Genomic DNA, 57671 nt, shown 5'->3' with positions numbered 1-57671 from the left:
TTTTTATCTTGATGAAATTAAAGCTGGTTATTCTGCGGGTTTACCTATCAGCGATACTTTAAACTATTTCAGAGAATTTCTGAATATATCTTTCAAATTTAATAAAGGGTTAACCTATCGTTTGGTACTGGACTCGCTTAGTTTGTCAATACTTCTTCGGGTAGAACAAAGTGAATTTGATAAACTGGTTGAACTTGTTAAAAAGGATGATCCCAATGATTATATCATTGACTTTCTAATCAATTCAAGGTATAACTGGGGTAAACAAAGTAGCGATGTGAAGTTTGAAACTCCCTACAAAGCACTTGTTGATGTAATCACGCTTGCTCAAACAGACAAACAGCGATCGGTAGAACGACTAAAGCAATACCTTGATAAAGAATGGTATCAAGGCCATTCAGATGCAGGCTGGTACGACAGTCATAAAAACAAACATAATACTTATGCGGGTTACTGGTCATGGGAGAGCGGGGCATTGGTAATTGTATTAGGTCTGGACGATAGCAGCTTACAAGACCAGCAATATTATCCTTATGATATGGTGCATTGAAATAGGTAATTGCTTAGTGTTAAAAAGAATTTACACGACACATTGGAAAAACTTCTAAATTTATTAAACTTCGATGATGCTTTTCAAAACTTAGTTAGGGGAGAGATCAACATTCCCTATAATAATGGTGAGTATAATAACTTAGATAATTATTGGTACCCTCATCCGCCTGCATTGATTCCTCTTTTCGTAGGTCATGGAGCTTCTTATTACGGCGTCTTGAATCATTTCTTTTTCAAAAGGAGCAGAACATTTGTTGAATACGTTTTAGAAAACGGCTATTTCTCGGAAAAACAAAGGAATGAAAAGCAGTTTATTACCAAGCTGATTTTAGAACAAATTATGCTTAAAGAGGAGTTGACGGCTGAAACACAAAATTTTGCACAAAATTGTAATTATACAAATAGCAAGGATGTATTGGCATTTGCTGAGAATTACGGTGATGACCCAGAGCAATTTGATAAGTTAGTCTTCTTTAAAGATGATCTGCCCTTATATTACTGCGATAATCTCGAACAATACCAGGGTGATTTTCCTTCTTCTTGTGAAATATTTAACCCTAAGCAGATTACTAATTCCTGTTCATTTGAAATTGCTGCCAAAAGTTTTCTTAAAGGATTAGTTAACCTACCTCTGTGGTTAGAAACAGGAGCCGATCAGCAAAAGCTTTTTGAAGGTTATTTAGCTAATGATGATTTAAAAAGCGCGTGGCTAACACTTAATAGCACTGGTTGGTTTTTAATAGATGTCGCAAAAGGGTTAGAAAAACTGAAACTAAAAACACAAGACAGGCTGTTTCATTTAGTTGCTGATAATTGGATTGAAGGGTGGCGCAGATCCACTTTTTTAGAGGGTAACTACTAATTATAATTTCAATATTAAAAAACAGTAATAGATTCTCTCAATTTAGAGTTTAAGCTTGACCCAGGGATGGATTATTGATTTAAAGATATAAGCTTTATTACCGGGTTGTTTAATTATTACAGAAGGTCTATAAATACGCTTTTGTCATAAAAATCGTTAAAGCTTTACAGCGTGATCTGCCAGATAAACTGTATTAAATATAAACAATACATGCGGATGTGCTGTTAACTATCAGTTATAAATTATTCTAAACCGAACAAACAAGCCGTTCACAAATATTAAGCCGATGGAAAATAAGGTAATAACCAATATACAAATTGAAGGTACAACGGTAAGCCATTTCTCAAGTTTGGCGATAATGCAGCGTTTTAATGAGCATCATACTTTTGAACTGCATTTCAATTACGATCAGATGGAAAGCTTCGGTACGCTTTCGCTTGATAATTCTAAAGGATATGTGGGTAAAAACATTACCATTGAGTTTGGTAACGTACCAGGCATGGAACAGGTTTTTACCGGAAAGATCACTAAAGTAGAGTTTGTACACACCAACGGCTATCATGGCGAGTTGGTAATAAGTGGTTGTAGTCCGAGTATTTTGTTAGAGCGCGGCCCCGACCTGGGGTCATATCTTGGTAAAGACCTGCAGACCATTGTATCGCAGGCTACCGAAGATGCACCTTCAAATGATCTTAAAATAAAGAACAGGCCTGTTTACCAGGATACTATTGATTATATTATTCAATACCGGGAAAGCGATTTTCAGTTTCTTAACCGCCTTTCGGCAGAATACCACGAATGGTTTTACTATGATGGTACCCAACTAAATTTCGGTAAACCCGATAAACTGAAAGAAGTATCTTTAATATATGGCCGTAACCTGCAAACCATGCAGTATGGGCTGCAGGTGGCGCCGCTTAAATACACCAAGTTTGCTTATGACCCTAAACAGGATGAGCTGCTTACGTCGCAGCCGTCAGCTTCGGGTACAACGCCTGATCTGTCGCATGCTATAGAAGCATCTAACCAGATCTTCAGCAAAAATTACAACCAGCCTGTTGCCGTTAGGGTAAACTCAAAAAAAGACATCGACTACTTTGTAGATAATGAGCAAAAAGCAACTGTTTCAGAATTATTACGGCTTAACGGCAGCGGCGACGAGCCACAGGTTGCTTTAGGGGCGGTGCTGAATATCAGTACCAGTTTAAAGGGTTTGGTTGATTTTGAGCAACATGATTTTGGCAAGTTCCTGGTTACCTCTGTATACCACCAGATAGATGGGGTAGGCCATTACCATAATACCTTTGAAGCAGTAAATGCTGATACCGAGCGTTTGCCGGTAAAAGCAGTAACTAAGCCATTGGCAGATATGCAACTGGCAACAGTGCTTGATAATAACGACCCTGAAGCACAGGGCCGTATCAAGGTGCAGTTTAAATGGCAATGTACATCAAATGACCCTACAGAGTGGTTGCGTATTGTTTCGCCAACAGCAGGCAATGATGATCAGGGGCAAAACAACCGTGGGTTTATCGCTATTCCGGAAATTAACGACCAGGTACTGGTTGGTTTTGAAGAAGGAAACATTGCGCGCCCGGTTATAATGGGCAGCCTTTATCATAGTAATAATGGCGACAGCCAGCAGCAGGTGAACAATCATCTTAAAAGCATTGCTACCCGCAGTGGCCACCTGATTAGCTTTGACGACAGTGTAGAAACTCAGGGCATAATTGTTACCGACAGAAAAAACAATGTGATACGTATTGATACTAATGGCGATAACATTGTAATAACTGCAAACAATGATGTAAGTATTACTGCCGGTAATAATGTTAATGTAACCGCTACAGAAAACATGACGCTTACTGCCCGTAATCTTGACGTAATTGTACAGGAGAACATGAGCGTACAGGTGGGTAAAGAATTTACCCAAAGCGTAGGGCAGGATTACAGTCTTATTGCTGCCAACATTTCTAAAGCAGCCACCGGCAATATTACCACACACTCAGAAACGCATAGTCAGCAGGCCTCAAAAGAAGTTACTGTAAGTAGTACCGATGGTAATATAAACCATCATGCCAAAAAAGAAGTCAAATCTAATAGCGGCGAGAAAAGCTTATTATTTTAACTATGGCAGGCGGAACTATAACCGAAACAGCAGGGGGCTCAATTACCACCACTGTTAAAAATGATTATGATGTTTACGGCGAACGTGTAAATCTGAATGCCGGTAAAAAGGTATCGCTGCATGGCGAAGAAAATGGTGTAGTGCTAAATAATAAGCCGAAGGACCCGCCGCCGGGCAAGGCAACTGTTATTAAAGCATACTTTGCTAAAAAAGTGCAGCAAGATGTAGTTACTAAAACAGAAAATTATACCATAGTAAAAGGTGATACGCAGAAATCAATCGTCGCTGCACACAAGGGCGTTAAACTGAAAGATATACCGAAGAAGCCAGTTCCGGGTAAAACGGTAGCTTTAAAGTATTATGAAAAAAAATATGTTTTAGACCGTATCAAAAGCGCCATATTAGGTTCTAAGGTTTTTCTGGTAGCAGAAACTGCCGGCCTGAAAGATGCCACGCTTACTTTTGAGGTTTTGGGCAGCAACAACACCACTTTTGTAAGCCCCGACCAAACTGTAACCATATTGCAGGATGGTGCTGAAAAAACAGATATTACTGCCAAGGTTGGCGAATATGCAACCAAGACCGAATTTGATAAAGCGGACAGTATTTTTGCGAATAGGGCAGTTGCCGAAGTAGAGCTGAAGCCAAAAGAAGCGGATACGGCCAAAGATTGGGCTAAAAAGATTAACGACAGCAAAGAAAAAAAGGCTTATCTGCACCTTACAGTTAAAGCACAAAGTGACCTGGATGTACAATACAATAACGAGGACGATAAGGTAACACAGCCTACCAAGGACAAAGGCATCTACCTTAATAAATCTGACTTATGGTTTATCTTAAAAACATGTTTCTGCAACAGGGAACTTGATAAAGATGACCTGATGTTGATGGGTATATCAGAGGCTAAAGCAAAAGACTATTTAGATGGATTTAATGAAGCGATAAAGACTTACCAGATCAATACCTGTTTAAGAATATTACATTTTGTTGCACAGGTAAAAGTAGAGTCGGGAAGTTTTACACTAACTAAAGAAATTTGGGGGCCTACGGCAGTTCAGAAAAAATATGAAGGCCGTACCGACTTGGGAAACACCGAAAAAGGAGATGGTTACAGGTTTTTAGGCAGAGGATTAATCCAGATCACAGGCCGTACAAATTATACGGCTTATGGTAATTATAAAGGTCAAAATTTTACTACTGAACCTAATAACGAGAAGCTGGAGAATGCGCCATATTCTATAGATTCGGCAGCATGGTACTGGCATGTGCATCTATCGCCTACGGATTTAAATGTTGATGCGGACAATGATGATCCAATGTACTGTACTTATCGTATCAATGGTGGTTTTACGCATTACCGCGACAGGGAGGGATATGCAAAAAGTATTATAAAAACTATTGGTACTTGCGTATCTACTGACCTTTCTAAAAAAGGAACTTATAAACTATCTACAAGCAAGTGTAATAATTATAAGGATGCAGTTTATAAATGGGCCAACCTGTTACATGATGAGCATGATGCAAACTCATCAGAAGAAACCTCAAAAACAGCTTATCAGCGGTATATTACGTTAACCCAGGATAGTATGGCAAAAGTTAATGCCAAGCTTGCCCATAAACCGCCGCTGCCATTAACCAAATCAGAAAAAAGTTTAAAAAGTAAAGTTGATATCGCAACAGAAAGAAGTCGATAAAATATGAAAAAGGTAATTTTAATAGCGTTTCTATTGTTCGCCTTTTGCTTTGTAAAAGCGCAGAGTAAGGCAAATTGTATAAATTTTAATAAAGCATATACACTTACATCTGACTGGGAAAAAGAACCTTGTGCAGGGGCACAGTTGGAAGTAAAAGTAATTAAGAAGGCAGCCAAATTACTTTGCACCATAACCATTGACGACAAAAAAATATCCGGATACTTAGTTAAAAATACAATTGAAAAAGACACGCCCGGACTTTATAATTTTTTCAGGACCGGACATCCATCCGCAGTATATCTTTTTATAAAATTCTACACGGATGATAGTAGAAGTAAAGCCGATATTATTAACCAGGATGGGTTAAAGGTATTTGTACCCTGCTTTGACCATAAGGTAATGACGCTGGAGTCAGAGTAACAGCATTGAAATGTGTTTTAATAAATTCAATGAAACGGATTGCCTCTATCTTACTGATCATATGCTCACATTGTATCAGTTATGCACAGGTCGCGGTTAAATCTGAAAATATTATTCGATATACGAAATCGTATACATTTACATCTGATATTGAAAATGATCCTTGTGCCGGTGCTCAGATCAGCTTAAATGTACAAAAGCTACAGAAAAAGCTCTTGTGTACCATAACTGTCGATAATAAAAAGATTCCGGGTTTTCTGGTTAAAATACAGACCCGTCTAATAATGATTCTCCTAACCTGTATGACTTTTACAGGAGCAGCAGCCCTAAAAATATCTATCTGTTTATCAGGTTTTACAAAGAAGAAAAGGTTAATAAAGCAGATATCATTAATGAAAATTGGCGAAAAGCTTTCAAACCCTGCTTTGATCAAAAGCTAATAACGTTGGAGGTTAAATAGTACTTTATTTTGCTTTAAGCCCTGACTTATAACATAGTTCATGAAAAAGGCAGGGATGGTATCATTTAGTATGAAACTGGCCAAAGTGCCATAAGTTGCCTGCCGGGTCATGTACAAAGCACTCTTTACCCCAATCTTCATTTCTTACAGGGTGTACCTTTACACCGGCATGCTTTTTAGGTAAATCCAGTTTGTTTAGCTCCTGCCAAAAAAGGTCGACATCTTCAACTTCCATAAAGATCATGGTGTTATCAATCCAGTCTTTCACATAGGCATCCTGCAGGTAAAAGCCGAAATCACCTGTCTTAAACAAAGACATTTTGGGCATTAACACAATTTCTTCAAAACCCAGATCGCGGTAAAAGCTTCGGGATTGTTCAAAGTTTTTTGAGCCTACAAACGGCCGAATTGATTTTGCCTGAATATTCATGTTGTTTTAGATTCTGTTGATGCAAACGTAGCAATTAGAGCGGGTATAAGCGCTTGATTGTAATCAAGAAATCACTTTACGCCGAACACGGCTCAAAGTTTCGGGAGTAATACCTAAAAATGAAGCAATATGCTTTAGGGGAAACTGTTGTATGATCTGAGGTTTGTTATTCAGTAAAAGCGTATATTTTTCTTCGGGCGATAGACGGTTTTGCCTGTAGGCTTGTACCTGAGTGCTTTGTTCCAATATATGCCCTAACCGAAAATACGACGGCGAGATACGGATTAGTTCATGAAAATAATAAATACTCAATTCAAATACTTCGCTATCCTGTACCGCTTGGATAATGGTACAGGATGGCGATTGTGACATGAAGCTTTGATGTTCTACTATCCAGTCGCCTGTGATATGCAAATTGAGTGTGGTTTCTTCTGCGTGTTCCAGCATGTAGTATTGACGGAAACTACCGGAGCTAACATAGTAAAACTGCTGGCAAATGTCGCCTTCATTGATTAACATCCCTCCTTTGCAAATCATCACCCGTTTTAAACGGGCAGTTATTTCTGCAAGCTCCTGTTCAGAAAAGTTTCCGAAGCCCAAAAGAGATGCCTTTACCTGTTCAAACATTTGGCAGAATATTTAAAAGATCAGGAAGCAAGATATATTTATTTGTAGAAATACGGTCATGCTATTCTTACGCTTATTTAACAATTTGCATTTAAGGTAATGCTACCTTTGCCCGCAAATGCTTTCAACACCTGCTTTAACAACGCCGCAACTTAAAGATCGGCGGATTTCAACCATACTGGCGTTTGCCTTGTTGCCGCTTTCTGGCTTTGCTACTGATATATACATCCCTTCTTTACCCAGCATGGGTGCCGATATGCACATCAGCAGTATCCAGGTTCAGTTAACACTTACACTGTTCCTGATCAGCTATGGGGTTTCACAACTTTTTTTAGGCAGTATATTAGACTCTTACGGCCGTTACAAATTTAGCTTAGGGGCGTTGTTCATATTTGTGCTGGCAAGCCTTGTTATTGCGCTTACACATAATATCTACGTGATCTATGCCATGCGAATTATTCATGGTATTACCGTAGCCATGATCGTGGTAGCAAAACGTGCTTATTTTGTTGATGTTTATGAAGGCGATCGCCTTAAACATTATCTAAGCATGTTTACCATTATATGGTCGGCTGGGCCAATTGTTGCGCCGTTTCTGGGCGGATATTTTCAAAGCACGTTAGGGTGGGAGTCTAACTTTTATTTTCTGGCAGGTATGGCGGCCATTATAGCTGTGCTTGAGGTGATTTATAGCGGAGAAACCATAAGGCATCGCACCGAATTTCACCTAAGAAAAATAGCGGGGCTATATGCAGAGATGATTAAGACCACCACGTTTAGCCTTGGCATATTAATGCTGAGTTTTGCTTATTCTATGGTGATCATTTACAACATGACCGGGCCATTTATTGTAGAGCACCATTTTAAGTTTACGCCGGTAGTTGCCGGTTACTGTTCGCTAATTTTGGGTTGTGCCTGGATGTTGGGCGGTTTTATTGGCCGCGCGCTTATCAGCCGTCCGTTTTTCGGAAAGTTATTTGTGAATATTCTGCTACAGCTACTTACGGTTACGCTGATGATCATCAGTGTGCATTTCATCAGCAATATTTATGTTATGGTGTTTTTTGCATTTGTAATACATGTTGGCGCCGGATTTACCTACAATAACTACTTCACTTATTGCCTGGGACGTTTCCCTAAAAATGCAGCCATGTCTGGCGGTTTAACAGGAGGCATGGTGTACGTTATCCTGTCGTTACTTACATACTTTGTAGTAGCGGCTATCCCGGCTAAAGACGAACTTAATTTAAGTTACAGCTACCTGGTATTTATTCTATTATCTGTAATAGTAATTGTGGTGCTTTTCCAGATGAACAAAAAGCCTAAATTAGTTAATGCTTAATAAGTAGAGTAAGTTATAGTGCATCTATACAACTTAATGCCTCGGCTTACTTATATATCGCTGGTAATATAAATTCTTCTACAATGCGGTCGGCTTGTTTATGAGCATAGCCGCTGCCATAAGCTGTAGCGGTAATTACTAACACTAATGGTTGGTTTTTAAATACATATATTTTGTTCCCGCCATTACCAGAGCAATAATAAGCTTCATAGTCTTTGCTACCGCTTTTATAGGTTTTATTCCAGAATAAATAGCCGTAAAACTCATTCTTTCTGCCAGTTATCGGCAGCTGATGAGAAAGGCTTTCCTTAACCCAGCTTTCCGGAAGCAGTTGTTTACCATTCCAGCTGCCCTTGTTAGCATATAGCTGGCCAAACTTGGCAAAATCAAGCGAATTCATCCTGATCCCACCGGCAGTGCTTGGTACATGCTGAGGCGTATATACCCATTTGTAATTAGTAATATGTAAAGGTTTGAAAAGGTTCTTATCGGCATACTTATCCAATCCGCCCGGGATCACCTTATCCAGTGTACTACCTAACAGCATTACTCCAGAGGTGAAATAGTGCCATTGACCATGATATTTTATAGTATCAAGCGGAAGATCTAAGGTGAATTTTACCCAGTTATCAGTTGGGTACATGTTTTCTTCATTTCCAGCAGAACTTGGATCATCGTCATCGCCATCAAAGCGCGAACTCATGGTCAGTAATTCTCTAAGACGGGTACCTGCTTTGGCTGGTGAATAGTTTTTAAAAGTTTTAAGATCATAAAAATCACTTAAAGTCTGATTGACGGATTGTAAGTAACCATCCCTTATGGCCATACCTGTAAGAGTTGACGCAAATGTTTTGCCTACCGAGCGTACATCGTGCAGGCTGTCGCGCGTTGCGCCATTAAAATATTCTTCAAAAAGTATCTTACCATTCTTAATCGCAACAACACTGGTTACGTGTTTAAATGCGTCGGCTTCAATGTAAGCACGCAGTTCCTTAATTTTATTTATATCAAACTTTTCATTGGAGACAGCCAAGCCATCATACGGCTTTAAGGGGGATAGCTTTACGTGAGCTAAATCAATATCCGGTTTGCGTTTGACTATAAGTTCAAGCTGGCCTTCAGCAATAATATCGCCTGTTTTTAATTCAGGGGTTTTCACATACGGCCTTAACGTTAACCGGAATTTGTGAGGCCCATCAGTTAAAGCACTGTCGCCACCACTGAACATAAAGCGGTTCCATGCCGACTGGCTCCACCAGGCACCTTCGTTCTGATTATCTATAAGCGGTTTTATCCATAAAGTATCCTGCTGTTGCTGCTGTGCTCTTGGCGCACCCGGAATAAGCTCAGTATGATAGACCAGCTTATCGTCAACAAAGAAGTTAAACTGGTAATTGCCAACTTTTGATAAGGAATCTTTACTTAAACCGGGAGCCAGTTTGTGAAGCTCATCTGTTAACGGTTGCTTTAGAGATACGGTTATATAAAGGTTAGTTTTATTGGTAAGTAAAAGTTTTTGTAATGCAGTTGAAGCATTTGTGTTTTCAAGATTTACTTTATCATCTGTAAAAATGATTTTCCCTGGTTTAATCTGGGCAAAAGTAGTTATCCCAATAAATATGGAAATTACAAAAGCTACCGATTTTTGGAAAGATAACTGCATAAGGACAGGCTTAATGTATTTATTAAAACAGATACAATATCAGTATAATATTGTACTGTTTATCAATATTATTACCGTGTTATACCACCGGAATATTTTTAGTGCTTATTTCGCTACGAGGTAAAATGATTACAGAAAGAGATAAAGTGGAGTACGGGGGAAGATACCCTTGATAACGTATTGCAATTTTTACAGTCAGTAGACTTCCCCTTAAAGGGGAATGCATAGGCAGGAGTTTCGTCGCTAACTTTCACAAGGGGACAAACTTATTGCAGATTGCCTGATAGTCAATATAAAAGGGGAAATTAAGCAACAAAACTCCAGTCGCATTTAGCCATTTTCAGCTGCTGCTTTATTGCCGTTTAGCACATTTTTCAGAATGCGTTTCAGAATAGTTTCATACACTACATAAGCCACAAAAATAAGATAGCCTGGCTGCAATGCGCTTTGATTTACGGTATCTAATGTAAGTGTGCTGTTGTGGATGTTAAGTCCGGATAGCTGGCTTTTTAAGATGCCGTTTAAGCCAATGTAGGTCATTATAATGCCGACCACCATTACATCGGCCATATTCCACTTGCCCGATTCCAAAGCAAGATAACGCACTACCTTATTATTGGCCAATTTTTCGTTGCATGATACATGTATGCCGGTGGCTATCAAAATCAGCACAGGTAATATGATTACAAACAGCGTGAGTAATACCCCAACAGCTATTGCATCGGGCTTTGGCTGTGCTAATAACACCTTAATCACTTCTAAAATACTTTTGTTCTGATAAAAAAGCACCTGGTTATCAAAGCCGATCTTGTCGCCCAAAAGCATAAAATTCATGGCTTTTATACGGGCATCTACTTCAATGATAGATGCGGTAGCCCCCACAATCAGTAATACCAGCGCTATGCATAATGAAAGGACGAAAAAGGTAGTATGCAGATGCACATATTTTCTGAGCACCCACCATAACATTAAAGCAATTACAACACATGCAAACATCACATAAGCGTATTTGTAAGTAAGCTCGCGCATTTCAAACGAGCTGCTATTGATCAGCTTATTAAATTGTGCCTTGTCCTTAACCCTGTATTTGTTAAACATATACTTGGTCAGGGTAAGGTTCGCCTCTGCTGTACTATCATAGGTTTGCCGGCCCAGCTGGTCTAATTTGCTGGTTACAATTCCCTTCAACCTTTTTGTGCTGGTAGGGCTGTTAACCTTCATTACAATGGTATGGGCAAAAGAAGGTACCTGCGCGCGGATGTCGTCCACATCTACTACAGCATTAAAGGCCAGGTTTTTAAGCTTACCGCCAATGCTTTTTTGTGGTTTTTGAAATTGGGCAGCCGTTTTAGTTACCAGTTGCTGTAATTGCTTTTCAACCGCTGCCTGTAATTCTTTTTTCTGGGCCGAAGTCATTTTAAATTCGGTAACCTGATTATCAACCACATCAACTATTTTATCTCTCCACTGGTCAACAGAAAATATCCCGAATGTAATGCTGTTAACCGTACTGTAATCTTCTCTAAGCTGCTCCTGCTGTTTTGATAAAACATCTACATGGTAACCGCAGAACATCTCTATGCCTAAAAGTATAAGCAGGCCTACCGCAAGTAATAGGTTACTTATCCTTGTTTTATTATGTGTTTGGACTGTCGTCATTTCTCAATCAATAATCAATGTGCATCATTCGGGGTGATAAATTTGAGTATCGTGGAAAGGATAAGTCCATACACTACGAAACTGATAAAGATGATATAGCCAGGCTGAAGGGCGGTATTGTTAGTGGTGATAATGGTAAGCGGGCCGCTTTTAATGTTAAGCATAGCTAACTGGCTTTCCAGCAAACCATTTAAGCCTATAAAAACCATGAGTATAGCAATCACAATAACATCGGCCATGCTCCATTTGCCCGATTGAAAGGCGAAGTACTTAATAACCTTATTTTCTGCCAGCTTTTTGTTGCCAAGCAGGTGCATGCCTGTTGAAGATAATTTCATGATAGGAAAAAGTATGCTGAATACAAGTATTAAAACACCAACTAAAATGGAATCTGCCTTTGGCTGTTTCACCAATACTTCTACTACATCAAGTATGCTTTTACTTTGAAAAAATAGCACCTGGTCTTTAAATGTCACATGTTCGCCAAGCAAGACAAAATCAAGCGAGCCAATCCGGGCGTCTACCTCTATCATAGATGCCGTAAGTCCTACCGCCAGTAAAATAAAAGCAAACAGCAAAGACATGATGAAAAGCGTTACATGCAGCTCGGTGCGTTTGCGTAGCAGCCACCACATTAGCAATACAAATACTACGCAACCCAACATGGTAAAAGAGTAGTTATACATCGTTTTCCTGATCTGCTCAAGCGAAGTCGTCAATTGCTTGTTAAGAGCATCCTGATCTTTTACATGGTATTTTTTAAAGATGACAGTGGTAATTGAGTCTTTAGCTGTTAATGCACTATCTACATAATCGCTTTGCTCCAATACGGCAACCTTGCCCATTGCAAGTTTACTCAGTTGCTTTTTATTATTCGGATTATCAGCCTGTGCAATTATTGTACGGGCAAAGCCCGGAACCTGCGCTTTTATCTTATCTGTATTTACAAAGGTTTTTACAGCAAGCTTTTTAAGTTTACCGCCAAGCGAATGCTGTGGTTTGTTTAATAGGCCCTCCGCTTTGTTAATTAAAGCCATTATAATTTGTTCAACTTCTTTCTGCAGGTCTTTACGCTGCGCCTTGGTCATTTCAAAATGGCGTACCTGGTGGTTTATAATGCCTTTTATATCATCGCGCCACTGGTCAACAGAAAATAAGCCCAGCGTAATATTATTTACATCAGAAAAATCTGTTTTAAGCATTTCCTGCTGCTTGGATAAGCTATGCAAACGATAACCCGAGTAGGCTTCGGCACAAAGAAGTACAGCCAACCCCAGCACCAGGAAAAGATTAGCAAAAAAGTTTTTGTTTTTAGCGTGTTCTTGCAAGTTATTATGGTTTACGAGTTGATAACTATGAACATGGCTAAAAGTTTGCCGACAGCTACAACTCAAAGATTTAAACCAATGAAAACAAATTTGAGGGTTGCGGCTTGTTTGTTATCTGATTAAAGCTGTAGTTTTAAGGATAGCTTTCTACTTAATTAGTGTATAGATAATTAGCCTACCAGTATCATGGGTTTTGAAAATAAGAATATATTAATTGCCGGCGCTGCTTCTGCTATAGGTACAGCGCTGTTAAGGTCGCTGACAGATCAGGGAGCAAAGGTTTATGCCATATCCAGGCAAAGGCCCGACAGCTGGCCAACTGACGTTGAATTTTTACAAGCAGATCTTTCCACAGCTGTTGATGGCTTTACAGGCTTTTTGCCGCAACAATTGCACGGGTTTGTATACTGTGCAGGCAGCATTAACCTGAAACCTTTTGGCAGGCTTACGGACGAAGATTTTCTGAAAGATTACCAGATCAATACCCTGGGCGCGGTACGAATAGCCAGGGCAACCTTACCATTGCTCAAGGCATCCGGGGATGCAGCAATAGTATTTATCAGTTCAGTAGCTGTCAAAGCAGGTATGCCTTATCATACCAGTATCAGCAGTGCTAAAGGTGCGCTCGAGGGTTTTGCACTTTCGCTGGCGGCAGAATTAGCTAACCAGCAGATCAGGGTAAATGTGGTAGCGCCGTCATTAACGGAAACACCATTGGCAGCAGGACTTTTGAACACGAACGATAAAAAGGAAGCATCTGCTAAAAGGCACCCGCTGGGGCGTTACGGGCAACCAGGGGATATAAGCGGCGCTATTGAGTTTTTGCTGTCTGAAAAGGCTGAATGGATGACCGGGCAAGTGTTATCTGTAGATGGTGGAATGGGAAACATCAAAACTTTTTAAAATGGATACAATAGGTAGTGATGATATTGAGAAAATGGAAAAATCATACCGCACGGCTATGATGAACAGCATTAGCGGTTATAAGCCATTGAATCTGTTAGGTACAATCAGCAGCGATGGTAAGCCTAATTTATGCATTGTTAGCTCTGTTTTCCATCTGGGTTCTAATCCGCCGCTTTTAGGTATGATCCTTCGCCCGCCACGCCCGCATAATGACAGCCTTAAAAATATCAGGTCGGTTAACCAGTATACGCTTAACAATGTAACTTCCGAAACCTATCGCAACGCACATCAAACAAGTGCCAGTTACCCTTCGGGTGTTTCAGAATTTGAGCAATGTGGCTTCACCGCGTATCATCAGGAAGGCTTTAAGCCACCCTTCGTTAAAGAATCTACAATTAAAATAGGCTTAGAGCCTGTACAAATTACAGACATCGAGTTAAACGGAACCACTTTGGTCATTGGTAAGATCCTCTTGATCATTGCTGACAAAGACATCACCCTGCCTGATGGTTCTATTGATCATATTAATGCAGGTACGGTAGCTGGTTCAGGTTTGGATAGTTACTTCCTGCCCCGGTTATTAGACAGGTTAGCCTATGCTAAACCTGATTTGCAGGTTTCCAGCATTCTTACTAATAAAAGTTAAATGGATATGCTTACGTAGTTATAGTCTCTTATTTATTGCCTTTGTAAAAGTGAGTTTCATATAGGATAATCAGTTTTATCGTAAAGAAAATATTGCTGTTTTAATATTTTTATAGCTATTGAGAATATTGGTAATATTTCAACATTATTGATAGCATTGTGGTAATTTATGGCATATATTAAAAATGCTCCGGGATATTTTTGGTCTATCCATCCGGATATATAAACCTTATTATTTACCAAAAATTAACCTTTATGAAAAAGAGCATTTTTACGCTTTGTGTATCTGTATTGGCATTAGCAGCCTGTACCAAACAAAACATTAATGAACAAACTGCAGGTGCCGGCGTATCAAAAAGCACGAAGGCGGTTGATGCGGTTGCCGGTACGGCCACTGTTGATGCAAGTACAGTTCAGCAAACTGTTCAAGGCTTTGGCGGAGCCAGTATTTTAGCATGGCAAGCCGACCTGACTTCAGACCAGCGAACAAAAGCTTTCTCTACCACAAGCGGCATCGGCATGAGTGTTCTGCGTGTAATGGTGCCTACCATCAGCAGCAGCTTTGCGGCTGAAAAACCTACTATTGATGTTGCCAAAAGCTTCGGTGCCAGGGTAATAGCCACCGCATGGAATGCCCCATCAAGCATGATGACAGGTAACCACCTTAACACCTCATCTTATGCTGCTTATGCTTCTTATTTAAGTTCTTACAATTCGGCAGTTGGCGGTGTGTATGCTATCAGCCCGTTTAATGAGCCCAACTACACAGGTTCTACATGGATGCAGGCTTCGGTATCAGAAGTTACCAACTTTGTTGCCCAGCAAGGCGCTAATTGCGGTGCGCCTATTATGGCACCTGAACCATTTAATATGGATCAGTCTTTTATCAATACTTTTTTAAGCAATTCTACTGCAAAGGCTAATACCAGTTTTGTATGCGGGCACATTTATGGTGTAAATCCATACAGCCTGGGCAGTATAGGTAAATCCGTATGGATGACCGAGCATTACACCAACTCCAGCATCAGTGGAAACGATTGGGGCAATGCCATGACAGCGGCTAAAGAAATACACGATTGTATGAATGCAGGTTGGGCTGCTTATGTTTGGTGGTACATCCGCCGTAGCTATGGCCCGATTGATGAGAGCAGCAACATTACAAAGTTAGGTTATGTAATGGCGCAGTGGGCCCGTTTCGTTCGCCCGGGATATAGTAAAATTTCCTGCACATCAAATCCAACTTCGGGGGTATATGCAACAGCTTACAAAAGCGGTACAAAGCTGGTAATTGTTATTGTTAACCAAAACAGCGCCACAACCAGCCAGGCATTCAGCCTTAGTGGAATATCAGCCACAGGTTTTGACAGGTACTCAACTAATAGCAGCTCAAACCTGGTTCATACTACTTTCACCACTTCGGGCAGCAGTTTCAATATCAGTTTGGCCCCATCAAGTGTCACCACTGTTATTTCACAATAATGATGTAATCATTATATTTTAATTGTAGCAATAGTTGAATTATGGGCGGCGTAGACCGCCCATAATTCAACTATTGCACTGCTTTTATTTCCAGCTAATGTGTATTTCTGCGTTGCCTGCCACTTCAAATTCTATGTTGCCGCCAGATGCACTTTTGCCTTTGATGATCTCCCCGTTATGGGTAACCGTAAGCTCAGGTAACCTGGCTTTACCTGCTTTAACGATCATCAGCCGGGATCTCAGCCTGCCGTCGCCAGACAGGCGAAACGTAACCGGCTTATGTTTTTTGGGTGAAAAGCCATAGGTCGGGTAATCTGTATAGATCAGTAAACCGGCTTCGTCAACCTGCATATAGTGTCTTGGTAAAATACCAAAGGCATTACCTGCGCCGTATACTTCCTGCCCAACCTGGCCGGATTGTTCCCAACCGTCATGCAGGTCCTCCAGTGCGATCCAAAGGTTGGGGTCAACTTCGCCGCTCTTTACCTCTTCAGACAGCATTTCTTTAGGCAGCATGGGCGGGTAATAATAAACTGCCCGGTGTACCAGGTAGCGTATAAATTCGGCCATCAATAATCTGACAGAGGGCTCAATGTCGAGGTCTTCGGCATGACGTAAATAATCATGGAAAGCGCAAAACACTTCTTCTTCTTCATAAGCTGCAGTGTAAGGTGCATCGCTTAATGGAAATAGCGCAAAAAAAGTAGGCAGGTTTTTACCATAACCGTAATTGCAATCCCATAGCTGGGTGTTTTTAAGAACATTAGCTATGGCAAGGTAACTGAGTTGAAGGTATACGTTGTTTTTTGTGATCTTATATAAGCGTAATAAGGCACCGGCCGAGAAGGCGGTATTATTGGCCTGGTAAAACATATCAAAGCCAAGGCCTTTGAGTTTCATAGCTGCTTTTTCTGCTTCGGCCAGGTATTTCTTCTCACCGGTTAACTCCCAGGCTTGCAGCATGACATGTGCATATAGCCCCGGCACATCTTTTTCGCCACCTTTGCCGGGCTGCGTTTCGGCTTTTAATACTTCCAGTGTATCCATTTTATAGAAAACCGGCCAGTTATATTGGAAATGATGAGCAACCTTAATGGCAAACGGCAGGGAATCCAGAAACAACTTCTCGGCAACCTTATCGCCTTTGAGGGCTAATCTGGACAGGTTAAGTAAAGGGTGCTGCAAATACCATGAATCCATCACCAGCGGGCCTTTTTGCTCTTCTTCGCCCTCTAACTGATCAGCCGCTTTAGGGTGCCAGCGCATAATGGTTTTGTATTTTTCCTGGTAGAAGGGGGGGAGGCCATCCTTTATTTTTTTCATAACCGCTAACTGCGAGTCATTCCATTCAACATAATCCAGCAAGGGCAGTAATATTGCCAGCTGCACCATAATCTCAGGCGGGGTTTGATAATCACAAACGTAGGCGTTAAAATAATGGTTACCGTCCACCTGCGACCAGCAGCCCGGACTATCCTGCAAGTCGAACAGCCCCTTTTTAAGAATATCAGGCCAGTCTTTATAAGTAGTCTCGGGCTTAGGCAGCTCCAGGTAAATGGCCGCCAGCAGGTCCATATACTGTTTGATCATAGCGGGTTCGTCTGCCGGAAATTCGTCCGACAGGGCTACATAAGCATCGCTGATGATATATGTTTTGCCTGCCTGCAAGGGCTTTTGTTTAATGGTTGGCGGCAGCGCAAAACCAATCTCGGGCCATTCGCCACCGACGGTATTACCGGCAGAGGTTTCGGAGTCCTGGTTATAATCTACCAGTGAGCTAAGGTTCTGGAAATAAAATACAGATCCGGCTTTCGGGCGCGTCAGCGTAAAGTAAAGCTGGCCCGAACGTGTGCCTACCTGGCTGGCCTTAATTTCGCCTTCAGCTAAAATATTGCTGCTATTGGCGCCTAAAGGCACAATATCGCGCGGCCAGTAAGGGAAAAGCAGGGGGGCAGAAGGGATTAGGGTGGTGGTCCAGTGTAATAAAGTCTGTTCACTGCCCGGCCATTGCAAAACCACGCGCTGAGCACCCATAATGGATTTAAGGTTAATAGTTACTCCGTTTTCATTTTCTTCAGTCGAACTGATGCTTAGTTTATCATTGGGTGAATAAGCCAGCCGGAAAGCAATACGATTTCCTTTAGGCCAGCTGGCAATAAGCCACAATGCCTCACCGAGGTCAATGATCTGTAGGAAATAGCCTCCGGTTTGTTTTTGCCAGTGTACCGGCAGGTTTTTTTGGTTAAGGGCTGCATTGGTATTAAGCAGCCAGGGTGATAGTGCATCCATAGTTAGTGAGCCAAGGTTGTAAGTCAGAAATATGTTTTCAGGGGTAATTGTTTGACTGCTGTACTGTTTCTTTTAAGATAATCGTTAATTATGTTTTCATTCTAAATAAATTTTTTAACTATGAAACATAATTGGACGCCTTTAGGTTGTATAGATATACATTATTTAAATCAACGATTATGTTTCATCACGTAAAAGATCTACAGTTTAACGCACGCGTTTCAAGGCCCGATCCATATTTTGCTAACTTACTACTGGAACAGTTCGGCGGTGAGAACGGCGAACTGGCAGCAGCTATGCAATATTTTACCCAAGCATTCGGCGCCAAAATGCCGCATCCGGACAAGTACGATATGCTGATGGATATCGCCATTGAAGAATTTAGCCACCTGGAGATTGTCGGTGCTACCATCCAGATGTTACTAAAAGGGGTTAACGGCGAATTAAAGAATGCCGCTGACAGTTCTGAAATTATGCAGGTGCTGAATGGTAAAGCAGCAAAAGAAGATATTATTCACCAGGCGGTATTTGCAAATCCGCAGTTTGGTATTATCACCGGTGGCGGTGTAACTCCTCGTAACAGCCAGGGTATTCCGTGGTGTGCATCTTATATTCATTCAAATGGCGATCTGACTGTTGATTTACGCAGTAATTTAGCTTCGGAGTCAAGGGCTAAACTGGTTTATGAGCACCTGATGAAATTTACAGACGATCCTTACATCCACGAAACACTGTCATTTTTAATGACGCGTGAGGTGGCACATTATAAGATGTTTGAGGCTGCATTGAACGATATTCAGCCTAATTTCCCTCCAGGCGTATTGGCTGCCGATCCACGGTTTACGCAACAAGCCTATAATTTATCAGACGGCGCAGTACGTGGGCCATGGAATGAAGGTGAAATGCCAGACATGGGCAAAGAGTTTGTGTTTGTTGAAGATCCGATAGAACAGGTACAGCAAACCGAAGGCCAGACCAAGCTTGATCAGGACTTCAACAAGGAATTAAAAGCAACAGACAAGCTGAACCAGGAAATGAGTAAAGTGAAAAGCGATGAGGTTAAAAATGCTGAGCCGGAAGGTGTGGCACAATGGAGTACTTATCGCGAATAAGTATTGTTCTGAATTATTAGATGCGTTTGTAGTGTGATGAGTAGGAGAGATTATCCCGTTCATCAGACGTAAATAAACGCATATTTCCATCAAAGGAGTTGCAATGCAGCTCCTTTGATGGTTAATATGCTGTGTGAAAACCAGCCTAATTGCTGTCAATCTGTGTGATGTTCAGAATTTAGTTTTAAATGTATAATTTGTTCCAAACATTTAAAAGCTTTAATAGTCAGCATTACTTTCGCTTCAAGGTTAATAATAGTTGTCATATCTCATTGCACAATTAAGATTGAATCACGTAGAGGATATCTTCCTTCCCACATTCCTTTTGACTGAACTAATTTACCGGAAGACTTTTCTTTAAGAGTGAGTAAGTAGTTGGCCGAAATCTTTCTATATATGATAAAAAGTTTAATCTGTAACTTTTGCCCGGGTTTTATATTTGCTTCGTTAACAAATTTTAATGGTGAAGGTATTTGTGCTTCGCCTTCCTGATACAACCATTTTTGAGGCCCTAATATCAGGTTATTATTAGCTACATTTTCTGGAACACTATAAGTATTGTCCACATTGACGATTTTATATTCGTCAGGAGTTGGCTTATTGAATTTAGAAAACTCAAAGATGTGATCAGGGTTAATTATAACTTTTTGATTTATAGTAGTTCCATTGTAGTATTCAAGGTTAGGCCGCTGTTCTACAATGTTTTGATATCCATCCGGAATATTTGAAAAAGTCAATCCTACAACCTCATATTTCCTCTCCGCGATTGGTTGTGAATTAACGGGTGATGAATCAGGTGATTGCGAATTTTTTTTGCAGCAAGTAAATAACACTGCTACTAATATTAACAAATAACGACGCATACCAACTTGTTTTACAGTTTAAAATTTATAAATCAATTAGTGGCTTTAACACCACTAATTGATTTATAAATTCATAATTATTAATAGTGACTTGACAGTCCGCGTACTGCGGGCTCTTTATAAAATACTACATTAATTACGGCAGAAAGATATAGGCATAGGCCTGTACATGTCAAGCTATTTATTAGTTACTTTGATTGAAACACCTTTAGACACGGCAAGCGTTTTTAAATTGGTTTGCTGAGTATTTACCACGATATCGGTACAATCTACTCCGCTCCATACACCCCTAACTTTGATAACTTTGCTTGTATTTTGACCTCTTAAAGTAGCAATATAATTTACGTTCATGTTGTAACGTGTTACAGTTGCAGTTGCGGTTACTCTTGTATTGGCAGGTATTAGTAATGGGATATCATAATTTCGTGTATCCTCAGAGGTCTCGCTTTGTCCGTAAGTATGCGAGATCGATCCTCCGATTTCTGTACTGATCTTACCACTTGCAATAAATGGAACACTTGCTTTGATTTCGGTAGAAACCTTTGTGGTAAAAGTACTTTGGTTAGTAAAGTTTGAAGTCTTAGAGGCTTTCTGTCCGAAGCTTGTGGTGATACTTTGCTGAACTGATGTGCCATTAGTGTAAGTCCAGGTAGTAGAAAAATCGGGTATTTGACTAAGGGTTGCAGTTGCGTCATTGATGTATTCTATACTTTCCAATTTAAAGATATCATTAGGCACAATATTAAATTGTTGTGCGATACCATTACTAGGCCTTGCAAATCCGATGGCACCGTTGGTTGCATCGAGATAATAATTAAACACATCCCATGGGCTGCTGCCACCTGAACCTAAGATATCTTGGTTAATAAAATAGTAAGCATCATTAGTTGCGTTAGCCGCAAAGTCCCATGAAAAGCCGAAAAGGCTTGTGCTTCCGGCTGCTTGAGTATACAGTACGTATTTGTTCGGGTTACTGGCATACGATCCTGCACCTATAGGCATTTCTTCATTAGCAGAATAGATTAAGTAGGGTATACCGGTTGATGCTGGTAAAAATCTCAAATGAAATAGCTGATTACCATTTGTGGAAGAGTAGGGTGCCAGTATAACTTCTTTTCCCTTTCCCTGAGATTGCAGGGTATTCTTACTAAAATAGGCGTCCTTAGTTTGGATAAAAAAGTTAATGCCATTTAATTGATAAAGGTCATTGAAGACGTCAGATGTTGACATCGCTTTTAGTTTCTTTGGCTTTTTGGGAAACTTGGTGGAATCAAGCGGAACGATACTATCTCCGATCATTGACAGAGAAGCAAGTTTTGCGTTGCTCTTTAAATCTCCTTTGTTTGACAAATCAGTTTTCTGCAGTTGAACATCCTTCTTACAGGACATAATTGATAATGTGATAAGGCTTAGGTAAATGAATTTTTTCATAAAGAGTAAGGTTTAAGTTTTTAAGTTCTTTTTGGTTAAATAATTTCTTGAAAATTAAATATAATTTCTCATGTGTGTGAAATTTATTGACAAATTTATTAAAGCTGATAATCAAATATTTAAGTGGTTAAACATTCAACACTACAATTTATGAGGCATAAAATTGCTGTGACCCAGAACAGATATTTTCTCAGCAATGAGAAAATATCAAGTGAATTAATAATTTAAATCCTCATTTTAGGAGCCTTACAACCATTATAATCCTACACCTCATGTTTAAACACAACATTAATTTTGCAAAAGCAAGCTTCAAAGATTTTGAAGCGATCCCTACACTTGACGCATTTGAACGAGCGTCTTTGTTTCAGGAGTTTACTGACTATATGCGGGCTAATAGCCAAATGAACTTTCGCTTTTTAACAACAATGAAAGGTAATGGTCCGGAAATGTGGGTTACTTCCCCATTCAACGAGGAGCCCCAAAAATGTGTTAGTTTAGTTTCTAATGATTATCTGAACTTCACACAGCATCCCTTGGTGAAAAAAGCTACAATAGATGCAATTGAGAAATATGGGACAGGTGCGGGAGCATCACCTTTGATCGGCGGTCACCATGAGTATCATGAAATGCTTCAGGAAAAAATTGCTGCCTTTTTTGGCCGTCCAGCTGATTCTGCATTAATTTTCACAACAGGCTACACCGCTAATAGCGCATCTTTATTGGCGCTACTAAAAAAGGAAGACGTAGCAATTGTTGATATGGCAGTACATGCCAGCGTATTTGAAGGTTGCAAGGACACTAATGTGAAGATGTTTCTCCATAATGATCTCAGCATACTTGAAAAAATACTCAGAGAGTCACAAGGGAAATATAAGACACGGTTGGTAATCATCGACGGCGTATATTCGCAGGACGGCGATCTGGCGAAAATGAAAGAAATATTGGAATTGACCAGACGCTACGCTGGATATTTGATGGTAGATGATGCTCATGGCATAGGCGTACTTGGGCAAAAGGGACGCGGGGTTATGGAGATATTTGACGTAATCAATCAGGTAGACATTATATCCGGCACATTAAGTAAAGCTTTTGGCCATGTTGGCGGATTCATTGTAGCCTCACCAGAAATAATCAATTTTTTAAAATTCCAGTCGAGGCAACAGGTATTTTCTTCTACGTCTACGCCTGCTTCTGCCGGTCTTTTAAAAGCAATTGATCTTATAGATGAAGAACCACACTGGCGTCAGCAGTTAGCTGACAACGTCGCCTATTTCAAAAAGGGTTTAACAGAGCTGAAACTTGATATAGGCAATACAGAATCGGCCATAATACCGGTTAAGATTGGAGACGCTCATAAAACTGGTGATGCCGGAAGATTACTGCTTAAAGCGGGAGTTTATGCAAATACGATTGTTTATCCGGGAGTGGCCCGAAAAAATGCCAGGATCAGAACTAGTCTGATGGCAACCCACACAAGAGAACATTTAGACAAGGCATTAAATGCATTTGAATATGTAAACCAAAAACTGCATCTTTCCTTATTATAAGGAATATGCAACGTAAAACCTATAAAGGAATCAATAACAACAAAGAGCGTTCAATGCTCAAATTGATTGAGGGAGTAGGTAAAGTTATACGCGAAGATGGCTATACGGGTCTTAATGCAGCCAACATTGCAAAAAAAGCGGGTGTGAACCGTCGGCTAATCTATCTTTACTTTGACAGTCTTGATGCGTTAATCGAAACTTATGTAAAGGGTAAAGATTATTTTGTCGATTCAGAGGGTAATGCAGGACAATTATTGAAAGCACCTGAAACTGCCACCTCCAGGGATATCCTCGAAAATATGCTCATTAACCAGTTAGATTATTTCATAAAGAATGAGGAGTGGCAAAAAATCATATTATGGCAGATCAGTGAACGCAGTCAGGTGATGTTTGAAATTGCCGAACAGCGCGAAAGGCTTGGTGAGGCATTTTTTAAGTTAGCAGAACAAGATTTGCCTGGAAAAGATGTAGATCTTCGTGCGGTAGCAGGCTTGTTGGTTGCCGGTATTTATTATATGGTTTTACATGCCAAATCTAATGATAGTCTCTTCTGTGGAATTAATGTAAATACAATGGAAGGACAAAATCGTATTAAGTCGGCTATCCAACAAATACTTGCAAACGCTTATAAAATTAAGGATTAGCACGTTACGTTAATTTCTCCATAAAGACTATAGTTAATTGATGCTTTGAACATATTTTTTTGGTTTCTTGCCGATATGCTTTTCAAACACTTTAGTAAAATGCCCCAGGTTCTCAAAGCCCATTTCATAGCCTGCTTCCGATACTGATAGTCGCTCTTCACGTAACAACCGCGCAGCTTCTTTCATGCGTAAGTGCTGATAATAGTCATAAATACCCCTGCCAAATACCTGCGTAAATATTTTGCGAAGCTTTATTTCATTCATCCCCGCAATTTGTTTTAGTTCATTAATAGTACTTGGCTTACTAAGAGACGAAACGATCTTGTCCCTGACCTGATAAACCGCCTTGATCTCTTTTGCACTTAGTTTTAAACTATAAGCACCTTCACGCTTCTTTAAATTAGTGAACAGATGGTAAAGTAGTTCCATGGCCTTTGTTTTATAATAGAAACTCTTCATAGCCGCAGGCTCTTCTTTTTTCACGATGTCATTTACAGTGCGTAAAATATCATCGGTCATTAACTCCTCAATCCAGAAATTATTGGTGCTGTCAAAAAGGTAATCAAAATGTTCTGCTTCTTCTTTTAAAAAGTTTCTCAAATACCCTGCACTAATGCTGATAGAAACATGAGACACATGAGTGTTTTTCTTAAAATCTAAAGATTGGCGAAGCGTATACGGAAATATGCGTACATAAGGCGGCTCCATTGGTGAGGTGTTTTTATGCTTAACTAATTTATCATCAGTGTTATTTTCGAATATGTTATGAAATACAATGCCAATACCGTCTGGTATATCCGATTGGCCGGTTACGCGTGTAAAATCATTCATCACATAAAATGAACCGAAGTGCATGGCCATGTCTGGCAAAAAGGTAAATCCTTTAAAAAAGAGGACCTGAACGTGTTGCAGCACGTCCTCCAGTACTACTCCTAATTTATTGGTGAATTCAAGTATACTCCTTGGATGATAATCACTTGATTTAGAATTCATTTTTTTCGAGTAAAAATACTATTTTATCGAATATTTTACTTGTAGAGCTAACATTAGTTTTGCCTTATCAATAATGTATTAAAGCAAAATAATTGAAGCAATGAAAAAACAAGTCTTAATATCCGGTGCCAGTTTTGCCGGATTAACGCTGGCTTACTGGTTAAATAAATTCGGTTACGGAGTAACCATAGTTGAACTGGGTAAAGAGCTCAGAACAGCCGGCTCACCTATTGATGTACGCGGTGACGCACTGAACATAGCGAAGGAAATGGGCATTTATGACCAGATCAAAGCCAATGAATTCATCCATACTGATGAGATTGTGGGTGCAGAAGATCAAACACTGGCTAAATTCGCCATCAATAATTTGCCTGAATACCTGGGTGATATTGAAATACATAGAGGCGATCTGGTTAAGATCATTTATGAGGCCATTCCGAAAGATGAGGTGGAGATAATTTTTGGTAACAGTATATCTAATTTAACCCAGCATCAAGATCATGTGGAAGTATCCTTTGAGAATGGTGAAAATAAAATTTATGATCTTGTATTTGGCGCCGATGGCACTCACTCCACAGTCAGAAGACTTGTTTTTGGTCCAGAGGATGAGTTTAAAAAGTTCCTGGATGTTTACTTTGCATTTGCTGCCGCAGATCATATCGAAACGGGTCGGCCAAAATCAACAGGCATTGTTTATCGTGAATTGGGCAAACAGGCAGTGATCTTTCAGTTTAAAGATGCCGCGAATGCCATCCTTGTATTCCGTTCACCCAAATTAGATTGGCATTATCGAGATCGCGAACGGCCTAAGCAAATTTTAAAAGCATTTTTTGAAGATAACTCCAATTGGAAGATCCCGCAGATATTAGATGCGATGCTTAACGCCGATGACCTTTATTTTGACGAAGCTTGCCAAATTCAAATGCCAAGCTGGACAAAGGAGCGTGTTGCCCTAATAGGTGACGCGGCATACGCCCCAAGCTTTTTCACCGGTATGGGTACCAGTTTGGCTATGCAAGGCGCCACATTATTAGCGAAGGAATTGCACGCTAATGGTGATTATCAAACTGCTTTTGAGAGATATAACGAGCTGTTTAGGCCGTTTGTGGAGAGCGTTCATGCGCGTGTGGACCGCTCGTTAAGGGTACAATTACCAGAAACGCAGGATGAATTACAAGCATCTATTGGGGCATGGACTAATCAGTGATCATAGAAGTAAGCTTCCTCACTTCATCGAATACCGTAAATCTTTAAACGCCGCATTTTTTTATAACTATAGACGCATTAGATATGCGCCTTAATTTCATTAGTACTATTCTAATAATTAACTGGGCTTTTTCATGCTAATTTTTCGCAAAAAGTTAACCCCGCGATAATATTATCGCGGGGTTGTTCGTAAAAGTATTTGCAGTTCCATGATCTTAAGAAAGTCCCTTTTGAAGTAGTTGAGCCAGCCAGGAAAGTTTGTCTTCGTAATTCGGAAAACGGCCGAAGAGTATAATTTCCATTTCAAAACTTTTGAAAGCGGTGTGTAGCGTTTCAGCTAAAAAAAGGCGGTCTTCATCACTAAGAGATTTGATGTCATCGTTTTCCATTGCCCATTGTATCATGGTTCCCATGAGTAATAATTCGTCTTCCAGCATGGTTCTCGATTTGAGAATAATTAAACCGGGATCAGTTTTCAGGTCATTTACCAATAATTCATAATCACTCACCAGTAATTTGATGTTTTCCAGTTTACGGCGAAAGTACTGATCAATATTTGCTGAAAACGAACGTCTTTTACTTACAACTGTTGAACAGTCTTTTAGTATCGCTGACATAATTTTCCCCGTTACTGCATTCAACACCTCGGTTTTATTGTCAAAGTATTTATAAACAGTACTGCGTACCTTTTTAGCTTCTTTAGAGATATCCTGCATGGTTACCCTTGTATAACCATATTTTTTAAAAGCAATTTCAGCGCCTTCAATAATCTCCTCCTTTACACGGTCTGTCACAGCTTCGTTCTCTTTTTTCAAAATATCCTTATTCATATAATCCACTACAACCTAAACAATAAAAGGCAGGGTGTTTACAAAAGTGTAAAAAAAATATCAATCAAAAGTGATAAAAAACAAAAAGACAAAAAATGTTATTTTGTATTTTTAATTAGAAGTTGTTTATATATTTGCAGCGGATAATCAGATATTACAAGACATATATTAAATACAAAAAGCAAAAACTTGTCCAAAAATGAAGTGCTTTATATCACAACGAAAGACGATCATCATCGTAGCCGCAATTGCCATATCAACCTTGATGAGCAGCTGTAGTCATAAAAATAACACGAAGGCAGGCCCTGATACACTTGCTGTAGAAGTGATCAATTTGGGTAAAGATCACAACCAGGGGACACAGCAAACTGATTATGACGGCACCCTTCAGGCCGACAAGGCTATAGACTTAAGTTTCCAGGTTTCAGGTACTGTAACTTCATTTCCTGTGAAGGCGGGTGATTATGTCAACAAAGGGCAACTGGTTGCGCAGGTAGATGAAACCACTTACCGCAATCAATATAATGCGCAGTTGGCACAGGCTAAGCTGGCCGAAGAAAATTATCGCAGAATGGATGAGGTCTATCGTAAAGGAAGCATAGCGGAGATTAAAATGCTTGAAGCACGGTCAAACTTTGAACAGGCGACATCGGCAGCTAAGGCAACTTACCAAAATATTGTGCATACCCGCCTTTATGCCCCCCAGTCGGGTTACATAGGTGATAAAAAAATAGAAGCCGGAGGCGTGGCGAACCCAGGGCAGCCGATTGCCCAACTATTGGAAACCGGATCTATACAAGCCCTGGTAGCAGTGCCCGAGAGCGAGGTGAACCGCTTTCCAAAAGGCACGCCAGCTGTGATAAAAGTAGATGCACTGGCAGGCCGTGTATTCAATGGCGTAGTTTCAGAAGTTGGCGTGCTTGCGGTTAATGGTACAGCCAATTACAATGTAAAGGTTAAACTAACCAATGCCGACCATGTGCTTAAACCAGGCATGCTGAGTAAGGTTAATTTCCTGTCTTCTAAAAAATCAGTTGATACGGCTGACAGTGCTGGTGTATTGGTGCCGGTACAGGCCGTTCAGGTGGATGAGCAAGGTAACAGGTTTGTGTACCTGGCCGGAGCTGATAATAAAGCTGCACGTAAAATGGTGAAAACAGGCCGGCTTTATAGCAACGGCATTGCCATTACCGAAGGCTTGAAAGGCGATGAACGGCTGATCACCTCTGGCTATCAAAAGCTTTCGGATCAAACCCCAGTAACCATACTCAATAAATAAGCCGCTATGAAAGAAGAAAAAGGAAGTATGATTGACTGGGCCATGAAATATCATGTGCTGCCGGTAGCCTTCGCAATCATCCTGTTTATACTTGGTATAGCAGCGCTTTTTAACATGCCGCGAAATGAGTTTCCTGATTTTACGATAAGGCAGGGTGTTATCATTGGCATGTATCCGGGTGCATCTGCCAAACAGGTAGAACAGCAAATGACTAAAAAGGTAGAAGAATACCTTTTCAGCAATAATGAGGTCGACAAAACAAAAACCTATTCCTATTCAAAGGATGGGATGATGTATATATTCCTGGAAGTATCAGATAAATACAACGATGTTCAGAGCAAAGCCTTCTGGAACAAGATTAAAAACGGGATGCTCATTTTACAGAGCCAGTTACCTAAGGAAGTCCGGGGCTTTTACGTCAACAGTGATTTTGGCAGCACATCGGCCTTATTAATGGCTGTTGAATCTAAAAGCCGCCCATATAAAGAGTTACTGAACAATGTAGAATACATTGAATCGCAATTACGCCATGTTAAGGATGTAGCCAAAATATCGCATACCGGTAATCTTGACGAGCAAATATCAGTTTACATAGACAACAACAAACTACAGCAGCAGGGTATTTCGGTAAACACCATTATGCAGGTGTTGCAAAATGCAGGTGCTATCAGTTCAGCAGGTACAGAGAAGGGCGAAGTCATTGATCGCCCGATACACCTGAGTACGTTTTACCAGACCGAAGCGGACCTGGCCGAGCAGATTGTCCGTCAGGATAATAACGGGAATACGGTGAGGCTGCGTGACGTTGCTACCATCAAACGCAAATATCAGGAACCGGATAGCTATGTAACCTCGAATGGGACAAAATCTATCATCATTTCACTGGAGATGGTGAGCGGTAAAAACATTGTGCAATTCGGTAAAAAGCTTGAAGAGCGGCTGGATGTCGTGCGTGAGCATCTGCCTAAAGATATCCAAATGGTAAAGCTGGCTAATCAGCCGGAAGTGGTTGATGAGTCCATTACCCACTTTATGAAAGAGTTTGCCTTTGCACTGGTTGGGGTAATCGTCGTAGCGTTGTTATTGCTGCCTTTCCGCGTGGCTGCTGTAGCTGCGGCAACAATTCCGATAACCATCGCCGCTACATTGGGTATTATGTACCTTTTCGGTTTGGAGCTGGATACTGTAACCCTTGCAGCATTAATTGTCGTGTTGGGTATTGTTGTAGATGACCCTATTGTGGTGATAGATAACCACATTGAAAAATTGGATCACGGCATGTCAGTCTGGGATGCAGCAAAAAGCAGCGCATCAGAGTTGTTCCCTTCGGTATTTACTGCAACGCTGGCCATATCCGCCACATTTGTGCCGCTAATGTTTTTCATGACAGGTACTGCAAAAGACTTTATCAGCGTTTTCCCTTTTACCATCATTATCGCATTAACACTGTCGCTGGTTATCTCCATGATGCTGGTGCCGTTCTTTAACACGCTCTTTATTAAAAAGGGACTTTTGCACGGTGAAAAAAAGACTGATAAAAAATCTTTTTTGGATTACCTGCAAGACTTTTTTAATAAGCATATCGGCAATGCCATGCACCATTACAGGCTTACTGTTTTATTTGCAGTATTGTCTGTTGTAGTAGGTGTCATCTTTATGGGGTTACTGCCACAGCAGTTATTCCCTAAGGTAGAACGCAACCAGTTTGCCGTGGAAATCTACCTGCCAAGCGGCTACAGCCTTGCGCAAACAGATAGTGTGGTGAAGGGTATGGAACGCATACTGGCAAAAGATAAGCGCATCGTAAATTATACAAGCTTTATAGGGTCCAGCTCGCCGCGATTCCATATGGTATATGCACCTAACCTTGCTGCAAAAAATTATGCACAGATCCTTATAAATACAACTTCAGAGGATGCCACTGAAGAAGTGATCAAAGAATACATTCCTAAATACAGCGAACGTTTCCCATCCGCTTATGTCCGGATGAAGCAACTGAATATGGTTAATGCACAGGCGCCGATTGAAGTAAGGATATCCGGAGATAGCATATCTGACCTGAAAAAAGTTGCTCAACAGGTAATGGCAATTGGTAAACGCAACAAAGAGGTGAACTGGGTACGTACTGATTTTGATGATATGCAGCAAGGGCTGAATATAGATGTAAAAACAACTGAAGCTGCACGTCTTGGTATCAGTAAAAACGACATTGCAAATACTATTGCTGCCCAAACAACCGGTATCAAAGCAACACAACTTTGGGAAGAGACCTATCCTATAGATGTAGAGATAAAGACACCGGATAAGGTGCGCATGGACATAGCCAAGCTGAACGAGCTGAACATTGTATCACCTAAAACCAATGCAGCTGTGCCTTTAAGACAGGTGGCTAACATTACACCAGACTGGAATGAGGGCCAGATTGTACGTCGCAACAGTATACGTACGCTCACCGTTAGGATGGATGTATTGCCTGATGCTGTTGCAAACGGCGTATTGGCCAAATTGCAGCCGGATATTAAAAAAATAAAACTTCCTGAAGGTGTGGAAATAAACTACGGCGGGGAACTTGAGCTGCAAAATGAAAACATGGGCCCCATGGGTATGGCCTTAGGGTTAAGTGTTATTCTGATCTTCCTGATCCTGTTATGGCACTTTAAGCACCTTAAACATGCGGTGCTGAGTATTACCACCATGCCGTTAAGTATACTTGGCGCATCATTTGGATTGTTGGTTGCAGGTTATCCATTCGGTTTCACGTCCTTTTTAGGTTTGCTGGCACTTTGCGGTATTGTAGTTAGAAATGGAGTGATCCTGATTGACTTTGCAGAAGAACTGCGCCACCATGAAGGCGTATCCGTATTTGAAGCAGCGAAGCTATCGGCCGAGCGGCGAATGAGGCCCATATTCCTTACATCATCTGCAGCGGCTGTTGGTGTTATACCGATGATCCTTAGCCGGTCATCATTATGGGGGCCGCTGGGTACCGTAATCTGCTTCGGTTTATTGGTTTCCATGTTACTCACGCTGTTTGCTTTACCTACTATGTATTGGTTGTTTTTCCATAAAGAAGACCAGCAAACGGCCCATAAAGAAACAAGCCTCAACGCTTAATGTCATTATTATGAAAAGATTGATTTTAGCCTTAATCATAACGGTTATCAGCCTGCCTGTATTTGCTCAGCAGCATATAGTATCGCTTAAGCAAAGCAAAGAGGCAGCACTATCATACAGCAAAGCTTTAAAAAACGGGCAATTACGAACCGAATCTGCAAAAGCCGGTGTGTCTGCCGCCAAGGCAGACTATTTACCTTCGGTTAGCGCAACCGGGTTGGGGTTGCTGGGTTTTAAAGACTTTATTTCTGCCATGCCTCCCTTACTTGAAAAGGGCATTAATAACTTTTACCTGATTGGTGTTACAGGCACGCAACCAATTTATGCCGGCGGAAAAATACAAACCAGCAATAAACTGGCAGGCCTGCAATTAGATGTAGCACGCATACGCATGCAGCAGTCAACCGACTCGGTGCTTTTGCTCACCGAGCAGAAGTACTGGAACTTGGTGAGCCTGCAGGAGCAGCAAAAAACTGTAGCTGCTAACGAGGTGCTGCTTAACGGACTGCTTAAAATGCAGAAAGATATGCTTGCTTCGGGGCTTATTGCACGTAATGACCTGCTAAAGGTGAAGGTACAGCTTAGCCAGTTAATGGTGCAAAAAAGTAAATTACAAAATGGGCGGCGAGTAGCCTTACTCGACTTCTCTATGTATACAGGTATGCCTTTTGATTCATTGATGACCATGCAGGATACCTTGGATAAAGAGCATATGCCTGTATTGCCCGGCCTGGCACCCGATACTTTACTTGCAAAAAATTATGATTACCAGTTACTTAAAAAACGTGTAGATGCACAGTTATTGCAAACCAGGTTATCAAAAGGTGATAATCTGCCGAGTTTGTCAGTTGGGGCTAGCGCAGCACAGACGGGCTCATTTAATAATGCTTTCGGCAGTTCATTTGTCCCTTCGGGATTTGTAACATTAAGTATCCCTATATCCAATGGTTTATGGGGCCGGGGCAAGCAAAAAGTGAAACAGGAAAAGTTAAATGAAGCCATTGCTGCCAATGATTTTCGCGATGGTCAGGATCAGATAAAGTTGGGTATTACGCGCTACTGGTATGAACTAAAAGATCAGCTTACGCAAATCAGCTACGCACAGGAAAACCTGAAGCTTGCCGTTGAAAACCTGAAAGTAAACAAGGATAACTACAAAGCAGGCCTAAGCCCTGTAACAGATGTGTTGGATGCCCAGGCCAGTTATGAGCAAGCTGCCCAAGTGCTTACTACCGCTTATGCCGATTATAATAACCAACTGGCAGTTTACCATTATCTCACTGCAACGGGAGAAAATTATCAGAGATAATCACAATTAATAGTATCAGAAATGAAAGTGGTGATCATTGGAGCCGGATTTGCAGGACTGCGGCTGGCCAGGAAACTTAGCAATCAAGAAGGTGTTGAAGTACTGCTGATAGACCGGAATAATTTTCATCAGTTTCAGCCGCTGCTATACCAGGTGGCAACAGCAAGCCTCGAGCCAAGCAATATTTCCTTTCCGCTGAGAAAGATATTTCAGCACAGTGAAAACGTGAGGATAAGGATAGCTGAAGTGACAGGGTTGGATACGGTGCAAAAGCTGGTTTTAACCGATATCGGCAATTTTGAATATGACCAGCTGGTTATTGCAACCGGCACGGTAACAAACTACTTTGGTAATGATGCCATAAAACAGCACACGCTTCCAATGAAAACAACATTGGAGGCACTGCAACTGATGAATAAGATCATCAATAATTATGAAGATGCACTGGATACTCAATCTCCATCAAAGCGGTCTTCGTTAATGAGCGTTGCCATTGTTGGCGCCGGGCCAACAGGTGTTGAACTTGCAGGTGCATTAGCAGAACTTAAGAACAATGTATTGCCCAAGGATTATCCCGAGTTGGATATAGAGCTGATGAACTTATATCTGATCGACCGCAATTCGCGTCCGTTGAAAAATATGAGCGAAAAGTCTGGTATTGACGCCCTGAATTACCTTACTGATATGGGGGTGAATTTTATGCCCGCAACAGGGGTGGAAACCTACGACGGTAAATTGTTGCAGTTAAGTAACGGACAAAGCATTGAAGTGCGTACCGTGATATGGGCTGCAGGAGTAAGCGGCGACATACCGCCAGGTTTAACGGGGGATGTAATAACCAGAGGTAATCGACTCAAAGTAGACCGGTTTAATATGCTGGAAGGGGCAGATGCGATATACGCTATAGGTGATATCGCCCAAATGAATGCGCCCGGTTACGAGAATGGGCACCCGCAATTGGCCAGTGTAGCACAAAGTCAGGCCGATAATCTTGCCGAAAATATTGTCCGTATGCTTGAGGGGGAGCAACTAATAGCTTATGAATATTATGATAAGGGGATTATGGCCACTATAGGCAAGCGCAAAGCCGTGGTAGATCTTACTTTTCCGAAATGGCATTTAAAAGGCAGGCTTGCCTGGTTTACCTGGATGTTTGTGCACTTGATGCTTATTCTGGGGGTTAAAAACAAGGTGCAGATTTTTATTAACTGGCTTTACAAATATTTCACTTCCGATCAAAACCTCCGCCTGGCGCAACGTGCCAATGGCCGAATAAAAAGCTTAGAAATTATCGGAAACCAGATTGATTGAGTTTGAGCGTTAATGAAGCTTCCTCTGGCATTCATTAGCAACGCCAGGTACTTTAGAAAATATTAGATATGAATCCTCTAAAAAACCTTATTATGCCTAACCAATATATTAACAATTACGGGAACAGTAAATCGGCAAATTTTATCATTGGGCATACCATTGCGCTGATCAGTATGTATGGATACGACCATGTAACGCTCCCTTTGATTTGTTTTACAACAAAATGCAGTAAATCAACTATCATGTCAAAATTTGGCGGACTAAAAAATGTTTTGCAGGTAAGCCTGATTACGTGCCTTGATGATCTTGTAGATAATTTAAAAAGGCAGTTGAGGACAAACGATACGTTAATTACCTCATTAATGGATATATGGCATCAGATTAACATATATAATTTTAACCATACGCACGAAGCAAACGTACTTATTCAATACCTGCGTAATCCCGGGGTTGTTGCAATTCCTGATCTGAAAATGCGGTTAAACGTTTTATTGAAGCAAGCATTTGACAAAACGGAAAAGAACCTTACAGAAAAAAGCAACCCGGAAATCAGGTTTCTGGCTTTTATGTCGCTCTGCCAATCAGCAAATTATTTCACGCAGAAAGTATGCAAATCTTCAGGCTTTACCGATATAAAAGAGAACGAATACTATGATAAGCACATCGCACCGGAAATAGAGAAAATATTAGCGTTGCCCGTGTATTAGTACGGGCAAGAAAATAGATTTAGAAGTTGTTTTCGTAGCGCTCCAATGTCTTTTTAATCTGTGCCCTCATTTGTTTAACCAAAATTCTTGGTCCCAAAACTCTTATTTTTGAACCAAAACCTAAAAGTTCGCGCTCTAACTCAAAATTCATAATTACACGGATGCTGAATGTTTTTCCCGTTTCGTCTTCACTTAGCAGTTTTTGAGTATGATGTAAAGGTTTGGTGATTACATAAGGTGCGTTATCTTTATCTATCCAAAACACTACTTCGCAATCGCGCTGGTTGGGTGTTTTTGTTACGCCTATTACATTGTTGTAATAAGTAGCAAGATCTAATTCAATGTTTTCGCGGTAGCTTTCTGTGTGTTCTTCAATGGTTTGTATACGGTCTAATGCAAGGGTTAATAGCGGGCTATTGCGGCGGTGTGCCCTGCCAAGCACAAACCAACGGTTGCGGTATTCTTTTAACAGGTAGCCACTAAAGCAAAAGATACTGGCTTCGCGTGCTTTGAACGACTGATAGGTAATACACATCGTTTTTTTCTCTACAATGGCCTTTCGTATAACTTCGATCCATTCCAGGCCCTTCAAATTGTCGTTTTTTTCAAAGTCGATAACCGGACTGAGCTGCGTTTTTTGAGTGTAGATCTTATCTTCCAGCTTACTCACCATTTCGTTAAGGTCGGCAAAGTGGTTAAAACCTTTGAATTGCTTCAGCAGTCCCGAAACCTCGCCAAGCACCTGCATATCCTGTGCGCTGATGGGGCTATTGGTAATGCTGTAGTCCTTATCTGCATAGGTGTAATATTTTTTATCGACGACGATAATTGGCGCTTCATAGCCCAGCTTATTGCTGCGCATCATTTCAATATCTGCCTGTACGGTGCGGCGGCTTATGCCGGTATCAATACCCTGGTATTCGTAAATGGCATCACTGCAGGCCTCAATCAGGTCGTCAAGCGTCCATTTCCTTCGCCTGTTTTGCAGACATTGGTCAATAGTTCGGTATCGGATAAGGGCATTGCGGTTAACAGGCATAAGATGATGATTTCGAAATTCGTGGATTGGGTTTGAGATTTAGTTAATAAATATTAGAAATATTTTCTTCTGCGCAAAGCAAGTGCGTACATATTTATTGTGAGAAGCAAAGGTTACTTGTTGCAGGCTTTTGTATAAATGATAAAGCCTATAGTATGGAAGAGAGAAGAACCGCAGCATGGGTACTTGGTATCTTGGCGTTTACCACCATATTTTTTACGGTGGTTCTCCCTCAGATACGTCATAGCAGTACACAAGCCCTAACATTTAAAAGTTGTACAGTTCGATTTAAGTATGATATTAAAGGCCTGGAAGGAGATATTACAGAGCCAATCAGAACCACCTGGCGCTTTGTTTATGTAACCTTTACAAAAGGAAACCTGATACCACAATTGCAAATAAAATCATAAAGATCTATAGAGATTATGACAGGTATAATGATTTCGATAGCACAATTGTTAAAGCAAATTATAACTTAGACAGTATCATCAATCACAAAAAACAGGTATTTGATACATTGGTTATTGTTGATTAGAAATACAGAAATATCTGTATTTAGGCAATAGCCCTCCCTTACCCGCTATAGCATTCTAAAATGACTTAAGCAGTAAAGATGTTTTCCAAAATTAAGTTTTCCTGCATGGATTCGAACCACGATCTTCTGAACCAAAATCAGAGGTGCTACCGTTGCACCACAGGAAAATACATTGTAGAACGTAAAGGACTTGAACCTTTAACCATCACCGTATAAGGGTGCCGCTCTTACCTAATTGAGCTAACGTTCTATTATGATTATCAGTAGGGTAGCCCGGACTCGAACCGGGAGCCTCCACATCCCAAATGTGGTAATCTGACCAATTGATATACTACCCTGAAATTGACTTAAAACAAAAAATCCCCTTAGATTTATCTAAGAGGATTCTGAATATCTTGCTATATTATTTCAATACATACCCATTCACCTCTGATAAATCAGTTGCGGCAATTGTATCTGTATTAATTGTGTTTTCATGCTGCAAGTATACAACTTATTTTTTTAAATCAAGAAATTTCTGTAAAAATATTTTTAATTTTATTAAGCGGTATATTTTTAAGCGGGTTCAGGTATTTGGGATTTTCGTATTCATCCCATCGGTATCTAAAGCACCTTCCTTTTATTTTAGAGAAACGATACATTAACCGGCTTTCATATAAGACATAATTCAAGTGATCTATTTCCTGCTCTAATATGGCATCTCCCAGTTTTATCTTATCTACCATGTAAGGTAGTACGGCTATCTCAAATAACTCAGGTTTTGCAAACGCATATTTATAATCCCAACGATACCATTGCTCGTCCCAAAACTCCACGCGTCTGAAACAGTCGCGCTGCTCTTCGCTTAGTTCAAGTTTATTGTAGATCCAGTCGTGCCGGCTAATTGTTCTTAGTTCGGGCAAGCTGGTATAATGATACCGGTGCCGGTGTTTGTTCCGTTTTGGTTGTTTAAATGATTGATCATAATGCCGCTGGCTCGAATTGATCTTATCCAGTATTTCCTGGTAAAACTCCGCTTTTTCACTTTTTTGTATCTCCGGCCTCAGTACAAACTTGCGCACCCATCCTTTCTGATAAGGCTTATCTAAAGGCACCAGCGGTTGATTGCTTTTAATATCCTGTAACCGTTTTAGCTCACGTTCCGTATGCAGTAGCTGCTTATCCAGATTCTTTTTTTGCAGTTGTTTCTTTCTCCTTGCCGATTTTAAACGGTAAGGCCATAAAGTAGTGTCCATTACACTTGTCCATATAAAAATTTGATTGATTTAATAATTCAACATTCATCCCTGGCAGGATGCCCTTGTTTAGCACTTGAAAAATAACGGCTGTTTGCCGGCACTTTTAGACAAAGTAAATCGGTTGGCCTAATAGGCAGTGCTTGGAAAGGGTTATATGGAAGTATGCGAAGTTTTCATTGCTGAACGCAGAACAAATATCAGAATTTTTATATAAATATCTAAAATATTTTCTTCTACGCAAATACGCTGCGCACTTGGTGTTTCTCTTTGTACTGTCGAAAGGCTGAACGCGTTCACGAACGCCCCCTCTCCCGATTTGGGGAGAGGAGTTTGTTAGGTCTGGAGACTTTAAATTATTAAATGATACTTTCAGTATAAATACGATGGAAAAAGAAAAGATCAGCAATAACGAGTTAAAGGCTTTAGGTATAAACGAGGTGGACTTACTGGTGAGCTTTAGCCGCGTGGCTAATGGTTTACTGAAGCACCATGTAATGAGCAAGGCCGAAATACTGGCCAACCTGGAAGCCCTGGTTGACGATCCGATGCCTTATGCTTTGAAAAAAGGCGGTAAGTTTAAGAACCTGGCCGAGGAGGTGATTGCCCTGCGTAAAGAGGGTAAGTTTATAAAACAGGAACGCGCTAACTTTAAACTGAAAGAAGAGATTGCCGATTTCCCGGTGTGGGGTTTGGAGAATATTGAGATAGGTGCGCTTGCACAGATGCGTACTGCCGTACAATTACCCATTGCCGTTGCCGGCGCATTAATGCCCGACGCACACCAGGGCTACGGCCTGCCTATCGGTGGTGTGCTGGCCACTACGGCAAATACCATTATTCCGTTTGCAGTTGGGGTGGATATTGCCTGCCGTATGTGTTTAAGCATTTTTGATTTGCCTGCTGCGGCTGTTGATAACGAGAAAGATAAGCTGAAGAATATATTGGTGGATAACACCTATTTCGGGATGGGTTGTACAACCAAATCTTACTTCGACAGCTCGTTGTTTGACAGTAAAACCTGGAGCGAAACTAAGGTGATCCGCTCGCTTAAGGATAAGGCTTATGCGCAGTTAGGTACCAGCGGTACGGGTAACCACTTTGTGGAATGGGGCGAACTGACTATTGCCGACGGCGCTATGCCCGGCATACCGGCAGGTAATTACCTGGCGCTGCTTTCGCACTCCGGTTCGCGGGGGTTTGGGGGCGCCGTGGCCGACCATTACAGCAAAATTGCCATGACTAAAACCAAACTGCCGGCGCAAGCCAAGCATTTGGCGTGGTTGGATCTGGATAAGGATGAAGGGCAGGAATACTGGATAGCCATGAACCTGGCTGGCGAATATGCCAGTGCTAACCACCACGAGATCCACAACAAGATTGCCCGTGCCTTAGGCGTTAAACCAATGGCGATGGTAGAGAACCACCACAACTTTGCCTGGAAAGAGCAACTGGCCGATGGTACCGAGGTAATGGTACACCGTAAGGGTGCCACCCCGGCGGGCGAGGGCGTGTTGGGTATTATACCGGGTAGCATGAGCACCCCCGGGTTTTTAGTGCGCGGTAAAGGCGATGCGACAAGCATTAACAGCGCCAGCCACGGTGCAGGGCGTGCCATGAGCCGAAGCGCAGCTTTTAAAACGCTAGATAGAACCGCTATTGCCGCCAACCTGGTTGAAAAGCGTATTACCCTGCTGGGTAGCGACGTGGACGAAGCGCCAATGGCCTACAAGGATATTAACGCCGTAATGGCCGCCCAAAACGACCTGGTAGAAGTGTTAGCGAAGTTTGAACCGCGAATTGTGCGCATGGCAAACCCAAAAGAGAAGCCGGAGGATTAGACTTGTTTTGATTAAGACGTCGTAGGCAAAGTATTATTTTAAAAAAATGATTTATATATTCGGATATAAAACTTATCACTAATTATGGCACCAACAACTAAATATCCTCCTTACATGGACGCATATAATGCGGTACCCAAGGTTCTAGACGAGATAAAAAAGGCTTCTGTACCACCAAAATTCACACTTGATTTCCTCGCTTCCGTCTTAGGCCTTGGATCATCCAGCTACCGAGCAATTATTCCAATTTTAAAGAAATTAGAATTTTTAGACCAAGCAAGTGTACCTACTAATATTTACAAAGAATATCGAGATGACACAAAATCCTCGTCTGTCCTAGGCGTTCAAGTAAAAAAAGCTTATGCGGATTTGTATAAAACTGCGGAATACGCTCATAAATTAAGTAAAGACGCCTTAACAACTAAATTAAAAACGTTGTTAGGAGTTGGGGACGATGACAAAATAATTCCAAAAGTTGTGGCTACCTTCCAAGAATTTGTTAAGCTGTCAAAATTTGATGGCCCGGTAGAGCCTGTAAAAAACTTGAAAGTTGAGAGTGAAAATAACTCTGATAATGATGTTAATGAGCCGGTAAAACCCGAGGCGGCATTTAAGATAAATAAGGCTTTTGGAATTTCTTACACAATAAATTTAAACTTGCCCGCAACTACAGAGATAGAAGTTTATAATTCAATATTCAAAGCATTAAAAGACAATTTATTAGATGAATAATTTTAGTAAAAAGTTAGAGCATTTTGCTTTTAAAAACTTGATGTTAGAAACTGACCTGATGAAAATCGAAGAATCAGGAGTTGATATACAACATATTGATACAGTCTCTAAAAAGGAAATTGTGGACACTGAATTATTTGAGCATGAAATTCTCACTTCTGCACGAAAAATGGCTCGATTTTATGTTTATTACTTTGCATTTGAGAACTCAATTAGAAGCTTGATATCAGGAAGACTAGAAGAGAAACATGGCATTAATTGGTGGGACATCAAAGCTCCGCCAGGAGTAGCTAAAAATGTTGCAGACAATCAGGCAAAAGAGAAAGATACTGCAATGGCTATACGATCAGAAGATCCACTGTCATATACAAATTTCGGAGAACTAATTGACATCATCACGTATAACTGGGAGGATTTTTCAGATACTATTAGAAGTAAAAAATCTATGGAATCGGTCGTTAGTCAATTTGGGAAAATAAGGAATGTAATTGCTCATTCATGTGAATTGGAAGAAGACGATATTATTAGGTTAAAACTACTGATAAAGGATTGGTTTAGGATTCAAAGTTAGGGCGACAAGAATAGTATATATAATTAATCGAATGGGAATTAATAGAAGTTGGGAAACAACTTTATCATTTAGAAAATTCAGGCAAAAGACGAGTGATTTGTCTCGGATTTATTGGACACAACAAATGTCAGCAGATTGTTTGAAGGATCTGTTAACGGGCAAACCCGCAACTGATATTTCTACTCAGGTTATTGGTAGTAGTTTTAATTGGCGTATGCACACGCAAACAGTTGAGGAAACCTTAAAATGGCTACCAACCTATATGGAAAGAAATAGATTACACTTGTTAGTAATTTATACATCTTTCCTTGAAACATATCTTAAAGAGGTTACATTTTTTTATATTGCTGCTCAAGGACACGTCCTTAATCCGTCTGAAAAAAACACTCAATTAAAATTGACAAAAATAGGTGAAGCAATATCTTCTCCTATTTTAAAATCTTCTACAGTTCCTGAAATGCTTAAATATGCAGCCGAACTTTTTGAGATAAATTTCGGAAGAAATGCTACTGAATGGTTAAAAATATATAAAGTAAGATGTGCAGCTGCTCATAATGGTGGAATAGCGACTCCCAAATTTTTGCAAGAAATAAGCGGAATGCCTCTTGCCCTTAATCCCCAAGTATATGAAAATATAGGATTAACGTGGGATGAATTACGCTTAGCCATGAAATATGCTGACGAAATAGCTGCATTAATAGATTCAAAAATAACCTCTTACAATATGCGTTTATTGGAAACAGATCAAACATTAAGAGAATTAAGCGAAAAAAGGAAACTGCCTAAAAAGGCAGAGATATGGCAGTTTCTGCATAATAAATATCATTTATTTCCTATCAAAAGAATAGATAAGAATAAGATCTTGGCTAAGTTTTATTAATTTGAATAGTTTTTCTTCATGTTTTAGCTATCACATTTGTTATGGGCACGCATGCCCCATATGTTTCTACATATTGATTGCAGTAAAAGAGTAACGGCGCCGTTATACTTATCGTTAATTGATAAGCTATCAGTAAGCACAAATAAAAAGCCAATTATCAGCAGTATACCTATTACCTATTCTCCTTTCCCTTTATGTTGAATCAAATGTGCAAGCATTTATAAGTAAATATAGCTTTCATAATAATATTTTAAAATAATTTCACGTACGCAAATACACTGCGCAGTGCCTCTTTTACTTTGTATCAACAATCAAGAAAAGGGAGTTCAGGATGAAATTTAACCTGTTAAGCAAAGCCAATCCCGATAGCTATAGGGAAAAGACAGTTAACCACGAGGGTGCTGAGGCATTTAAGCTGTCGCCAGAAATGGAGTTGTACACTGCTGTGGTTACCTGGAGCTTGAATGATTCCTTTTACGAGAAAAACGAGGAGCGTTTGCTTCGCCTGCGCAACATGATCACTAAATGCAACCCTGTTTTTGTAGGTAAGCTGGCTATATATGCCCGCACTAAAATGTATATGCGTTCGGTACCGCTGGTGCTGGTTACCGAATTGGCTAAGCTGCACTCGGGCGATAATCTGGTCGCCCGGGTTACGGCCGGGGTAGTTAACCGTGCCGACGAAATTACCGAGCTGCTGGCCTGCTACGAATTGCTGAATGAACGTAAAGGCACTAAAAAGCTGAACCGCCTGAGCAAGCAGTTGCAAAAAGGTTTGCAGGTGGCTTTTAACCGTTTCGACGAGTACCAGTTTGCTAAATACAACCGCAATACAGCTATCAAACTGCGCGATGCATTGTTTCTGGTTCATCCAAAGGCAAAAAACGAGGAGCAGCAAGCGTTGTTCAATAAAATAGTAGCCGATACTTTGCAAACGCCATATACCTGGGAAACGGAGCTGTCGGCATTAGGTCAGCTCAACTTCGATAGCGACGAAGCCAAAGCCGAAGCGTTCCGCGCCAAGTGGGAAGAACTGATCGATACCGGTAAACTGGGTTACATGGCGCTGCTGCGGAACCTGCGCAACATACAGGAAGCAGGCGTTAGCTATGCGCACTTTAAAAAAGTATGTGCACGTTTAGCAGATGCTGATGAGGTTGCAAAGGCAAAGCAGTTTCCGTTCCGTTACCTGGCAGCCTACCGTGAACTGGTAGCTACAGAAACTATGTCGCCTGTAAAGGGCTTAACCAAAAAGCTAAGCGCAATGCTGTTAGGTAATAAAGGTTACACGGGCGAACTGCTGGATGCCTTGGAAAAAGCTGTGCAAGCAAGTGCTGCTAACATCAAAGGTTTCGATCATGAAACGCGTGTATTGTTGGCCTGCGATGTATCTGGTTCAATGCAAACGCCCGTATCAGCAAAATCTAAGATCCTGCTGTACGATGTGGGCTTAATGCTGGCGATGCTGCTGCAGTCGCGTTGCAAAAACGTGGAGGTAGGTATGTTTGGCGATAAATGGAAAACGATATCCGTACCGCGTAACAACATCCTGGGTAACGTGCAGGAGTTTTACCGCCGCGAGGGCGAGGTGGGTTATGCCACCAACGGCTACCTGGTGATCAAAGATCTGTTAGCGCGCCGTGTAAAAATGGAGAAGGTTTTTCTGTTTACCGACTGCCAGTTGTGGAACAATTCATCTACCAGCGGCGATCATATCCATCCGTTGTGGGTGCGCTACAAGGCAGAGGTGTCGACAAACGCGAAGCTCTACCTGTTCGACCTGAAAGGTTACGGACAAGCGCCATTGCAAATACTGCGTAATGATGTTTATTTGATCGCCGGCTGGAGCGATAAAGTTTTCGAAGTGTTAGCTGCTCTGGAAAATGGAGGTTCGGCATTGGATGCTATTAATAACATAGAACTATAAATAAAGGATGGGGAGGCTAAAATCCCGTCCTTTTAAAGAAATTAAAAATAAGGATGCCGTAGAAACGGGTTACTTCGCTCGCACAATATGGGGGCGGTCAGTAGATGCAATCAACTGAGGGTTCGAGTCCCTATGCGTTCCCCCGGCCCGCGTTCGCCTGTTGCTCCTTAACCTCACGTAAAGTCCTCTCCCTTGGGAGAGGACTTTAAAGATAAAAAAGGTGTCGTAAACAAGTGTTACTTCGCATTTAACGTCCAGGTCGTTGGTTCAAGTCCAACCACTGGTTAAGTCCAGTGTAGCTCAGCCCGGGTAGAGCAGGAGCACCCTTAAGGTGCAGTCACTTGTTGCTTGTTACCCTTTTTTAACATAAATGAAAGATGCCGTAGGTTGGTGATACTTCGCCGGTGAAACCGCGAAAGCGGGCGGGTTCGAATCCCGAAAGGCACCTGCCGCTTGTTGCTCTTTCATCTATGTTATAATTTAATTTTTAGCTCAACTTAAGGTATCCATTACCTTTATAAATCTTGCCTGAAATTGCTGTAAATTCCGGTGTAGCTTGTATTAGAAAAGAAAAAACCGCGAAAATCTTGAAGATTTCGCGGTTTTCGGTAAAAGTTCGTGGAGCCGGAGGGAACGCTGAAAATGGCGAAACAAGCTCTCTTTCGATATCTATTTGTCGGTTGATAACCCTGCTCACCGGGCGCTCACCAAATGGCCACTAATTGACCCTTAAATTATGCTACTTAGTGTATTGAGTTAAAGTTAAGCATTATTGTAATGACAAACAACTAAATTTTTTGTTAAGGTAAAAGCTTTATTATTAATTGTTTATTAGTGATGCTTTATTAGTCGGGTCGGTTTATTATAACCTGTGTGCCAGGATCATATTGATAGTCGACGATCTCGCCGCTAATAATAAATTCAATTGCTTGTTCAATTACTTCTAAAGGGGCAATGAACCACTCGCGGGGGCTAAATCTTTTGCCCTCGCGGTCGTAGATGTCAACACTCAAGCAAGAATTCCCAAAAAAAGTGTGTAACAGCAATTCGAGTTTTTGAGTGTTCATATTGTAACATTTAAATGCTGATACAATTGCCACGGAAGCCATTAGGTAAGTGGGCTCGTTGACTGCATTCTTGATGCGATCTTCCACAGAGCCAGTAGAAAAACCAATTTTGTAGAGATTATTGATCGACCTGATTTCCGGGTCCTTACTCAGCGACTGCAAGATGTATATGTACCCGGATTCCTGATCGTCCGAAGTAATCGTATGCATCTCGCTGAGCAGCTTTTCTGTATGTTCAGTAACCCTACGCCCATTTTTGTAAAGCTCCGCTGCCAAGGACCGCAAGAGCATGTCTGACTCCGTGCCATTTTCAAAAATACACCGCAGGCGGGCATTCACTTTTCCACCTGTTTTCTCCTTTTCGGAAACTTCTGCTACATAAAGTAAAATGCCCTTTAATACGAAAAAGTAGCCCTTCGCGATCTGTTGCTCATTCTTGAATGGGTAGAGCTTTCTTTTCTTAAGACGAATGTCGGTATGACAGGCAAGAAACAAATGTTCAAATTTTTCAAAGTCAGGGCAAGGCTTACGGGATGCCACATATTCCGGCATCGTCGTTTCTTTCGGCACATGTTTTAGATTAAATATACTTTCGGCGTCATCGGCTAGGAGGCCAAAATCGTCATCCTCTAAGATATCGGCTATGGTTTCTACCTTCTTTGGCTTGACGTCAAGCAGGTGGTAACGATCGAAGGGCGCTAACGTTGCTGCTTTTAATTCGTCTGAACGAATTCCATTTAATCTGGATCGCAGCTGATGCTCATGCACGCCATTGCCCGCAGCGGGTTCGCGATTATGTTTGGCGTAAAAGGCGTTAATCTCTTCGAAGGAAGCTATCAAACGCTCATCGGCATTACGTGTAGGTGTAGTCGGCGCTTTAACGTCCAAAAGACCAAATGGATCGTCGTTAAATATATCTTCTAAAGAACCCTTAATTGCCATTTTGCTGTTTGCGCTTCTCGTTTCTTAAATAGATCAACACTTCGGCCATTCGTTTTTCCAAGCTGTCCAATGAGGCGATACTTGGCTCCCGCCCGTGGGTTGCCCTAAAATCTTTGATCTTTGGCCACAGAATGAGCGCTTCTTCTTTCGTTACTTGTATTCTTGTCGATTCGATGCTCTCCTGGATCAATTTTAGAACGTGGGTAGTAACCGATTTTGATAAGACCTCAAAGGCCTTTTGGAATGGATTTACACGGTCAATAAGATCAATGTGTAAATCATCAATGTTAACAAAGCTATCTGCCATCCGGATGAATCGCTTATCACCGACTTCCTTAATCTCGCCATTTTTGATCACCGAATCAACCACTACATGCTGGCGTAATTCTTCAACCTCCTCTTCTGATAGGTCCGGGTATTTAACCTGAATGATTTTAGGGATCAAAACTTTGTTGATCACTTCCGGATCAAGATTGCCCGGCATAGCCTTTAACATCGTATTGTCTTGTAAGATAGATGCCTTCAGATCATTCAGATCGGATTCAATAATATCCCGCACTCGGTTTGAACTAGGCTCCTTTAGCCCGCGGATTTTGATTTCACCTGGCTGTGCTTTGTCTTCATCACTGAGTTTTGTTTTAAACTTAAAGTTCGGCGCCAAAACTTGTTCCATTAGCAATGAGGCGGTAATAGCCTTCAGCATATTATTCACTGAAAGTTGAACATCTTGCCGCTCCGCATCTGGTTCCGCAATCAGATTAGTGAATTGCGCATGCGTCTTATTCGCACTATCACGGGTGCAGCGGCCGATGATCTGGATAATCTCAGTCAGTGAACCGCGATACCCCACTGTGAGGGCATGTTCGCAATAAGGCCAATCAAATCCTTCCTTGGCCATTCCGAGTGCGATGATTAAATCCATATCATCAACAGTCTTCATCTCGCGCAGATACCCAACGATCTTTTCGCGATCCCTTGGATTGTCGTTCACCAAATCTGCTACCTTGATTACCTCACCATCGGCAAAGCGTTTGATATAGATTACTCCTGTTTCACTATCCTGATGATCAATCTCACCAATCGCATCCAAAATAAAACCTACTTCCTTCTCCTTGTCCTTTGTTGACTCACCGGAGTTGACGTTAGGAATATGAAGGATGGTCTTTTTTGTAGTGTCCAAGATGTCCAATATCGCTGTTGTGTACCGTCCCTGGTAGAAGTGATAGCCTATACCCAGCGACTTCAGGTAGGTGTAGCCGTTCAGCTGTTCATAGTAATTGTAGGTGATTTTCGTAAACCTCGCTTCATCTTCAGGTAATAATACCGGAACACTGTCTCCTCTAAAATACGACCCGGTCATCGCTACAATATGCGCACTGGACTTTTGCATGATTGCCCGAAGATGCTCACCCAAGCGACTGTCCGCATCAGCGGAAACATGATGAAATTCATCAATGGCCAACAGAATATCATTGAACTTGCTTTCGTCTAATTCGTCAACGGCAAAGCGCAGGGTCGCATGAGTACAAATAAGAACTTGTTCGTTATTTTCAAGAAAGTTTTTGAACGATTGTACTTTGCTTCTGCTGCCGTCGTCTCCTGGTGTACACAAGTTAAAGGCGTCGTTGACTTGCCAGTCAGCAAAAAAGCCATGCTCTTTCAGCCGGGTTGACCGGAACGAAGCACCAATTGACTTTTCGGGAACAGCTACAATCACTTTTTTGATACCTTGATTGATCAATTTATCCAAGGCAATAAACATCAATGCCCGGGATTTCCCAGAGGCCGGTGGGGCTTTTAATAACAGGTACTGTGCATCCCGGGCCTGGTAGGCCTTTTCTTGCATCTCGCGCATACCTAAAGCGTTAATGCTGGAGCTATTGCCGGTTTGCGCATAAGTCACGTGGACGATATCAGGCATTTTTTAAGGTTTTAGATTTTTCTTTTTTGACCTGGAATATTGTTCCATTCAATTTTTCTTCGGCAATCATTTGTTCATAAAGCTTGAAGAGATATTCTAAACGCTCTTCATCACTTTCAAACGGCCTGCTCCGATAGCATCTCTCTACAGCAAAGTCCAGTTGTTCGTGTGCGGCCAATAAACCAGCTGGCATTTTCTGTGGATCATAAAGTTCTGACAGACTTCTCTCGGAGTAAATTTCTCTTTCTTCGAGAACTCGGTACACAAACTTTGACAAGTCTTCTCGTTGCGTTTTTGATATAGCGGGAAATGGAAAGGTATTATAACACATTCCAGAGGAATATCTAAAATCAGATTTTAGCCTTCCAGCAAATGTTTTAACCCATACCATATGCATTCTTGAAGAGATGATTGCAAATACGTGGGGAGATTCGGAAGGTATCGTGTAAGCGAGGTTGGAAATGATTGTTTCGGGATCAGAGTATCCTATCGGGATATAATTTCTACGTTCAGAAGTCGTACTAGGTACGACTATCGAGGTCGTTTCAATATGCCGTATTTGGCCGAATAAGTACGGGGTATCGGCTAAAAGCTGGGTTGATAAATTTGAACTCTGTAATCGCATCTCCCTAACTTTTTTGATACGGTCTTTTACCGGTAAAATACTAACTGCTTCATCCTTCAATTCCGGATTAATCCAAAGGCACCATCGGTATTCATTTTTCATAAATTCAACTGCCCCTATGAACTTTCTCAAAAATTTTTGCGCTCCCGGGTAAGCATCAACTAAGGCAATCTTTTCATCTTCAGAAAGAATCAAATTTCCGCCATCAATCGGCATATCCCCTCGTATCATTTCTGGTAGTGAAGATAAAGGAGTACCACGCTTTTCGACAATGGTGTTTCGTTCCGCAATCAAGTATGCATTTATATTTCTCACCTTTTTTGCAATACCATTTGAGAAAATAAACTTGTCCCGGCTAGACACATTTCGCACTCCAACGATTACGACAAAAACCGCTGCGTTCGATCTCGCATTGTTATTCCACTTAAACGATTGGTGTGCAAATTCAATTTCAAGAGATCTATCAAAAATATGCGGCCAAAGCAATGCGACTTGTTCCCCTTGGCAAATAGAGTTAGTACTTACAAAACTGTATTTTGCGGAGATGGTCTCAATATATTTTGTTGCCTTAAAAAACCAGCAGGATATGTAGTCAAGCCTTTTGTAATCCAATTCGTTTGAAAAGACAAGTTCCATGTCTTCTTTCTGCATTTTATTTTGAAGACTAAACCCTAAATAAGGCGGGTTACCTAAGATATAAATTTCATCCCCATCCCTTTTCGGACAAACTTCCTCCCAGTTAAGCCTGGTGGCGTTCCCATGGGTAATATTGCCGCTTTCCCGTAATGGCAGGGTTGGATTGCCCTGGCCAAGAACTTCTTTGAATCGCATGTTCATCTGGTGTTGTGCCAGCCACAGCGAAAGTGTCGCTACCTCATGTGCAAAATCGTCCAGTTCGATGCCATAGAACTGGTTGAGCTGAATGTTCGAGAATAATTGCTTCTGAAACATCGCTGCCAGGCTTTGCTGAGCTTTAGGAATGAGGGCCAGTTGCTTTTCCTCAAAGCCGGAGGTCGCTTGCTGCAGGAACTCTAGCCGCTGAATGATCTTGATCTCCAGCAGCCTCAATTCTTTGTAAGCTATGATCAAAAAGTTGCCGCTACCGCAGGCTGGATCGAATATTTTGATGCGGGATAGCCGGTACAACAGGTTGGTTAGCTTCTGCGGCTGGTGCTTCCCGTTTTCGAATTCTTTGTAAAGTTCGTTTAGGAAAAGCGGCTCGATCACTTTCATGATGTTCGGCACCGAGGTATAATGCATGCCCATGCTGCCCCTGTGTTCGGTGGAAACCACCGCCTGAATCATGGAACCGAAAATATCGGGATTGATGTCTTTCCAATTCAGCTCGCCGCATTCTACGATGGCAGCATGGGAACGGTAGCGAAAAACAGGAATCGGATAACTATCCCGGAACAGCCCGCCATTTACATATGGGAAGGCATTTAAAAATTCTGGCAACTCGCCTCGTTCCGGGTAGTCGGTGTTCAAGATCTCGAAAAGTCGGTCTAGATAAATATGCAGGTCACTGCCATCAGCCTGAGTATGCGACTTGATGGAATTGGTAAAAAGGTTCGTTGGGAAGATTTCCGTGTCCTCCGCAAAAAAACAAAAAAGCAGCCTGGACAAGAAAACATTCAAACTGTGTACGGCTTCTGCCGTTTCCGCTGGATTGTCCCTGCTGATCTCATCATACAGCTTGGCCATTTTTTCTGCCGCCTTTACATCCGCAGGATTTTCCAGCTTGAGTTGCGCCTTTTCCATGCCTGCTAGCGGCAGGAAAAAATCAAAATGCTGCGGGAGCTGATCGAATGCAATGTCAAGCGTATCACCCATCTTGTTGTCTACCGCAAGGAAAGACACATAATCAGTAACAATGAGAAAGCGAGGCGCATGTGAATTAACCTTGACGTCCGACTGCAATTCGTCAATGGTTTCATGCGTGTCCCCGCCTGTTATTACTTTGAAAAATAGCTTCTTTTTCCACAGCACTTCGCCGGCGGTAGCAGACAAGTTCAATGCCCCTTCTTTCAGCCTTTTGATAATCGATTTAGGGGTATCGTAGGCCAATAAAAATTGATAGATAAAATCGTTCCGGTCAAGCGTTTTGACCAGTTCCGCGACATTATTTTCAATTTGAACAATATTCATATAATCTTTTTTCTCCTGGCACGGGTATTATAAAATTTAAGATAATCAGTAAATATAAGCAATCATAGGCGTTTTCATAAGTGCTACCCTTCAATCAAGCCGTTTAGCTGGGAAAGGGTTTATGACTGGAGTGGTTATGCTCAACTTAAAATCGGCACCGAAATCTTAATACTATCAAAGCTCCATTTCTTTACAGCGAATTCATCAACTATCTTGCTGTGACGTTGGTCTATTGCCGCCATGTTCCATTTGTTTGGGAATTCCGGGTCCACGAATGACCGGATCTCCGCCTGCTGCTTGAGTAATGGATTCTCCAGGTATGACTCTAGCTTTTCCCTAAAAGGTTTATTCCCGATGGAAGCATTATGTGATGGCGAGATGAGCATCAGATTGCCCAGGCAGTTCAAGTACTCATCGAGGAAAACCTGGTCGTATTTGCGTTCGTTGTTTGTGTCGTAGCCCGATTCAATAGCGTCACCATTTGTAGGAGTTTGCGGAGAGATGTGCTCAATCTGTTCATCCTTGATTTTTACACTGCCGATGTGATAGCCCCTGTTTTGAATAGAATTTTCATATTTCCAGAGTAAATAGGATAGCACCTTACTATTGTACATATAGCCATCCAAGTATTGCTTGATCCTGAAATCTCCCCAGTACCAGGCCTCGTTGAACTTATCCCGGAAGTTTAGGCGGAGTTTTTCCAGATTGCCCTTGAAGGCCCCAAGTATCTCATTGAGCCGGCTGATTAGGTCTGCGCGGGAGTTGATGAGCCGATACCGGAACACGACGATCTCCAAAATGTGGTAGAGCTGATCCAATGCCTCTTCGTCCTCACCAAAATATTTGTAGCCCTTGACCACGAAGGGATAAACGAAACCAGGAATGGAAAGCTTGCGAAGGTCCTTTAAGTATGGCAACTTTGACCGCTCCATCTTTTTAATATTCGAAAATGAGGTGTGCAGTTCATTGATAAAATCTTTTATCCACTGAATTTTATCGGCCGACGACAACAGCACTTCTTTGATGTCCTCAATCTTCCTGTAGCTGTATCCTTTCAAATATGCTTGGCAATGATAATTTAAAACGTTGTCTTCCGTTAGTGTTCGCAAATCATTAATCAACAAATACATCATCTTAAATACATTCGAAACGTACTCAATATTACTATTAGTTTCTTCTTCCGGGCTATACACGTACATCTGATACATGAAGTACGATTTCAGGCGTTCCATATTGGTCAGGTCCTTACCACGGTTGTTCTGCAGCTCAAACATGAGCGCTGAATCTTTTTTATTTTGCAGTTCTATTGCTGTAATGTCGGTTCTTTCTAGCTTATCAAATACCTGCAGCAGCGTGCCGGTTGTTAATTTCGATAATTCCCTAGTGAAATGGGCCTTCGCTTTAATGATCCTTTCCTGTGACGGTGTGGCGCTTTCATAGCGATCCCGGCCGTCGATGATCACTGCGTCAAAACAAGCGCGGTCATATTCCACAGGCCGTAGTTTGATATTTCCGCCGGCTTTCAAGTAAATAAACTTCTTAAGTGTCAAATCAACATCGATAGCCTCTTTCTTTTCGCGGCTTGTCAATACGTCGATCATCGCACGCATAAAGATCATCAGGGTGGTTAATCTTTGCTGGCCGTCAATAACTTCGTATTCTACATCCTTGATGATAGTTTCTAACAAGATGTTGCCCAGAAAATAGTTATTGCCGCCTAATATCTGTTCCTTGAGGTCATTTAAGAACACATCGAGTTGCTCCGTTTCCCAGGAATAAGCGCGCTGATAAACGGGAATGATAAAATGTCGTTGGGTACTGTCGAAGAGTCCAGATACGGTAGTGGATTTAAAATACATCATGATATAAGGTTTTGGGGTAATCTGGCGACGGTAAATATATGATTTCCGCGGAATTGTCGCTATCTATCCTGCAGTAATGTTCATTCAGCTGGACTCTGGGCCTTGCACTATTTGGATTACTTCTATGGGACAATACCTAAAACAAGAACAAGCCGTCCTGCATTAGGAATCAAGTGCCATTCGCGTTGTATTAATCCAAATTATCTATGTACAACAGAATGTGACATGGAAAGGAATATCCATAACAACAATAGGCTTGAAGGTATGAGCCAAAGTAGCCAAGTAATTAAACAAAGTCTGCTTTTTTGCTTTTGCAACTCATTATCCACCAGAGTGAATTTTTCTGCAAACTTAAGGATGTTACTTTTGGAAAATGTTTCCTTATAAGAATCAATGTTCGCTGCTGTGAAGTTTAATGAACTGTATTGATTATTAAGGAAAATTTGTATCAATAGAGCGAAGATAAATAAGCTAATGATTGCAATAAAGTTTTTTACGGAATTCAAATCTTTGAAGTCAAATGCAGCAAATACCAATACAAATGCAGTGGGAATGGTGACTAGTTTAGTTTGCGAGTCATTAATTACCCCTTGTATTTTTTGGGTGAACTCCAGCGCCTTCGAATCAAGTTCGATTTTTAATTTATTGTAAGAAAAATCCCGTAAATAATACTGGTAGGCATCATGGCATTTATCCGTAAAATCTGAGATTGTTCGCAATAATGTATCAAATCTGACGGACTCGCTCATAGGCGTAAGATAACTGATCAGTTCATTGATAAACAGCAGTTTTTTTTCGGTACCCGCATCTTCAAAAACGCTAATTATTGAAACAAGCTGTCCAACATCCTTTGACGTTAACTCATTGAGCTGAGGCACACCGTAAGTCAAGGGTAGCAAAAGCGCCTTATCATCACTAGTAATCAATGCGAAATTTACATCAACATCTGTGTAATTATGTTTAGCGACAAGCTCAATGGCTTGAATGAAGCTTTGTACGGTAAATAGATTGGTGTAAAATTGAACAGCCGGGTCGTCACTAAATTTACCTAGCTCAGCAACATAAAATATATCAGTTGGGTATACATATTTATTTTTACGTACTAAATCCTCTTTTTTGTAATAGTACCCAATACTGTTAAGCCTGGCTAAAGAAAGTTCAATATTTATCGTTTCTCCCAGCTTATTGACATAGTCGCTATTTTCAATAATATTTCGCAGCTCAAGTAGCTCTATAATTTTTTTGAGTAATATTATCTATTAGCACATCATTGCAAAACAATGTACCTTCCTTAACACAAGTTCGAGCTTTGGAAATGAGCTCTACAACATCTTGAAGCATGACAGATTATTGAATTTGCTTAGCTAATTCGTCGGGAATCCTTTTAATGGTAAGTTCCTTCTTTTGGGTATTGTAGAAGATGTCCTTACCTAAAAGGTCGGCATCGAATTCAATCGTGTATTTATCATTTTTATACATGACGTATTTGATCCGTCTTAGTACAGCTCGGTCACCTTTTATTGTTTCACTAACACCGTATTTTTCGTCAGCAGCGAAACCTAAAAAGTCCTCCACGTTTTCGGGATCTATCAGTGCCGAAATTGCGGAAAGCGATATTTCTCGTTTTTCTTTCATACAGTCTGCGCAATAGTCACCAATCAAATTTTTAAGCTTGATCTTTTTTTTTCGGTCATATCCTTTTTCATCTGCGTAGGCATCGATAGCTTTTACTAAGCGCTTACTTGACTCTGTATTGGTAGTTTTATTATCACAGTCAATAAAAGTTAAAAAGTAATAACTTACGCTTTTATTGCCCCTGACAAAGGAAAGATAGGTTTTACTATCTGAATCAATTCCCGCCTCAATATCTTTCCAACGTGTTAAGTTGATCATGCAGGCAATATCTACTTTGCTAATGTCCAGATTTCTGATATCTTTTATGGTTAAATCGGTTTCGCTCACCACGTAACCATCTTTGTTGTTGATGGTCAATACTAACATGTAACGGTTTTTGGTGTCAGTATTGACAAAGTCAGCAAATATCAAAAACCCGCCAGTAGCGCTGATTGTGTTTTCCAGGGTGATTTTATACCTTGAGGCTGCTGCAACCGAAAAATCATAAAAATCTTTTTTGGAAAGATACCCGTCTAATGTATCCTTAAAAGCAGGATCAACACCTGCGAATATGCCGTAGGTGGGGTTAGATTTCTTATGATAAGCCTCGTTTAGCTTTCCGATAAAAATTTGTTCCTTCTCACCGATGTTTAAAAGTTTGCTGGCTTTTTTAAACCCGACATTCCGGTCATTTGCATTTTTATTTAACTGGTGAATAACGATTCCCTTAATATCGAGATTGCTGCCTATCTTTTTAAATTCCATGAAGTGCTGTGAATTAGGTATTAAGTACTATCTCGCAATGTAAATAATAATTAAAAAAATAAGGGGCTTATCGCCCCATTATTTTAAGCTAACTGGATTAGCATCCAGGTAACTGCCTTTCCACCATAAGGTGGCATTCGATTACCTTTTGCTATCGGTGCTGTTGTGGATGGGCTGCCTTGGACTTTCCAAACGCCACTTTCTGGACAGGTTTCACCTGTACTCGCTGTTCTACCTACTGGCATGATACGTTGTTTTTTGTTTACCTGCAAAACCGGGAGTGCAGGCATCTCCCGAAATACTAAGCGCATTGCGCTGTTGATATACTATTCCGGGTTTATAATTAAAGTTCGACAACGTTCAGTATTAAATTTAATCAACCATTAATAATTTGCAAGGCGATGGGTCTATAGCCACTAATAACGACCTTGAAAGACTCGGAGCAGATACAATGGCTTGCCCGGCAGCGAGACTAGGCAAGCGATTCCATAGGCCTTGGTCTACACCGCCGATAGATCTTTTAAGTTGGCTGACAACATTAGCATCACTGATTTTATGTAAAATAAAACTGTTTATTAAGCCAAGCACCTCGTCAGGTAAGTGTTGTGGTAATTGTGTAACAAACACAAGTCCTAACCAGCGCTTACGTCCCCGGCGAGCAATCCTTGCAACCTGCTGGAACAAATTAGACATTTTACCTATTCGTTCTTTAGAAAGGAATTCGTGGGCTTCTTCTATAATAATCGATACAGGTGTCGGATTTTTATCGTCTCGAACCGCCTCATCGTAAGCCACCTCCTGAACCACCTGAATTCCTTTTAGTAAATTAGCTATTACGATATTGTTGATCATCGTAGAATCTGAATCACTCAAATCAAAGATTGTGAGCTTGCCAGGCTTGATCAACTCTGCGAAAGGTATTGCGTTCGCACTAGAATTGTCGAAAACTTTGGTTCTTGCTAATTGCCAAAGTTTACTGAGTAAAGCACCCCAGCTTATTTCATGACTCGTATCAACAGCAGCTATTCGTGCCTCTATTTTTGGCAGGTTTGATTTTAGTGCGCTATTATATGGGTTAAGTGTCTTACCATTCATTTTGTCTAAAATCATCCCGGCAACATCTATCAATATTGACAGTGTAAGTTTGGGCCATCCCTGCTCAAACTCATCTAATTGAAGCGCTTCTTGTTCTTCAGGACCTTTTTTGGGGTAAACTCCAATGTCTTTCATAATCAGTTTTGCAGCATCATAGGCTTTGAAGAATCTACTGAACTGAGCTTCGTTCAAACCCAGTATATCAGCGGCAGCATAAGGTGAAAGACTTGAGAACTCTAGTGTAAAAGTCCTCACAGGAGTTGTACCTTTAGCTCTGGTTTCTCTACCCACCATATGAAATACTTCCATGTTAGCGATCCCTTTTGCATCTATCCCTCTTTTTTGTAACAACTTTATCATGTTAGAGTCAGTAGTGGACTTATCTACATGGGTATATTCACCTTCAGTGTCGATGACGATGGTCGCGATATCATGTTGTTGAAACTGGGACATAAGGCCGGAGATTGTTGTGGATTTACCGCCGCCTGTCGTTCCTAAAATGCCAATGTGTCTTGGTATAACCGTTTTCTTGTTAGAAGGTATTTTAACCTCGATATCATCGTGACCGATAGCCATACCGAGGGTAATGCCGGGATCGGGATTAACCTTCAAAGCCTTTGCGGTCTCCTCTTTGCTTAATACAAAGACAGGGCTATTTGGCAACGGGCGGAAACGTGGTGGCATCATGACCTCACCGGACATTTCCCCTAACAATTCAACTTGCACTTTACCATGGAAATTAGGCATGAAGATCGCTCCATGAATAGTAGTAGTGATCATCATATGTGCGTCGGCGCGTATACCATCTGGTTCATGAAATGGCCCAGCGACAACAATACCACGGTAAATACGACCGTCACCACCATTTTCCTGTTCACGGCTACGTATTTCTACCAAAGAGTGTGCCCCGATATTGCGAATATTCTTTTTAGGTAATAATACGGTAATTAGGTTATCCTGGCTGCCGGGAGTATCGAACATGGTCATCCCATCCGCGCCTTTACAATTGGCATCTTCTTCCCAGTGACCACCATTAATCTCTATTTCTTCATTAATGGTATCCATTACAGATTTCTCTTCCATAAATTAGTTTTTTAAATTCGTTAACACTTCAGCTTTTGTATAGGCTTGTTCAATGGACGCGATGAAATCGCCTTTTCCAAAAGCAGTATTGCATAGGCTATCCGCCAGATCCAGCAGCATAGGTGAGCCAAGGTGCATTTGTAGGGCGCTGTCTGCCATAGCGATATGAGCTGCTATGTGAACATGATCCACATGGCAGTAGAAAATTCTAGGAGCTGCTTGGCGCGATACGCGATAAAGTCCTACAGCAATCTGGGGACCGACCTCCGCCGCGAACTTTTGATAAGAGTCGCGAAATTGACTACGCGTACCACCAACCTCGACCATGTGAGTGAGCCGCTCTTCTAAGGTATCGATGATCAAATATTCATAAGGTTTTAGGGCGTTTCCGAAAGTCCATAGTTCTTGACTTCGTTCACTTCCTTGTACATAAATGAACTTTCTATGCTCGGTGATCATTTTTCGCATTAAAGCGATCGATCGTTCTTTCATTTCGGGTTTACTTGCCCAAAAACCAGTCATCAATTCAAAAGGAGCCGGTGATCCTCCGCCTAATAACCAATTTGAAGCGGAACGTTCCAATAATATCGCCCGTTCAGCATAAGTGCGTATGCCGCGTATCGCCAAATTACTTAGTTGCGATCGGCTGGCATCGGGACTATCATTGCGTCTGCGCCGTTCCAATAGATCAACCGCTTCTTTGATCGGATCATCACCTTTAAACCGAAGGTCGCGTCGAAACAAGCGGTGAGAATAACTTCCATGCTGTCCTTGATAATTTACCAAACAAACCCCGATTTGAGTAATCGATATTGGTAATGAATCATATACTGCGCTAACACTGCCACAGGCTGTTACAGCACCATTAAATAAAAATCCCGAATGGATTTTTTCGATCATCGCCTCATTCTCTATTCGATGCAGGCCTGCATGGGGTACATGCGCTAGCTCTTTGATTT

The 57671-nt window shown here is 41.1% G+C and carries 45 protein-coding genes and 2 tRNA genes (2 of these 47 running past the window's edge); 24 read left to right on the top strand and 23 right to left on the bottom strand.

Going from position 1 to position 57671, the window contains the following annotated elements; translation table 11 throughout:
• The 5 genes from PQ461_RS15680 to PQ461_RS15660 all read left to right on the top strand — a co-directional run.
• Positions 1–550 carry the 3' portion of a PoNe immunity protein domain-containing protein gene (locus PQ461_RS15680; RefSeq protein WP_274206477.1) on the top strand. The gene continues 158 nt to the left of window position 1, outside the view, so the window shows 550 of its 708 coding nt (coding positions 159–708); the start codon falls outside the window, past its left edge; it ends in the stop codon at positions 548–550.
• Between the two features lie 42 nt (positions 551–592).
• Positions 593–1414, top strand: a complete 822-nt coding sequence (locus PQ461_RS15675) for a hypothetical protein (protein WP_274206476.1) — start codon at positions 593–595, stop codon at positions 1412–1414.
• Positions 1415–1700: 286 nt separating this feature from the next.
• Entirely contained in the window at positions 1701–3542 is a 1842-nt protein-coding gene (locus PQ461_RS15670; protein WP_274206475.1) for a type VI secretion system Vgr family protein, read from the top strand.
• 2 nt (positions 3543–3544) lie between these two features.
• Entirely contained in the window at positions 3545–5236 is a 1692-nt protein-coding gene (locus PQ461_RS15665; RefSeq protein ID WP_274206474.1) for a glycoside hydrolase family 19 protein, read from the top strand.
• A 3-nt stretch (positions 5237–5239) separates the two neighbouring features.
• The gene (locus PQ461_RS15660; protein WP_274206473.1) at positions 5240–5656 is read left to right on the top strand and encodes a hypothetical protein; all 417 of its coding nucleotides are present in this window, start codon (positions 5240–5242) and stop codon (positions 5654–5656) included.
• Positions 5657–6177: 521 nt separating this feature from the next.
• Here PQ461_RS15660 and PQ461_RS15655 read toward each other — a convergent pair.
• Together PQ461_RS15655 and PQ461_RS15650 are read right to left on the bottom strand one after the other, a co-directional pair.
• Complete coding sequence (locus PQ461_RS15655) at positions 6178–6546, bottom strand: VOC family protein (RefSeq protein ID WP_274206472.1); 369 nt, start codon at positions 6544–6546, stop codon at positions 6178–6180.
• A 63-nt stretch (positions 6547–6609) separates the two neighbouring features.
• Positions 6610–7173, bottom strand: coding sequence for a Crp/Fnr family transcriptional regulator (locus PQ461_RS15650; RefSeq protein ID WP_274206471.1), 564 nt, complete (start codon positions 7171–7173; stop codon positions 6610–6612).
• 118 nt (positions 7174–7291) lie between these two features.
• On the opposite strand from PQ461_RS15650, the gene PQ461_RS15645 reads away from it, so the two are divergent.
• Positions 7292–8515, top strand: coding sequence for an MFS transporter (locus PQ461_RS15645; protein WP_274206470.1), 1224 nt, complete (start codon positions 7292–7294; stop codon positions 8513–8515).
• Positions 8516–8561: 46 nt separating this feature from the next.
• On the opposite strand, the gene PQ461_RS15640 is transcribed toward PQ461_RS15645, so the two are convergent.
• The 3 genes from PQ461_RS15640 to PQ461_RS15630 all read right to left on the bottom strand — a co-directional run bounded on the left by PQ461_RS15640 (position 8562) and on the right by PQ461_RS15630 (position 13165).
• Positions 8562–10178: a serine hydrolase domain-containing protein gene (locus tag PQ461_RS15640; RefSeq protein ID WP_274206469.1), complete on the bottom strand. Its 1617-nt coding sequence runs from the start codon at positions 10176–10178 to the stop codon at positions 8562–8564.
• Positions 10179–10508: 330 nt separating this feature from the next.
• Entirely contained in the window at positions 10509–11837 is a 1329-nt protein-coding gene (locus tag PQ461_RS15635; RefSeq protein ID WP_274206468.1) for a paraquat-inducible protein A, read from the bottom strand.
• Positions 11838–11851: 14 nt separating this feature from the next.
• The gene (locus tag PQ461_RS15630; RefSeq protein WP_274206467.1) at positions 11852–13165 is read right to left on the bottom strand and encodes a paraquat-inducible protein A; all 1314 of its coding nucleotides are present in this window, start codon (positions 13163–13165) and stop codon (positions 11852–11854) included.
• Positions 13166–13351: 186 nt separating this feature from the next.
• Between PQ461_RS15630 and PQ461_RS15625 the strand changes: the two genes are divergently transcribed.
• From PQ461_RS15625 to PQ461_RS15615, 3 genes are all read left to right on the top strand, one after another.
• Positions 13352–14068, top strand: a complete 717-nt coding sequence (locus tag PQ461_RS15625; RefSeq protein WP_274206466.1) for an SDR family NAD(P)-dependent oxidoreductase — start codon at positions 13352–13354, stop codon at positions 14066–14068.
• 1 nt (position 14069) lies between these two features.
• Complete coding sequence (locus PQ461_RS15620) at positions 14070–14717, top strand: flavin reductase family protein (protein ID WP_274206465.1); 648 nt, start codon at positions 14070–14072, stop codon at positions 14715–14717.
• A gap of 254 nt (positions 14718–14971) precedes the next feature.
• Entirely contained in the window at positions 14972–16195 is a 1224-nt protein-coding gene (locus PQ461_RS15615; RefSeq protein WP_274206464.1) for a glycoside hydrolase, read from the top strand.
• A gap of 84 nt (positions 16196–16279) precedes the next feature.
• Here PQ461_RS15615 and PQ461_RS15610 read toward each other — a convergent pair whose 3' ends face one another.
• Entirely contained in the window at positions 16280–18484 is a 2205-nt protein-coding gene (locus PQ461_RS15610) for a glycoside hydrolase family 88 protein (protein WP_274206463.1), read from the bottom strand.
• Positions 18485–18663: 179 nt separating this feature from the next.
• Here PQ461_RS15610 and PQ461_RS15605 point away from each other — a divergent pair, with 179 nt between their 5' ends.
• Entirely contained in the window at positions 18664–19596 is a 933-nt protein-coding gene (locus PQ461_RS15605) for a manganese catalase family protein (protein WP_274206462.1), read from the top strand.
• A gap of 269 nt (positions 19597–19865) precedes the next feature.
• On the opposite strand, the gene PQ461_RS15600 is transcribed toward PQ461_RS15605, so the two are convergent.
• On the bottom strand, positions 19866–20459 hold the full coding sequence (locus PQ461_RS15600) for a hypothetical protein (protein ID WP_274206461.1): 594 nt from the start codon (positions 20457–20459) through the stop codon (positions 19866–19868).
• Between the two features lie 177 nt (positions 20460–20636).
• Positions 20637–21890: a BSAP5b family pore-forming toxin gene (locus PQ461_RS15595; protein WP_274206460.1), complete on the bottom strand. Its 1254-nt coding sequence runs from the start codon at positions 21888–21890 to the stop codon at positions 20637–20639.
• Between the two features lie 272 nt (positions 21891–22162).
• Here PQ461_RS15595 and PQ461_RS15590 point away from each other — a divergent pair, with 272 nt between their 5' ends.
• Together PQ461_RS15590 and PQ461_RS15585 are read left to right on the top strand one after the other, a co-directional pair.
• Complete coding sequence (locus tag PQ461_RS15590; protein WP_274206459.1) at positions 22163–23437, top strand: aminotransferase class I/II-fold pyridoxal phosphate-dependent enzyme; 1275 nt, start codon at positions 22163–22165, stop codon at positions 23435–23437.
• A 5-nt stretch (positions 23438–23442) separates the two neighbouring features.
• Positions 23443–24081: a TetR/AcrR family transcriptional regulator gene (locus tag PQ461_RS15585; RefSeq protein WP_274206458.1), complete on the top strand. Its 639-nt coding sequence runs from the start codon at positions 23443–23445 to the stop codon at positions 24079–24081.
• 33 nt (positions 24082–24114) lie between these two features.
• Here PQ461_RS15585 and PQ461_RS15580 read toward each other — a convergent pair whose 3' ends face one another.
• Complete coding sequence (locus PQ461_RS15580; protein WP_274206457.1) at positions 24115–25074, bottom strand: helix-turn-helix transcriptional regulator; 960 nt, start codon at positions 25072–25074, stop codon at positions 24115–24117.
• Between the two features lie 100 nt (positions 25075–25174).
• Between PQ461_RS15580 and PQ461_RS15575 the strand changes: the two genes are divergently transcribed.
• A complete protein-coding gene (locus PQ461_RS15575) occupies positions 25175–26281 on the top strand; it encodes an FAD-dependent monooxygenase (RefSeq protein WP_274206456.1) in 1107 nt (368 codons plus the stop codon).
• Between the two features lie 214 nt (positions 26282–26495).
• On the opposite strand, the gene PQ461_RS15570 is transcribed toward PQ461_RS15575, so the two are convergent.
• Positions 26496–27110 (bottom strand): TetR/AcrR family transcriptional regulator, encoded by a 615-nt coding sequence (locus tag PQ461_RS15570; protein WP_274206455.1) that lies wholly within the window; start codon positions 27108–27110, stop codon positions 26496–26498.
• 199 nt (positions 27111–27309) lie between these two features.
• On the opposite strand from PQ461_RS15570, the gene PQ461_RS15565 reads away from it, so the two are divergent.
• The 5 genes from PQ461_RS15565 to PQ461_RS15545 all read left to right on the top strand — a co-directional run bounded on the left by PQ461_RS15565 (position 27310) and on the right by PQ461_RS15545 (position 34830).
• Positions 27310–28389: an efflux RND transporter periplasmic adaptor subunit gene (locus tag PQ461_RS15565; protein ID WP_274206454.1), complete on the top strand. Its 1080-nt coding sequence runs from the start codon at positions 27310–27312 to the stop codon at positions 28387–28389.
• Between the two features lie 6 nt (positions 28390–28395).
• The gene (locus PQ461_RS15560) at positions 28396–31503 is read left to right on the top strand and encodes an efflux RND transporter permease subunit (protein ID WP_274206453.1); all 3108 of its coding nucleotides are present in this window, start codon (positions 28396–28398) and stop codon (positions 31501–31503) included.
• 10 nt (positions 31504–31513) lie between these two features.
• On the top strand, positions 31514–32812 hold the full coding sequence (locus PQ461_RS15555) for a TolC family protein (RefSeq protein WP_274206452.1): 1299 nt from the start codon (positions 31514–31516) through the stop codon (positions 32810–32812).
• A 21-nt stretch (positions 32813–32833) separates the two neighbouring features.
• A complete protein-coding gene (locus PQ461_RS15550; protein ID WP_274206451.1) occupies positions 32834–34123 on the top strand; it encodes an NAD(P)/FAD-dependent oxidoreductase in 1290 nt (429 codons plus the stop codon).
• 68 nt (positions 34124–34191) lie between these two features.
• A complete protein-coding gene (locus PQ461_RS15545) occupies positions 34192–34830 on the top strand; it encodes a hypothetical protein (RefSeq protein WP_274206450.1) in 639 nt (212 codons plus the stop codon).
• Positions 34831–34849: 19 nt separating this feature from the next.
• On the opposite strand, the gene PQ461_RS15540 is transcribed toward PQ461_RS15545, so the two are convergent.
• The gene (locus PQ461_RS15540) at positions 34850–35869 is read right to left on the bottom strand and encodes a helix-turn-helix transcriptional regulator (RefSeq protein ID WP_274206449.1); all 1020 of its coding nucleotides are present in this window, start codon (positions 35867–35869) and stop codon (positions 34850–34852) included.
• 155 nt (positions 35870–36024) lie between these two features.
• On the opposite strand from PQ461_RS15540, the gene PQ461_RS15535 reads away from it, so the two are divergent.
• Positions 36025–36279, top strand: a complete 255-nt coding sequence (locus PQ461_RS15535; RefSeq protein ID WP_274206448.1) for a hypothetical protein — start codon at positions 36025–36027, stop codon at positions 36277–36279.
• A gap of 300 nt (positions 36280–36579) precedes the next feature.
• Here PQ461_RS15535 and PQ461_RS15530 read toward each other — a convergent pair.
• The 3 genes from PQ461_RS15530 to PQ461_RS15520 all read right to left on the bottom strand — a co-directional run bounded on the left by PQ461_RS15530 (position 36580) and on the right by PQ461_RS15520 (position 37639).
• A tRNA-Ile gene (locus tag PQ461_RS15530) sits at positions 36580–36654 on the bottom strand.
• A gap of 14 nt (positions 36655–36668) precedes the next feature.
• Positions 36669–36742, bottom strand: a tRNA-Pro gene (locus PQ461_RS15525).
• A gap of 168 nt (positions 36743–36910) precedes the next feature.
• Entirely contained in the window at positions 36911–37639 is a 729-nt protein-coding gene (locus PQ461_RS15520) for a hypothetical protein (protein ID WP_274206447.1), read from the bottom strand.
• A gap of 386 nt (positions 37640–38025) precedes the next feature.
• Between PQ461_RS15520 and PQ461_RS15515 the strand changes: the two genes are divergently transcribed.
• From PQ461_RS15515 to PQ461_RS15495, 5 genes are all read left to right on the top strand, one after another.
• Positions 38026–39480: an RtcB family protein gene (locus PQ461_RS15515; RefSeq protein ID WP_274206446.1), complete on the top strand. Its 1455-nt coding sequence runs from the start codon at positions 38026–38028 to the stop codon at positions 39478–39480.
• 84 nt (positions 39481–39564) lie between these two features.
• Positions 39565–40212: a DUF5343 domain-containing protein gene (locus PQ461_RS15510; protein WP_274206445.1), complete on the top strand. Its 648-nt coding sequence runs from the start codon at positions 39565–39567 to the stop codon at positions 40210–40212.
• Entirely contained in the window at positions 40205–40783 is a 579-nt protein-coding gene (locus PQ461_RS15505; protein ID WP_274206444.1) for a Swt1 family HEPN domain-containing protein, read from the top strand. Before PQ461_RS15510 ends, PQ461_RS15505 begins: the two co-directional genes overlap by 8 nt.
• Positions 40784–40814: 31 nt before the next feature.
• Entirely contained in the window at positions 40815–41663 is an 849-nt protein-coding gene (locus tag PQ461_RS15500; protein WP_274206443.1) for a hypothetical protein, read from the top strand.
• A gap of 331 nt (positions 41664–41994) precedes the next feature.
• Complete coding sequence (locus PQ461_RS15495) at positions 41995–43590, top strand: TROVE domain-containing protein (RefSeq protein ID WP_274206442.1); 1596 nt, start codon at positions 41995–41997, stop codon at positions 43588–43590.
• Positions 43591–44435: 845 nt separating this feature from the next.
• On the opposite strand, the gene PQ461_RS15490 is transcribed toward PQ461_RS15495, so the two are convergent.
• The 9 genes from PQ461_RS15490 to PQ461_RS15450 all read right to left on the bottom strand — a co-directional run.
• Entirely contained in the window at positions 44436–45599 is a 1164-nt protein-coding gene (locus PQ461_RS15490; RefSeq protein ID WP_274206441.1) for a GIY-YIG nuclease family protein, read from the bottom strand.
• Positions 45589–47520, bottom strand: a complete 1932-nt coding sequence (locus PQ461_RS15485) for a DEAD/DEAH box helicase (RefSeq protein WP_274206440.1) — start codon at positions 47518–47520, stop codon at positions 45589–45591. Before PQ461_RS15485 ends, PQ461_RS15490 begins: the two co-directional genes overlap by 11 nt.
• The gene (locus PQ461_RS15480; RefSeq protein WP_274206439.1) at positions 47513–50293 is read right to left on the bottom strand and encodes a class I SAM-dependent DNA methyltransferase; all 2781 of its coding nucleotides are present in this window, start codon (positions 50291–50293) and stop codon (positions 47513–47515) included. The genes PQ461_RS15485 and PQ461_RS15480 overlap by 8 nt, the downstream gene beginning before the upstream one ends.
• 140 nt (positions 50294–50433) lie before the next feature.
• A complete protein-coding gene (locus PQ461_RS15475; RefSeq protein WP_274206438.1) occupies positions 50434–52155 on the bottom strand; it encodes a DUF262 domain-containing protein in 1722 nt (573 codons plus the stop codon).
• A gap of 200 nt (positions 52156–52355) precedes the next feature.
• Entirely contained in the window at positions 52356–53081 is a 726-nt protein-coding gene (locus PQ461_RS15470; RefSeq protein ID WP_274206437.1) for a hypothetical protein, read from the bottom strand.
• A gap of 421 nt (positions 53082–53502) precedes the next feature.
• Positions 53503–54534 (bottom strand): nucleoid-associated protein, encoded by a 1032-nt coding sequence (locus PQ461_RS15465; protein WP_274206436.1) that lies wholly within the window; start codon positions 54532–54534, stop codon positions 53503–53505.
• 83 nt (positions 54535–54617) lie between these two features.
• Positions 54618–54779: a hypothetical protein gene (locus PQ461_RS15460; protein ID WP_274206435.1), complete on the bottom strand. Its 162-nt coding sequence runs from the start codon at positions 54777–54779 to the stop codon at positions 54618–54620.
• A 127-nt stretch (positions 54780–54906) separates the two neighbouring features.
• Positions 54907–56712: an ATP-binding protein gene (locus PQ461_RS15455; protein WP_274206434.1), complete on the bottom strand. Its 1806-nt coding sequence runs from the start codon at positions 56710–56712 to the stop codon at positions 54907–54909.
• 3 nt (positions 56713–56715) lie between these two features.
• Positions 56716–57671: the 3' portion of a hypothetical protein gene (locus PQ461_RS15450; RefSeq protein ID WP_274206433.1), read on the bottom strand. Its footprint extends 241 nt past the window's final position; the window shows 956 of its 1197 coding nt (coding positions 242–1197); its start codon lies off the right edge, out of view; it ends in the stop codon at positions 56716–56718.

It is taken from the genome of Mucilaginibacter sp. KACC 22063, assembly GCF_028736115.1.
Classification (GTDB): Bacteria; Bacteroidota; Bacteroidia; order Sphingobacteriales; family Sphingobacteriaceae; genus Mucilaginibacter.
The sequence above is the reverse complement of the archived record's forward strand: the minus strand, read 5'-3'. Positions and strand labels throughout refer to the sequence as shown.

Bases quoted from the DNA above. Each gene is read 5' to 3' on its own strand.
- PQ461_RS15465 (WP_274206436.1), bottom strand. From the start codon at position 54,534: ATGGAATTTAAAAAGATAGGCAGCAATCTCGATATTAAGGGAATCGTT.
- PQ461_RS15535 (WP_274206448.1), top strand. From the start codon at position 36,025: ATGGAAGAGAGAAGAACCGCAGCATGGGTACTTGGTATCTTGGCGTTT.
- PQ461_RS15595 (WP_274206460.1), bottom strand. From the start codon at position 21,890: ATGAAAAAATTCATTTACCTAAGCCTTATCACATTATCAATTATGTCC.
- PQ461_RS15670 (WP_274206475.1), top strand. From the start codon at position 1,701: ATGGAAAATAAGGTAATAACCAATATACAAATTGAAGGTACAACGGTA.
- PQ461_RS15620 (WP_274206465.1), top strand. From the start codon at position 14,070: ATGGATACAATAGGTAGTGATGATATTGAGAAAATGGAAAAATCATAC.
- PQ461_RS15515 (WP_274206446.1), top strand. From the start codon at position 38,026: ATGGAAAAAGAAAAGATCAGCAATAACGAGTTAAAGGCTTTAGGTATA.
- PQ461_RS15645 (WP_274206470.1), top strand. From the start codon at position 7,292: ATGCTTTCAACACCTGCTTTAACAACGCCGCAACTTAAAGATCGGCGG.
- PQ461_RS15615 (WP_274206464.1), top strand. From the start codon at position 14,972: ATGAAAAAGAGCATTTTTACGCTTTGTGTATCTGTATTGGCATTAGCA.
- PQ461_RS15455 (WP_274206434.1), bottom strand. From the start codon at position 56,712: ATGGAAGAGAAATCTGTAATGGATACCATTAATGAAGAAATAGAGATT.
- PQ461_RS15585 (WP_274206458.1), top strand. From the start codon at position 23,443: ATGCAACGTAAAACCTATAAAGGAATCAATAACAACAAAGAGCGTTCA.
- PQ461_RS15565 (WP_274206454.1), top strand. From the start codon at position 27,310: ATGAAGTGCTTTATATCACAACGAAAGACGATCATCATCGTAGCCGCA.
- PQ461_RS15640 (WP_274206469.1), bottom strand. From the start codon at position 10,178: ATGCAGTTATCTTTCCAAAAATCGGTAGCTTTTGTAATTTCCATATTT.
- PQ461_RS15570 (WP_274206455.1), bottom strand. From the start codon at position 27,110: ATGAATAAGGATATTTTGAAAAAAGAGAACGAAGCTGTGACAGACCGT.
- PQ461_RS15475 (WP_274206438.1), bottom strand. From the start codon at position 52,155: ATGATGTATTTTAAATCCACTACCGTATCTGGACTCTTCGACAGTACC.
- PQ461_RS15495 (WP_274206442.1), top strand. From the start codon at position 41,995: ATGAAATTTAACCTGTTAAGCAAAGCCAATCCCGATAGCTATAGGGAA.
- PQ461_RS15520 (WP_274206447.1), bottom strand. From the start codon at position 37,639: ATGGACACTACTTTATGGCCTTACCGTTTAAAATCGGCAAGGAGAAAG.
- PQ461_RS15660 (WP_274206473.1), top strand. From the start codon at position 5,240: ATGAAAAAGGTAATTTTAATAGCGTTTCTATTGTTCGCCTTTTGCTTT.
- PQ461_RS15460 (WP_274206435.1), bottom strand. From the start codon at position 54,779: ATGCCAGTAGGTAGAACAGCGAGTACAGGTGAAACCTGTCCAGAAAGT.
- PQ461_RS15505 (WP_274206444.1), top strand. From the start codon at position 40,205: ATGAATAATTTTAGTAAAAAGTTAGAGCATTTTGCTTTTAAAAACTTG.
- PQ461_RS15545 (WP_274206450.1), top strand. From the start codon at position 34,192: ATGAATCCTCTAAAAAACCTTATTATGCCTAACCAATATATTAACAAT.
- PQ461_RS15650 (WP_274206471.1), bottom strand. From the start codon at position 7,173: ATGTTTGAACAGGTAAAGGCATCTCTTTTGGGCTTCGGAAACTTTTCT.
- PQ461_RS15610 (WP_274206463.1), bottom strand. From the start codon at position 18,484: ATGGATGCACTATCACCCTGGCTGCTTAATACCAATGCAGCCCTTAAC.
- PQ461_RS15540 (WP_274206449.1), bottom strand. From the start codon at position 35,869: ATGCCTGTTAACCGCAATGCCCTTATCCGATACCGAACTATTGACCAA.
- PQ461_RS15635 (WP_274206468.1), bottom strand. From the start codon at position 11,837: ATGACGACAGTCCAAACACATAATAAAACAAGGATAAGTAACCTATTA.
- PQ461_RS15575 (WP_274206456.1), top strand. From the start codon at position 25,175: ATGAAAAAACAAGTCTTAATATCCGGTGCCAGTTTTGCCGGATTAACG.
- PQ461_RS15555 (WP_274206452.1), top strand. From the start codon at position 31,514: ATGAAAAGATTGATTTTAGCCTTAATCATAACGGTTATCAGCCTGCCT.
- PQ461_RS15665 (WP_274206474.1), top strand. From the start codon at position 3,545: ATGGCAGGCGGAACTATAACCGAAACAGCAGGGGGCTCAATTACCACC.
- PQ461_RS15550 (WP_274206451.1), top strand. From the start codon at position 32,834: ATGAAAGTGGTGATCATTGGAGCCGGATTTGCAGGACTGCGGCTGGCC.
- PQ461_RS15510 (WP_274206445.1), top strand. From the start codon at position 39,565: ATGGCACCAACAACTAAATATCCTCCTTACATGGACGCATATAATGCG.
- PQ461_RS15580 (WP_274206457.1), bottom strand. From the start codon at position 25,074: ATGAATTCTAAATCAAGTGATTATCATCCAAGGAGTATACTTGAATTC.
- PQ461_RS15605 (WP_274206462.1), top strand. From the start codon at position 18,664: ATGTTTCATCACGTAAAAGATCTACAGTTTAACGCACGCGTTTCAAGG.
- PQ461_RS15625 (WP_274206466.1), top strand. From the start codon at position 13,352: ATGGGTTTTGAAAATAAGAATATATTAATTGCCGGCGCTGCTTCTGCT.
- PQ461_RS15560 (WP_274206453.1), top strand. From the start codon at position 28,396: ATGAAAGAAGAAAAAGGAAGTATGATTGACTGGGCCATGAAATATCAT.
- PQ461_RS15500 (WP_274206443.1), top strand. From the start codon at position 40,815: ATGGGAATTAATAGAAGTTGGGAAACAACTTTATCATTTAGAAAATTC.
- PQ461_RS15490 (WP_274206441.1), bottom strand. From the start codon at position 45,599: ATGGCAATTAAGGGTTCTTTAGAAGATATATTTAACGACGATCCATTT.
- PQ461_RS15485 (WP_274206440.1), bottom strand. From the start codon at position 47,520: ATGCCTGATATCGTCCACGTGACTTATGCGCAAACCGGCAATAGCTCC.
- PQ461_RS15480 (WP_274206439.1), bottom strand. From the start codon at position 50,293: ATGAATATTGTTCAAATTGAAAATAATGTCGCGGAACTGGTCAAAACG.
- PQ461_RS15590 (WP_274206459.1), top strand. From the start codon at position 22,163: ATGTTTAAACACAACATTAATTTTGCAAAAGCAAGCTTCAAAGATTTT.
- PQ461_RS15655 (WP_274206472.1), bottom strand. From the start codon at position 6,546: ATGAATATTCAGGCAAAATCAATTCGGCCGTTTGTAGGCTCAAAAAAC.
- PQ461_RS15600 (WP_274206461.1), bottom strand. From the start codon at position 20,459: ATGCGTCGTTATTTGTTAATATTAGTAGCAGTGTTATTTACTTGCTGC.